40 protein-coding genes and 1 riboswitch are annotated in these 40617 nt (G+C 70.2%); of the genes, 31 read left to right on the forward strand and 9 right to left on the reverse strand.

Annotated features, from left to right (window positions below):
• Nucleotides 1-264: 264 nt before the first annotated feature.
• A complete protein-coding gene (locus tag VF632_RS07485; RefSeq protein WP_331022247.1) occupies nucleotides 265-1626 on the reverse strand; it encodes an erythromycin esterase family protein in 1362 nt (453 codons plus the stop codon).
• Nucleotides 1627-1746: 120 nt separating this feature from the next.
• Between VF632_RS07485 and VF632_RS07490 the strand changes: the two genes are divergently transcribed.
• Both VF632_RS07490 and VF632_RS07495 read left to right on the forward strand, forming a co-directional pair.
• Nucleotides 1747-2133, forward strand: a complete 387-nt coding sequence (locus VF632_RS07490) for a DoxX family protein (protein ID WP_331022248.1) — start codon at nucleotides 1747-1749, stop codon at nucleotides 2131-2133.
• Between the two features lie 73 nt (nucleotides 2134-2206).
• Entirely contained in the window at nucleotides 2207-2806 is a 600-nt protein-coding gene (locus tag VF632_RS07495; RefSeq protein ID WP_331022249.1) for a zinc ribbon domain-containing protein, read from the forward strand.
• Nucleotides 2807-2815: 9 nt separating this feature from the next.
• Here VF632_RS07495 and VF632_RS07500 read toward each other — a convergent pair whose 3' ends face one another.
• A complete protein-coding gene (locus VF632_RS07500) occupies nucleotides 2816-3262 on the reverse strand; it encodes a hypothetical protein (protein ID WP_331022250.1) in 447 nt (148 codons plus the stop codon).
• 328 nt (nucleotides 3263-3590) lie between these two features.
• On the opposite strand from VF632_RS07500, the gene VF632_RS07505 reads away from it, so the two are divergent.
• The 7 genes from VF632_RS07505 to VF632_RS07535 all read left to right on the forward strand — a co-directional run bounded on the left by VF632_RS07505 (nucleotide 3591) and on the right by VF632_RS07535 (nucleotide 10715).
• The gene (locus VF632_RS07505; protein WP_331022251.1) at nucleotides 3591-4457 is read left to right on the forward strand and encodes a MerR family transcriptional regulator; all 867 of its coding nucleotides are present in this window, start codon (nucleotides 3591-3593) and stop codon (nucleotides 4455-4457) included.
• A gap of 204 nt (nucleotides 4458-4661) precedes the next feature.
• Complete coding sequence (locus VF632_RS07510; protein WP_331022252.1) at nucleotides 4662-5726, forward strand: 6-bladed beta-propeller; 1065 nt, start codon at nucleotides 4662-4664, stop codon at nucleotides 5724-5726.
• Between the two features lie 101 nt (nucleotides 5727-5827).
• Nucleotides 5828-6241, forward strand: coding sequence for a hypothetical protein (locus VF632_RS07515; protein WP_331022253.1), 414 nt, complete (start codon nucleotides 5828-5830; stop codon nucleotides 6239-6241).
• Nucleotides 6242-6715: 474 nt separating this feature from the next.
• On the forward strand, nucleotides 6716-9016 hold the full coding sequence (locus tag VF632_RS07520) for a VIT and VWA domain-containing protein (RefSeq protein WP_331022254.1): 2301 nt from the start codon (nucleotides 6716-6718) through the stop codon (nucleotides 9014-9016).
• A gap of 167 nt (nucleotides 9017-9183) precedes the next feature.
• Nucleotides 9184-9657 carry a MarR family winged helix-turn-helix transcriptional regulator gene (locus tag VF632_RS07525; RefSeq protein WP_331022255.1) on the forward strand — a complete coding sequence of 158 codons (474 nt, stop codon included), beginning with the start codon at nucleotides 9184-9186 and terminating at the stop codon, nucleotides 9655-9657.
• A gap of 306 nt (nucleotides 9658-9963) precedes the next feature.
• A complete protein-coding gene (locus VF632_RS07530; protein WP_331022256.1) occupies nucleotides 9964-10320 on the forward strand; it encodes a type II toxin-antitoxin system RelE/ParE family toxin in 357 nt (118 codons plus the stop codon).
• Nucleotides 10320-10715 carry a helix-turn-helix domain-containing protein gene (locus VF632_RS07535; RefSeq protein ID WP_331022257.1) on the forward strand — a complete coding sequence of 132 codons (396 nt, stop codon included), beginning with the start codon at nucleotides 10320-10322 and terminating at the stop codon, nucleotides 10713-10715. Before VF632_RS07530 ends, VF632_RS07535 begins: the two co-directional genes overlap by 1 nt.
• Here the strand turns inward: VF632_RS07535 and VF632_RS07540 are convergent.
• Entirely contained in the window at nucleotides 10706-11599 is an 894-nt protein-coding gene (locus VF632_RS07540; protein WP_331022258.1) for a DMT family transporter, read from the reverse strand. The genes VF632_RS07535 and VF632_RS07540 overlap by 10 nt on opposite strands.
• Nucleotides 11600-11712: 113 nt before the next feature.
• On the opposite strand from VF632_RS07540, the gene VF632_RS07545 reads away from it, so the two are divergent.
• The 8 genes from VF632_RS07545 (at nucleotide 11713) to VF632_RS07580 (ending at nucleotide 20064) form a co-directional block, all read left to right on the forward strand.
• Complete coding sequence (locus VF632_RS07545; RefSeq protein WP_331022259.1) at nucleotides 11713-12606, forward strand: diacylglycerol kinase family protein; 894 nt, start codon at nucleotides 11713-11715, stop codon at nucleotides 12604-12606.
• 22 nt (nucleotides 12607-12628) lie between these two features.
• Nucleotides 12629-12958 (forward strand): MGMT family protein, encoded by a 330-nt coding sequence (locus VF632_RS07550; protein WP_331022260.1) that lies wholly within the window; start codon nucleotides 12629-12631, stop codon nucleotides 12956-12958.
• A 237-nt stretch (nucleotides 12959-13195) separates the two neighbouring features.
• Nucleotides 13196-13735, forward strand: coding sequence for an NYN domain-containing protein (locus VF632_RS07555; protein WP_331022261.1), 540 nt, complete (start codon nucleotides 13196-13198; stop codon nucleotides 13733-13735).
• Between the two features lie 124 nt (nucleotides 13736-13859).
• A riboswitch (cobalamin riboswitch) is annotated at nucleotides 13860-13987 on the forward strand.
• 139 nt (nucleotides 13988-14126) lie between these two features.
• On the forward strand, nucleotides 14127-15077 hold the full coding sequence (locus tag VF632_RS07560) for a helical backbone metal receptor (protein WP_331022262.1): 951 nt from the start codon (nucleotides 14127-14129) through the stop codon (nucleotides 15075-15077).
• A complete protein-coding gene (locus VF632_RS07565) occupies nucleotides 15074-16057 on the forward strand; it encodes an iron ABC transporter permease (RefSeq protein ID WP_331022263.1) in 984 nt (327 codons plus the stop codon). Before VF632_RS07560 ends, VF632_RS07565 begins: the two co-directional genes overlap by 4 nt.
• Complete coding sequence (locus tag VF632_RS07570; RefSeq protein ID WP_331022264.1) at nucleotides 16054-16884, forward strand: ABC transporter ATP-binding protein; 831 nt, start codon at nucleotides 16054-16056, stop codon at nucleotides 16882-16884. Before VF632_RS07565 ends, VF632_RS07570 begins: the two co-directional genes overlap by 4 nt.
• Nucleotides 16874-19015: a TonB-dependent receptor gene (locus VF632_RS07575; protein ID WP_331022265.1), complete on the forward strand. Its 2142-nt coding sequence runs from the start codon at nucleotides 16874-16876 to the stop codon at nucleotides 19013-19015. Before VF632_RS07570 ends, VF632_RS07575 begins: the two co-directional genes overlap by 11 nt.
• Complete coding sequence (locus VF632_RS07580; RefSeq protein ID WP_331022266.1) at nucleotides 19012-20064, forward strand: hypothetical protein; 1053 nt, start codon at nucleotides 19012-19014, stop codon at nucleotides 20062-20064. The genes VF632_RS07575 and VF632_RS07580 overlap by 4 nt, the downstream gene beginning before the upstream one ends.
• Nucleotides 20065-20155: 91 nt before the next feature.
• Here the strand turns inward: VF632_RS07580 and VF632_RS07585 are convergent, their stop codons facing one another.
• Nucleotides 20156-20446, reverse strand: a complete 291-nt coding sequence (locus VF632_RS07585; protein ID WP_331022267.1) for a hypothetical protein — start codon at nucleotides 20444-20446, stop codon at nucleotides 20156-20158.
• Nucleotides 20447-21146: 700 nt separating this feature from the next.
• Between VF632_RS07585 and VF632_RS07590 the strand changes: the two genes are divergently transcribed.
• The 4 genes from VF632_RS07590 to VF632_RS07605 are packed head-to-tail and all read left to right on the forward strand — an operon-like array spanning nucleotide 21147 to nucleotide 25129.
• A complete protein-coding gene (locus tag VF632_RS07590) occupies nucleotides 21147-22058 on the forward strand; it encodes a metal ABC transporter solute-binding protein, Zn/Mn family (protein ID WP_414682886.1) in 912 nt (303 codons plus the stop codon).
• 23 nt (nucleotides 22059-22081) lie between these two features.
• Nucleotides 22082-22891: a metal ABC transporter ATP-binding protein gene (locus tag VF632_RS07595; RefSeq protein ID WP_331022269.1), complete on the forward strand. Its 810-nt coding sequence runs from the start codon at nucleotides 22082-22084 to the stop codon at nucleotides 22889-22891.
• Between the two features lie 4 nt (nucleotides 22892-22895).
• A complete protein-coding gene (locus VF632_RS07600; RefSeq protein ID WP_331022270.1) occupies nucleotides 22896-24020 on the forward strand; it encodes a metal ABC transporter permease in 1125 nt (374 codons plus the stop codon).
• Nucleotides 24020-25129: a metal ABC transporter permease gene (locus VF632_RS07605; protein ID WP_349263982.1), complete on the forward strand. Its 1110-nt coding sequence runs from the start codon at nucleotides 24020-24022 to the stop codon at nucleotides 25127-25129. The genes VF632_RS07600 and VF632_RS07605 overlap by 1 nt, the downstream gene beginning before the upstream one ends.
• A 570-nt stretch (nucleotides 25130-25699) precedes the next feature.
• Here the strand turns inward: VF632_RS07605 and VF632_RS07610 are convergent.
• On the reverse strand, nucleotides 25700-26515 hold the full coding sequence (locus tag VF632_RS07610) for a DUF72 domain-containing protein (protein ID WP_331022272.1): 816 nt from the start codon (nucleotides 26513-26515) through the stop codon (nucleotides 25700-25702).
• 171 nt (nucleotides 26516-26686) lie between these two features.
• On the opposite strand from VF632_RS07610, the gene VF632_RS07615 reads away from it, so the two are divergent.
• The 6 genes from VF632_RS07615 (at nucleotide 26687) to VF632_RS07640 (ending at nucleotide 32935) form a co-directional block, all read left to right on the forward strand.
• On the forward strand, nucleotides 26687-26914 hold the full coding sequence (locus VF632_RS07615; RefSeq protein ID WP_331022273.1) for a hypothetical protein: 228 nt from the start codon (nucleotides 26687-26689) through the stop codon (nucleotides 26912-26914).
• A 268-nt stretch (nucleotides 26915-27182) separates the two neighbouring features.
• Nucleotides 27183-28304, forward strand: a complete 1122-nt coding sequence (locus VF632_RS07620; RefSeq protein ID WP_331022274.1) for an N-acetylmuramoyl-L-alanine amidase — start codon at nucleotides 27183-27185, stop codon at nucleotides 28302-28304.
• 225 nt (nucleotides 28305-28529) lie between these two features.
• Nucleotides 28530-30482, forward strand: a complete 1953-nt coding sequence (locus VF632_RS07625; protein WP_331022275.1) for an ATP-dependent DNA helicase RecQ — start codon at nucleotides 28530-28532, stop codon at nucleotides 30480-30482.
• Between the two features lie 99 nt (nucleotides 30483-30581).
• Nucleotides 30582-31712, forward strand: coding sequence for an AI-2E family transporter (locus VF632_RS07630; RefSeq protein WP_331022276.1), 1131 nt, complete (start codon nucleotides 30582-30584; stop codon nucleotides 31710-31712).
• Nucleotides 31713-31776: 64 nt separating this feature from the next.
• Nucleotides 31777-32166, forward strand: coding sequence for a hypothetical protein (locus VF632_RS07635; RefSeq protein ID WP_331022277.1), 390 nt, complete (start codon nucleotides 31777-31779; stop codon nucleotides 32164-32166).
• 4 nt (nucleotides 32167-32170) lie between these two features.
• On the forward strand, nucleotides 32171-32935 hold the full coding sequence (locus VF632_RS07640; protein WP_331022278.1) for a class I SAM-dependent methyltransferase: 765 nt from the start codon (nucleotides 32171-32173) through the stop codon (nucleotides 32933-32935).
• A gap of 533 nt (nucleotides 32936-33468) precedes the next feature.
• Here VF632_RS07640 and VF632_RS07645 read toward each other — a convergent pair.
• The 3 genes from VF632_RS07645 to VF632_RS07655 form a co-directional block, all read right to left on the reverse strand.
• On the reverse strand, nucleotides 33469-33939 hold the full coding sequence (locus tag VF632_RS07645) for a peroxiredoxin (RefSeq protein ID WP_331022279.1): 471 nt from the start codon (nucleotides 33937-33939) through the stop codon (nucleotides 33469-33471).
• 27 nt (nucleotides 33940-33966) lie between these two features.
• A complete protein-coding gene (locus VF632_RS07650) occupies nucleotides 33967-34431 on the reverse strand; it encodes a hypothetical protein (RefSeq protein ID WP_331022280.1) in 465 nt (154 codons plus the stop codon).
• Between the two features lie 114 nt (nucleotides 34432-34545).
• Nucleotides 34546-34809, reverse strand: coding sequence for a hypothetical protein (locus VF632_RS07655; protein WP_331022281.1), 264 nt, complete (start codon nucleotides 34807-34809; stop codon nucleotides 34546-34548).
• Nucleotides 34810-34991: 182 nt separating this feature from the next.
• On the opposite strand from VF632_RS07655, the gene VF632_RS07660 reads away from it, so the two are divergent.
• The 4 genes from VF632_RS07660 (at nucleotide 34992) to VF632_RS07675 (ending at nucleotide 38701) form a co-directional block, all read left to right on the forward strand.
• Entirely contained in the window at nucleotides 34992-35282 is a 291-nt protein-coding gene (locus VF632_RS07660; protein WP_331022282.1) for a DUF433 domain-containing protein, read from the forward strand.
• A 25-nt stretch (nucleotides 35283-35307) separates the two neighbouring features.
• The gene (locus VF632_RS07665; RefSeq protein WP_331022283.1) at nucleotides 35308-36918 is read left to right on the forward strand and encodes an ATP-dependent DNA ligase; all 1611 of its coding nucleotides are present in this window, start codon (nucleotides 35308-35310) and stop codon (nucleotides 36916-36918) included.
• Nucleotides 36919-37329: 411 nt separating this feature from the next.
• A complete protein-coding gene (locus VF632_RS07670; protein ID WP_331022284.1) occupies nucleotides 37330-37698 on the forward strand; it encodes a GntR family transcriptional regulator in 369 nt (122 codons plus the stop codon).
• A gap of 10 nt (nucleotides 37699-37708) precedes the next feature.
• The gene (locus tag VF632_RS07675; RefSeq protein ID WP_331022285.1) at nucleotides 37709-38701 is read left to right on the forward strand and encodes a slipin family protein; all 993 of its coding nucleotides are present in this window, start codon (nucleotides 37709-37711) and stop codon (nucleotides 38699-38701) included.
• A gap of 455 nt (nucleotides 38702-39156) precedes the next feature.
• Here VF632_RS07675 and aceB read toward each other — a convergent pair.
• Nucleotides 39157-40617, reverse strand: a 1461-nt coding sequence (gene aceB / locus VF632_RS07680; RefSeq protein ID WP_331022286.1) for a malate synthase A, incomplete at its 5' end; no start/stop codon positions are given.

Here is a 40617-nt window from a genome sequence, read left to right on the forward strand (position 1 = left end):
TCCCGGCCTCTCCCCCATAAACCCCATGGGGGAGAGGAGAATTCGATTGCGCTCCGGCTGGCCCGGTGCACTCGACTGGCTCCCTTCCCCCGCGCAGTTTGCGGGGGAAGGGTTGGGGATGGGGGGCGCCGGCCCGAGCACCCGGCCTGCCTGTCCCATCGATCCCGCAGTGTATCCGGGCGACGCAAGATGTATCCGGGTGACGCAAGATGCGCGGTCGTGGCATTGTGCTCGTCCACGCCTCGCATCCCGGGCCCCGCTTCCTCACAGGCCGGATGGGAACGTCTCCGGCGGCTCGGCGGATTCCCAGCCGGGCGTGGGCTCCAGCGGCCGCAGGGCGCTGGTTTCGTCGTAGTGGATCACCGCGTCGAACTGGTCCGCGACCTCGGCGTGAAAGTAGTGGCTCCAGCGCTCCGTCTCGGGAGCGTAGATCACGCCGATGGCGCGCTCCAGCCGCGAGGTGCGCAGGGCGTCGGCCGCGGGGCCGCCGCCGCGCAGGGGGAGGAAGAAGTTGGGGGTGCCCACCTGGTGGAACAGGCGCTCGTAGCTGCCCTCCATCCCCGGCCGCACCCGCTTCCGCTCCGCCGGCGCGTCCCACTCGCTGGCGGCGGTCACCGTGCCCGAGTACGTGCTGAAGCCGATCAGCCGTGCCTCGTCGCCGTGCCGCTCGCGTACCAGCTGGCCCACGTTCCACTCGCCGTCGCGCCCCATTTCCGTCGCGCGCGCGTCGCCCAGGTGGGAGTTATGCTCCCAGACGACCACCTTCGGCGGGATGCCCTTCGATTCGAAGTGGCCGCAGAGCGCGTCCAGCGAGTCGGCCATGTGGCAGTCGCGCAGGTTCCAGCTCGACACGCGCGCGGCGAACATGCTGCGGTAGTACTCCTCGGCGTTCTTCACCAGCCGCGCGTTCTGCTCTGCGTAGAAGTGCTCATCCCCCGCCAGGCCGCCCTCCTCCCCGGCCATCTCGGACGCCCGCTCGCGAAGCTCGTGAAGCTGGCGCACCGCCTGCTCCTCGCACGCCGGGGTGATGCCCAGCTGCGCCGCGTACCCGTACGACTGCGGATCGCCACCGCCCGCGCGATGGAAGCACCCGTAGCGCTGGCGCGCGCGCCGGGCTCCCTCGGGGTCTACCTCGTCCAGGTAGCCGATGACGGCCTCAATGGAGGCGAACATGGAGTACAGGTCCAGCCCGTAGAAGCCGACACGCGTGGCATCCGCCGGCAGCGACTGGTTGTGCTCCCGCAGCCAGGCGACGAGCTCCACCACGTCGTCGTTGCGCCACATCCACTGGGGAAAGCGCTGGAATCCGCCCAGCGCCTCGTCGGGGGTGGCGTCGCTGCCTGCGCCGCGCACGTAGCGGTTCACCCGGTAGGCGTCGGGCCAGTCGGCCTCCACCGCCACGGCGGTGAACCCCTTCTCGCGGACCAGCCGCTTTGTGATCTCCGCGCGGGCGCGGTAGAACTCGTGGGTGCCGTGCGTGGCCTCGCCCAGCAGCACGAAGCGCGCATCGCCCACCAGCTCCAGGAGCGCGTCCCAGTCGCCCTCGCCGCCGTTCAGCGGAACCGCCGCCCGGCGCACCGCCTCCACGGCCGCCGCATCGTCCCCGCCCTTCGCTCGTCCCAGCATCGCTCGCCCTCTCCGTTCGATGGATGTCGGGCGCGGCGGGCGCGCACCGAGCATGCCAGCGGCCCGGCTCCTGCGCATGCACGCGGCCCTGATCAGCGGACGCTGCGACAACGGGAACGGATGCAAATCGGGGTTTCCGCTGGCGCGTCGCGGATGGTGCTGGCGGCGATCTTCGTCGTGGCCGGCGTGCTTCACTTTGCCATCACCGACATGTACGTCCGCGTGATGCCGCCGTACCTGCCGTGGCCGCGCGAGCTGGTGATGGTGAGCGGCGTCTGTCAGGTGGCGGGCGGCGTGGGGCTGTGCATGCCCCGGCTGCGCCGCGCGGCGGGATGGGGGCTGGTGCTGCTGCTGGTGGCGGTGTGGCCCGCCAACCTGCAGATGTACGCCGACGCGCGGGCCTCGGGCGACCCCCTGTTGGGCGTGATGCTGCTCCTGCTGCGCCTTCCGCTGCAGCTGGTGCTCATCTGGTGGGTGTGGAAGGCGGCGGGGCTGGGGCGGCGCTGACCCTTGCGCCGATGCGGAAAATAAAGCATTTTGTTTACCCAATTCCCCTCCGCACACCACCAATCTCCTCCCCATGAAGTCCTGCCGTGACTGCGGCCAGCCGGCCGCCGCCAGCGCCAGATCGTGCCCGCATTGCGGGATCCTGAACCCCGTCGTGCAGTGGGTGGCGCTTCCCGATGGTGAGCACCTGACGCATCGCGAGTCCGTGAAGTCGTCCGCGAACCCGTTCGCGTACTTCGCCGCGCCCTCCACCGCCAACGCCGCGGCGCTGGCCGGGCCCGCGTACGCCACGCAGGCGCGGGCGGCCGCCGACCAGGACGCCATCGAGGCCATCAACGTGGCGGCGACGCGGTTCTTCTGGGTGGCGGGCTTCACCCTGGTGTTCGGCTACGTGCTCCGGGACGTGGTGGGGCAGTACTGGTACGCGGATGGGGTGATCGTGGGCGCGCTGGCGTTCGCGCTGAAGGAGATGCACAGCCGCGTGGCCGCGGGGCTGCTGCTGGCGTTCTCTGCCCTCACGGTCCTCATGCAGGTGCTGGAGCTCTTCGGAGGCTCCTTCTTCATCGGGCGGATCGTGCTGTGGGTGGTGTTCACGGGCATGTCGTACCGCGCGCTGATGGCGACCATCGCCCTTCACAAGCAGCAGCAGGGCACCCCCGCGCTGGCCCGCTGACCGCCGGCGCTACCCGGGGCGGCGCAGCGAAAGCCGCAGCTTCTGCTCGGTAACGGTCACGACCAGCGTGTCGCCGGCCTGCACGGGCCCCAGCTGGGCGCCGTCCAGGAACTCGCACATCGGCTCGTCGCCCACCTGCACGCCGGACCGAAAGCCGGCCGCGTACGCCACGCTGCCGGCCTCGCGCTTCCTGGCGTTGCTGCGCAGGTACACGCCGCGGTCGTTCATCAGCCACAGCCCGGGAGGCGCGCCGGTGCCCGGGTGGTTCACCTCGCCGTCCCACTGGCCGGGGTCGGCGGCCAGGTCTATGCCGGCCGCGATCAGCCGTTGCGCCTCGGTCATCAGTCGCCCCCGGGCCCCGTGCGATTCATCGAGCAGCGCCCGCACTTCGGCCCCATCGAACTCGAACCGGTTCTCCATCGCTCCCTCGGTATCGGACGAAGTATCCGCAGGCATCAACCCTGCCGCTCCTGACGGGCCTTAACACGTAGAATCCGGTCCGATCTTACACCAAAATAGTGCAAGGCCCCGGCCTTCGGCGACGCAAGGCAAGCACCCGCGCCGCATGGTCATACGCGAATCGAGCCACACGGCTGGCATCGAAGGAATTCGCGATTTGCACGCCTTGCCAGGCAAGCCCTGTCCAACGAGATTCCAATCTGTGCAGAAGTCCTGCCGATGATGGTAATCGGTGGTTCGGACGTGGTTCTAGAGTGGCCCGCGCCCTGCGTGCCGCCGCCCGCCTCGCGCGGCAGCACCCGGCTTTTCGATCGAGGGACGTCGTATGACCTATCGCATCAAGCGAGTCGCCCACCTGACGGGCATCAACCCGGCCACGCTGCGGGCCTGGGAGCGCCGGTACGGGCTGGTGGCGCCCGACCGCACCGGCTCCGGCTACCGCTTGTACACGGACGAAGACGTGGCCATGCTGTCGCGGATCAAGGCCCTGGTAGACGAGGGGCTGACGATTGGCGAGGCCATCACGCGCGTGCGCCGCGGCTCCGAGCCGCTCCCCGCGGATGGCACCGGGCCCTCCGTGCGCGAGGCGCGCGCCCGCATGCTCGAGGCGCTGCTGACGTTCGACCGCCGCGGCGCGCTCGAGGCGTACGACGCCATCTCCAACCTGCCGCCGGTGCGCCGGGTGGAGGAGGTGCTGCTGCCGCTGGTGCGCGAGGTGGGCGACCTGTGGGGGTGCGCGGAGATCGGCGTGGCCGAGGAGCACTTCGCCAGCGCCCTCATCCGCGAGAAGCTGGCGGGGATCATGGAGGACCTGGACACCGGCACCGCGCGCGGCCCCGAGGCGGTGTGCGTGGGGCTGGCGGGCGAGCGGCACGAGTTCGGGCTGATGGGCATCTGCATCAACCTGGCGACGCGCGGGTGGCGGGTGCTGTACCTGGGCGTTGACCTGCCGATGGACGAACTTCAGCGCGTGGTGCAGAGCCGCCGCCCGGCGCTGCTGTGCACCTCGGTGGTCAACCAGATGGGCACCGCCGAGTTCCGGCGCCTGGTGCGCGAGCTTCGCGACATGGCGCCGCCGGAAACGGAGATCGTCATCGGCGGCCCGGGGCTCCCCGACAGCACCGCCGTGGCCGACGTCGCCGGCGTGCACGTGGCGGAAGAGCTGGTGGGCCTGGTGCACGCCAGCGCCTGATCGCGCCTCGCCTCGCACCGAAAGCCCCCTCGTCCACCGGCGAGGGGGCTTTCCTGTTGCCGACAGTCGCTTCCAATCCCCCGGCGCCTGTCCCCGGTCTGGTCAGGCCCGTGACGCTACCACTTGCGGCACCACTTGCGGCCCGGAGCGGCGGGGGGTTAGCATTCGGAAGCCAGATGTTTCCCGCCGCCCTCCGCGTTCCCCATGAAGTGTTTTTCCCCGCGCGTCCTTGCGGCCACCGTTTTCCTTGCCTGGGGCGCGGCATGCTCCGAGAGCCGTCCGGAGAGCGGTGCCGGTGTCGTCGCACAGGCGCGGCCCGCCGAGTTTTCGGCGTTGTTCGCCAGGAGCGGCTCCGTCCGGCTGGAGCAGCCCGACTCGGCGCCCATCGTACGGATCTCCGGGATCGACCAGGACAGCGGCGGGCGCATCCTGATCGGCGACGTGTCGGAAGGGAACGTAAAGCTGTTCGCGCCGGACGGCCGCCTGCTCCGCGTCATCGGGCGGAAGGGCGGCGGCCCAGGCGAGTTCACCGCCCCCCGGTACCCGCGGTTCGGCCCTGGCGGGTTGATCTACGTCGCCGATGCCCAGAATCCCCGGATCCAGGTGTTCGACTCGGCCGGAACGCTCCGCGGCTCCACCCGCCTGGGCGGAGCAGGCGTCATCATGGGCTTCGAGCCGCTCACCGCTTCGACGTACCTTCTCGCGGTCAGGCGTGCCACCGACGACCGCGTGCTGGTGGAAATGGACTCCTCGGGTACGATCCGCCGCCAGTTCCTGCGGATCGGCAAGGTGAACCCCACCGGCCAGGACGACCTGGAGCTGTGGGGCAACGTCCGGAGCTTCTTCGTAACGGTGTCGAGCGACACCGCGTACGTCTCCACGACGCTCTCCGACACCTTGTGGAGCGTGCACCTGCCGACCGGGCGTGAGGGGCGCACCCGGCTCGCCTTTCCGGGGTACGTTCCCCCCGCGCCTCCGGCGAAGTCGCTGCCCGACGGCATTCAGGGGCTCATGGCGTGGAGCCGGAGCTTCCATTCGGGAAGCACCATCAGCTCCGCGGGCGGTGCCTTGTTCCTGCCGTATGTACAGGGCGTCCTGAATGATGGAGATCCGATGCTGCTCCTGGTACGCGGAAGAGATGGCCAGTGGCTCGCGGCCAGCGGCGCGCCGCCCATCATCGGTGCGGGAAACGGCGGAGCCATCGGCATCCTCACTCCCGGGCAGGACCAGGTAGAGCTCGGATTCTTCCAGCTGCGCCCCCGGCAATGAGGTGCATCCCGGCATGGCTTGCACTTGCTGGAGCCCTCGCCGGGTGCGCCGATGAAGCCGGGGCGGGACCGCCGAGCCTGGCCGTCCAGCGGGAAGAAGCCATGGAAAGCGCCGCCGGATTTTCGGGGGCGCTGCGCGGCGGCGCCGTCGTCGGTGCATGCGGGGCCGCCGCACCTGTCAGGGCACCCGCGGTGGCGGTACTGGTCAATGCGCGGCAGTGTCTCAGCTGCCGGGACCTGGGCTACATGCTGCGGCGGCTGCCCTCGCACCTTCATCCAGGAGCGGACGCGGTCCTGGTCACCCCTGCGTCCGACACCGCGGCTGTTTGCCCGTTCGTGCGCCAGGAACGGATAAGGCTTCCCGTTGTCGCGACCACACGGGACAGCTTTGGATTCAGGAACACCGCCGTCCTGACGGTTGCGTATCTCCGGCCCGACACGACGGTCGACTCCGTCCATTTCGCGCTCAAGGGGAGCGACCTGTTGAAGCAGGTTGGCCCCGTGCCTCTGAAGTAAGCCCTCGCCGCACCATCAAACCCCGCAACGCCGGAGCGTATCATGTCGAAATCTCGCCTGCTCAAGGTTGCAGCCGTACTGCTGGGAGCCAGCCTGTTCACCTCGCCCGTCAGTTCGCAACATGAGTTGGAAGGGGGCAGGTGGCGGGTGCTTACCTGCAACACGGATGGCACGTACACGTGCATCTACGAAAACTGCCTGACGAACTGCTGCCCGCTGTAAAGGCGCGGAATGGCTGCGGCTTGCCATGGCAGCCGTGAACCGTGACATCCAGAAGGACGGCCGCCCGACCCCGGCGAGGGCTCGCAGGGAAGGGCGGTCGGCGCACTGGCACCCGGCGATGCATTCCGCATCGCCGGGTGCTGCGTTTTCGTACCGCCGCCTCACGCACGGGCGCAAGGGAACCCCGACCGGGGGCGCGCGAGTACAACGGAGTGCCCACCGCTGTCCATCACTCGTCCGTCCGAGGACCCCATGCGCATTCCATCCCTCCTGATCGCCCTGGTGCTGCTGGGCGCGGCCACGCCCGGCGCGGCGCAGGGGATCATCGTTCCCGGGCCCTGCCCCGACTGCCGTCGTCCGAGGCCCCAGCCGGAGCGCTTTCCCAGCATCCCGGTGGAATCGGTCTCCTTCCAGACCACCATCCAGGGACAGGTGGCAACGACCCACGTCACGCAGGTGTTCCGGAACGAGCACGACCAGGTGATGGAGGGCACGTACTTCTTTCCGCTCCCCGAGGACGCCTCCGTCACCGAGTTCGCCATTTGGGACGGCAACCGGCGGCTGGAGGGCGAGGTGCGGCCGCGCGACGAGGCCCGGCGCATCTACGAGGACATCGTCCGCCGCGTGCGCGACCCCGGGCTGCTGGAGTACGCGGGCCAGAACCTGTTCCAGGCGCGCATCTTTCCCATCCCCGCGCGGGGCACCAAGAAGCTGGAGCTCACCTACACCCAGGTGCTGCGCGCCGAGAACGGCAGCGTGGGATACCGCTACCCGCTGGGCATCGGCCGCAACGCGGCGCGGGTGGAGCGGCTGACGGGCGAGGTGAGGATCGCCGCGCGCGGCGGGCTGCGGACGGTGTACTCGCCCAGCCACCAGGTAGACGTGCGGCGGCAGGGCGGCGCGGACGCGCGGGTGAGCTTCGAGCAGGGGCCGCGCTCGGAGCGGCGGGACTTTCAGCTCTTCTACTCGCTGTCCGAGGCGGAGGTGGGGATGTCGCTGTTCACCTACCGCGAACCGGGGAAGGACGGGTACTTCCTGCTCCTGCTTTCGCCCACCTCCGAGTCGCAGCGCCGCGAGTACCCCGCCAAGGACGTGGTTTTCGTGGTGGATGTCAGCGGGTCGATGGAAGAGGCCGGGAAGATGGAGGAGGCGCGGCGCGCGCTGGCCTACGGAATCCGCGGCCTGAACCCCGGCGACCGCTACAACGTGGTGGCGTTCTCGGGCGAAACCCGGCTGATGGAAGAGGGGCTGATCGCCGCCGACCAGGCCGGGCGTGCCCGCGGCGCCCGCTTCGTCCAGGGGCTGCAGGCGCGCGGCGGCACCAACATCAACGACGCACTCACGGAGGGATTGCGGCAGTTTCCGCGCACGTCGACGCGCCCGCGGCTGCTGGTGTTCATGACGGACGGCCTGCCCACGGTCGGCGTGACGGACGTGGACCAGATCATCCGCAACGTGGAGCGTGGGCGGGCGGAGGGCGTGCGGCTGTTCACCTTCGGCGTGGGATACGACGTCAACACGCGGCTGCTGGACCGCGTGGCGGCCGAAAACGGCGGCACCGCCGACTACGTGGCGCCCAACGAGGACATCGAGGTGAAGGTCTCGGCCTTCTTCGACAAGGTGAACCATCCCGTGCTCACCAACCTGCGCCTGGACATGGGCGCGGTGCGCACGGACCTGGTGTATCCGCGCGCCCTGCCGGACCTGTTCAAGGGCACGCAGGTGGCGCTGGTGGGGCGCTACCGCAACGAGCAGGACCTGGCCAACGTCACCCTGCGGCTGAGCGGAAACGCGTCGCCCACGCAGACGTTCACCTATCCCGGGCTGCGCTTTCCCCGGCGCGACGAGCGTCACGAGTTCCTTCCCCGGCTGTGGGCCACGCGGCGCGTCGGCTGGCTGATGGAGCAGATCCGCAGCAACGGCGAGAACCGCGAGCTGGTGGACGAGGTGGTGGACCTGGGCACCCGCTACGGCATCGTTACGCCGTACACCTCGTTCCTGGCGCTGGAGCCGGGGGCGCAAACCCGTGCCGAGGACCTTTCCGGACAGGGCCGCGCCGGCGGGAACACCCCGCTGTTGCTCGATGGCGCGCCTGCGCCGGCTCCCCAGACGCGTCGGGACCGCAGGGGCGGCAGGCCGGCACCCGCGTCGCCTGTCCCTCCCCCGCCGCCCGCGATGTCGCCGCCGCCTCCCCCGCCCGCGGCCCCCCAGTGGGATCCGTCGGCGACGACGGGCCGCGGCGCCGTGGAGCAGAGCCGCGAGTCGCGCCGGCAGCAGGAGGCGGTCGCGCTCGAGGACGTGGTGGTGACCGGTGCGGAGCGCGGCATGCAGCGCGTGGGCGACAAGACGTTCTACCTGCGCGGCGGCGTGTGGACCGACGCGGAGATCAAGCCCGACACACGCCTGCCGGAGACCGCGCTGGAGTTCGGCACCCCGGCGTACTTCGACCTGGTGACGCGCATTCCCGAGCTGGCCCGCTACTTCAGCCTGGGCGAGCAGGTGGCGGTGGTCCACGACGGCCGCGTCTACCGGGTGCGTCCCGCCACGCCGTAACGGTCCATCACGGGCAGGATGGGAAGAGGCGCGGGGGAGGCGATCCCCCGCGCCTCGTCGCATCTGTGGGACGTTCCCCGCCATGGGGTGTATTCATCAAGAACGTGCACTTGACGATATCTGTTGCAACGCATCTACTTGGGGTGCACTCGAACCGCGGGAGATCCATGGCTGGGCGCATCCAGAAAGAACTGAAGCAGTCGAAGCCCATCGACAGCCTGGAAGAGGAGATCTTCCTCAACCTGGCCCGCACGTACGAGGCCCTGTCAGCCGAGATCGCGGAGCTGCTGCGCCAGCACGACCTGCGGTCCACGCAGTACAACGTGCTCCGCATTCTGCGCGGCGCGGGCGAGTCGGGGCTCACCGCGGGGGAGATCGCCGAGCGGATGATCACCCGCGACCCGGACGTCACGCGGCTGATTGACCGCCTGGAAAAACGGGGGCTGGTGGAGCGGTGGCGGTGCACGCACGACCGGCGCGTGGTGTGGACCCGCATCAGCCCGGAGGGGCTGGAGATGATCGCGCCGCTGGACGACTCGATGCGCGAGCTGCACGTGCGGCAGCTGGCCCACCTGGGAGCCGAGCGGCTGGCGACCCTGCGAGACCTGCTGGAGGAGGCCCGCGCGGGTATCGGCGGCTGACTTCGGAGGCTTTCAGAAACGGCGCTCCCCGGCGGACTCGGTCCGCCGGGGAGCGTTTTCCTATCTGTGTCCAACCTGTGGCGGGAGCGGATAGCCCGTCAGTGCCCGCGTGGCTACTGGGGTTCCGCGCCGCTGTCTCGCAATGTCCGCTCCGGACGCGCCAGCGCCGCGACTGATTTTGGCCACCCCCTGGCGTGTACTCCGTGCACTTGCGTAGCGTTCTCCCGCGCCGCAGGTGGATCTACGGAAATGCGCAGCTGGCCGTCGCGGCGATGAAGGGCCTTGCGCACATGTCGGATGTGACATATGATTGAAAGGTCGGGGGCGGCGGGCAAGCGCCTGGTGGTGCTGTCGGGCCGGATCATGACGCCGCCGTTCTCGGCCAGTGCACGGCGAGAGGCCGGTACCCTGATCCGCGCGCTGCAGGAGGGGCGCATGCTCAGCATGCCGCGGTCCAGGCCCATGCCCGGCATCGGGGCGCGGTGCCACGAGCTGCGCATCGTCGACGAGGACAAGAGCTGGCGGATCGTCTATCGCATCGATCCCGACGCCGTGGTGGTGGTCGACATCTTTCAAAAGGCCACGCAGCAAACGCCGGTGCTGGTGCTGGAAGTGTGCAGGAAGCGGCTCAGACGCTACGACGCAAGCCAGGAGGAGAACTGATGAACGCTCGCAAGCAGAAGCAGCTGGAGGAACAGGGCTGGGTGGAGACCGACGTCCAGGAGCTGTTCGGCCTCACCGCCGCCGAGGCGGCGTACGTGGAGCTCATGATCGCCCTCTCCAACGCGGTGCGCGCCCGCCGCCTGGCGATGGGCCTCACCCAGCAGCGCCTGGCCGAGCTGCTGGAGTCCAGCCAGTCGCGCGTGGCCAAGATGGAGGCGGCCGATCCCTCGGTGTCGCTGGACCTGCTGATCCGCGCGATGCTGGCGATGGGGGCCACGCCGCGGGAGCTGGGGGCGGTGCTGGCAGCCGATGCTCCGGCGCCCGCGGCGCCCCGGGCCGTGCGGGCCCGCGTGGCTCCCCGGGGGCGCACCGCGCGCCGCGCCGCTCAGGGGTGAGGCGGCTCGTCCTGCGTGGTGCGTGAAGGCCCGGCCACCATCAGCAGGACGCCCAGGAGGACGACGGCGGCGCAGGCGTAGCCCACGGGGCTCAGCCGTTCGTTCCACATGAAGTAGGCGCCGATGGCCGCCACGACGGGTTCGACCGTGGCGACCGTGGCGGCGCGCGTGGCCTCGATGCGCTTGAGGCCCGCGCTGTAGAACACGTACGAGAGGTAGGTGGGAACCGCGCCCAGGAACACCAGCGCGGCCCAGGCGGTGCCGGACTTCGGGCGGAAGTCCACGAAGGGCAAAAAGGTGAGCGCGCCGATGGGGAGCGCGTAGATGAAGAGCGTGGCGGTGGTGTAGCGTTCGAAGTAGCGCTTGCCGAACAGGTAGTACATGGCGTAGGCGACGCTCGAAAGCAGCCCCCACCCCAGCGCCGCGGGGCTGATCCGGATGCCGCCGCCGCCGGACAGGGCGATGCCCGCCACGCCGGCCGTCGCCAGGGCCAGCGCGAGCACCACGCGGCGGGTGATCCGCTCGCCCAGGAACGCGGCGGAGAGCAGCGCCACCCACACCGGCGCGGTGTACAGCAGGATGGCCGCCAGCGCGGCCCCGCCCGCGTCCACCGCCTGCGAGTACGACGCCAGCAGTCCCGCGACCCCGACGACGCCGAACGCCGCCACCATCAGCCGGTCGCCGCGGTCGATGTGCACCTTGCGGGTAACGGCGGCGTGCACGGCGAAGAGCGCGGCGCCAATCAGCGCACGCCACAGCGCCACCTCCAGCGGGTGCAGCCCCTCGGCGAGGGCGGTGCGGGTGACGGGGCCCATCAGCCCCCACAGCGTGGCCGCGATGGCCACGAACAGCGTTCCGATCAGCCGGTTTCGTCCCTGCGTCATGCGCGGGAAGCTACGCAGGGCGCGCGCCCGCCGCACTTCACGCCCTTGCGCGGCTGGCCCCGCGCGGGCCATCGTCCCGCGCCCGCGTCGCATCTTCCCCGCTCGCCCCACCCATGCCCATCGACCGGTTCTACGTCGTCCTGAACCCCACCGCCGGGCGCGGCGCCGCAGCCCGCATGCGCGCGGTGCTGGCGCGCGAGATGGCCGGCGTCGACCACGTGGTGGCGGAAACGTCCGCGCGTGGCGAGGCGGCGGAGCTGGCGGAAGCGGCGGCGCACGGCGGCTGGCCGGCCGTGGTGGCCGTGGGCGGCGACGGCACGGTGCACGAGGTGGTCAACGGGCTGATGCGAGCCGCGGGCGACGGGCCGCCCGCGGCGCTGGGGATTCTGCCCATGGGCAGCGGCAACGACTTCGCCCGGCTGGCCGGAGTGCCGACGGTGCCGGTGCAGGCGCTGCGGCGGATCGTCGCGGGCTCCGGGCGGCAGGTGGACGTCGGCAGCGTGAACGGGCGCTGGTTCAGCAACGGCGTGGGGATCGGGCTGGATGCGCGCGTGGCCATCGAGGTGGACCGTCGTCGGCGCTTCCGCGGCCTGGCGATGTACCTTCACGCGCTGTCGAAGGTGCTTCGTGTCTATTCGCCGCCGCGGATGCGCGTGGAGATCGACGGGCAGGCGGCTGGGGACAGGCCCATGACGCTGGTCACCGTCGGCAACGGCGGGCGGCACGGGGGCGGCTTCTGGATCTGCCCCGACGCGCGCATCGACGACGGCGTGCTGGACGTGTGCATGTGCGACGGGCTGGGGACGCTGGGCATCCTGCGCTTTCTTCCCCAGGTGCTGCGCGGCACGCACACGGGCGCCTCGTGCGTGCGCATGCGCCAGGCCCGCCGCGTCCGCGTCACCAGCCCGGACCCGCTCCCCGTGCACGCCGACGGCGAGATCATCGCCGAAGCCGCCCACGAGGTAAGCATCGAGATCCATCCCGGACGCCTGCGGGTGCTGGTTTGATCGTCGGGCCGGGCCCATCCGCGTGAGTCCGTCGGACGCGTACGCCCGCATCTATGCCGCCGTGCGGAAGGTCCCGCGCGGGCGGGTCGCGACGTACGGACAGATCGCCACGCTGGCCGGGTTGCCCGGGCACGCGCGGCAGGTGGGATACGCGCTGCATGCGCTCAAGGACGGGCGCGTGCCGTGGCACCGCGTGGTGAACGCGCAGGGGTGCATCAGCGCGCGGGCGGACGAGCCGGGCGGAAGCCTGCTGCAGCGCATGCGGCTGGAGCAGGAGGGGGTGGAGTTCGACGCCAGGGGCCGCATCGATCTGCGCCGGTTCGGGTGGAAGCTCCGCATCCCAAAGGAATGATGGAGGCGGCCCTCGCCCGCCATGCACACGCCTGTCCTGCGACACGCCACAGAGATTGACATTCGCCCCGCCCCGGTATAGCTTTCGCGTCACGAAAGCAGGCCCGCTCCCTTCGGGGTACCGGGTACGTAACTCCGGGGGGTTGTGCGCATGTCGCACAACCCCTCGTTATTTTTTCACCCGAAACCTCTCGTGACGGTCCAATCACCCGACCCGGCTCCTGCGCGGATGCTCCGCATGGAGATCTTCGTTGACGGAACCAACTTTCGGCTCGCGCAGCTGGATGCCGGGGCGCGTGATTTGGACATCCCCCGCTTTGCTCGACAACTCGCGCGCGGTTACGTCCTCGTCAAGATGCGATACTACGCGTCACCTCTGGACAGGAGTTCCCGCCAATACGTCGGGCAGCAGCGCTTCTTCGAAGTCCTTCGCGCAAGCAAGGCGCTGGACCTGATCCTGGGCCGGAACGAGCCACGGCGGCAAGCTATCACATGCGAATTGTGCAAGAGGGTTTTCACGCACAAGCACGCCGGCGAGAAGGAGACGGACGTCAACCTCGCCGTCGACATGACCATTGGAGCACACACGAATCGCTACGACGTTGCCGTGCTGGTCGCGGGGGACACCGATTATGTCCGCGCCGTGGAAGCCGTGCAGCAGACCGGAAGGAGGGTGATCTGGTGTCACTTCCCGGGCCAGGCGCATACGGACCGGCTGCGCCAGGCGTGCGACGACCAGGTGGTCCTGACCGACAAGTTCCTCCGAGCCTGTCGCTAGCTGCCTTCACTCCCGCGGCCGCTACGCTGCGCTGATCCGAAGGCCTGGCGATCGTGGATGACGCACTTTACACCCTCGGTGCCCGCGGCTAGTTTAGATTCGACATAGCACGAGGGGGCCTCACGGAAGCCGGTGAAAATCCGGCGCGGCCCCGCCACTGTAAGAGGCCCGGCGCACGCCGGTCCGGCCCGCTCACTCCGCCACTGGGTCGTTGCCCGGGAAGGCGAGCGGTGCTGCCTCGAGCCAGGAGACGCGGCCCTCTCGTTCCCGCAACGATGCACCCCTCGCGGGAGGGGCGCGGGGTACGAGTCTGTTGGCCGGAGCACGTACACGCCCCGTCCGCTGCCTTGCTGCCGCCCGTCCCTTCCGCAATCTGGAAGGAACGGGCGTTTTGATTCTGGACTCCGCACGCTGGCTGTGCCGCACCGCCGCCCCGGCCCTGATGGCCGTGGCGGTGCTCGTGCTGCCTGCGTGCGGCGGAGAGCGGCAGGCGGATCCTGCTCCCGCGCAAGCCGCCCGGGCGATCTCCGCCGCCGACGACGCGGGCGACACCGTGCGGCTCGCCGTCCCGGCGCGGCGCATCATCTCCCTCGCCCCCAGCGCGACGGAGACGCTGGTGGCCATCGGCGCGCGCGGGCAGCTGGCGGGGCGCACGGAGTACGACGTAGGGCTGGGCGTCGACGCGCTCCCGTCCGTCGGCGGCGGGCTGGACCCCAGCCTGGAGAAGATCCTCGCCCTGCGGCCGGACCTGGTCATCGGCTGGCACGCGGCGGGGGCCAACCCCGTGCGCGACCGGCTGCGCGAGCTGGGCATCCCCTTCTTCGCCGTGCGGACGACGGACACCACGGACGTGTTCCGCACCATCGGCAGGCTCGGCGTGCTGAGCGGACGGACGCGCGAGGCGGACTCCGCGTCTGCCGCGGTGCGCGGCGAACTCGATGGACTGCGCGCTTCCGTGGCGGGCCGGCCCGCGCGGTCGACCTTCATCGTGGTGGGCGACGAGCCGCTGATGACGGCAGGGCCGTGGACGGCCACCATCCAGCTGATGGAAGTCGCCGGCGGGCGGACGACGTTCCCCGACGCAAAGGGGCAGCCGCAGTACGTGTCGATGGAAGAGCTGGTGCGCCGCCAGCCCGAGGTGATCCTCCTTCCCGTCAGCGGCGACGGCGCGGCGCGGATTCGCGAGCTCTCGACCAAACCCGGGTGGCGCGAGCTGAACGCCTTTCGCACCGGGCGCGTGCATGCCCTGCCGGTGGAGCAGGTGTACCTGATGGGGCCGGGGATCGCCCAGACCGCGCGCCTGTTCCGCGACGCCATCCACCCGGAGCTGGCCGGCCGATGAAGCCGGCGCTGCGCCTGGCCCTGCTCGCCGCCCTTTGCGCCGGCGCCCTGCTGCTGAGCGTGCGGCTGGGCGCGGTGCGGCTGGGCGTGCGCGAGGTGCTGGACGCGCTGCGCGGCGCGGGCGACCCCACCACGGTGGCCATCGTGCAGCGGCTGCGGGTGCCGCGCTCGCTCCTGGCTGCGCTGGTGGGCGGCGCGCTGGCGGCCAGCGGCGCCGTGTTCCAGGCGCTGCTGCGGAATCCCCTCGCCGAGCCGTACGTCCTCGGTGTCTCGGGCGGTGCGGCGGTGGGCGCGGTGGCGGCGATCGTGTTCGGCGCCGGAGCGTCGAGCGCGGGAGTGGGGCTGGCGGCGTTCGCGGGGGCGGCCATCGCCATCGTGGTGGTTCTGCGGATGGCGGCTTCCGTCGGTCCCACGCTCGACACGCGCATCCTCCTGCTCTCCGGCGTGGTCGCCGGTGCGTTCTTCAACGCGTGCATCCTGCTGGTGCTGACCTTTGCGGACACGGAGAGCTTTCGATCCGCGCTCTTCTGGATGATGGGGAGCTTCAGCGGCGCCACGTGGCGGGAGATCGGCCTCCTCGCCGTGCTGGCGGGGCCGGCGCTGGCGGTGCTGTTCGTCCTGGCGCGGCCGCTGAACCTGCTGGCCGTCGGTGAAGAAACCGCGCAGTACCTTGGGGTGAGGACGGAGCGGGTGAAGCTGGCGGCCTACGGGACGGCATCGCTGCTGACCGCATCCGCCGTGGCCGTCAGTGGCGTGATCGGGTTCGTGGGGCTGGTGATTCCGCACATCGTACGGATGACGTGGGGGGCGGACCACCGCTTCCTGATCCCCGCGTCCGTCCTGCTCGGCGCCACCTTCCTGGTCCTGGCGGACTCGCTCGCGCGCACCGTCGCCGCGCCCACGGAGCTGCCCATCGGTGTGGTGACGGCGTTCGTGGGAGTGCCGTTCTTCCTGTGGATTTTGCGCAGGAGGGGCGCGTGAGCGGGTGGCGCTGCGACGGGGTGACGTTCGCGTACCCGGAATCCGCACGTCCGGCGATCTCGGAGCTGTCGCTGGAGATCCCGGCCGGCGCGTGCACCGCCGTCCTGGGGCCGAACGGGTCTGGCAAGTCCACGCTGCTTCGCCTGCTTCTGGGCACGCTGGCGCCCGCCGCGGGTCGGATCGAACTGGATGATCGTCCCCTCGGGGCGTGGAGCCGCGACGAGCTGGCGCGGCAGGTGGGCGTGGTCCCGCAGGGCGAGGACGCGGTGTTCCCCATGACCGTTCGCGAGATGGTGACGATGGGGCGCTACCCGCACCTGGGCCCCTGGCGCCGCGCAGGGGACGCCGACCGCCGCGCCGTGGGTGATGCCATGCGGCGCTGCGACGTGCATACGATGGCGGCTCGCGACATCGGCACGCTTTCCGGCGGGGAGCGGCAGCGGGCCCGGGTGGCCCGCGCGCTGGCGCAGCAGGCGCCCACGCTGGCGCTGGACGAGCCCACCGCCGCGCTGGACGTGGCCCACGAGATGGCCATCTTCGAGCTGCTGCACGACCTGGGGCACGCCGGAAAGACGGTGCTGCTGATCACCCACAACCTGAACCTTGCCGCCCGCTACGCCGATCGCCTGGTGCTGCTGGACGGCGGGCGCCTGGCCGCCGAGGGCACCCCCGCGCAGGTGCTGACGAGGGAAACCGTCGAGCGCGTCTACGGCTGGCCGGTGGAGATCGTTCCGCATCCCGGGCCGGGTCCGGACACGGGCGCGCCGCAGGTGGTGCCGCTATCGGGCGAGCAGTGCGGGCGGATGGAGCGCGGCCATGCGGCGTAGACTGCTGTCGCTTCTGCTGTCGATCGCCCTCCCCGCCTCCCTCGCGGCCCAGCGCCCGGGCGAGGTGGCCGGCCGCGTGGCGGAGGCGGGGACGGACGCGCCGCTGGAGATGGCCGCCGTCGATCTCCCGGAGCTGGGGATCCGGGTGTGGACGGACGGTGCCGGCCGCTTCGCCATCCGCGGCGTGGAAGAAGGCGCCCATCGCGTTCGCGTCACCCGGGCGGGCTACGTGGGATGGAGCGCGCAGGTGCGGGTGAGGAACGGCGAGGCGGCGTGGCTTTCCATCCCCCTCGCGCGCGACGTGCTGCTGCTCGACACCGTGAGCGCCGTGACGACCGTGCCCGATCCGCAGCGCGACGGAACGGTGGTCACCCGCGCGACAATCGAAGCGTCGGGGGCGCGGACCGCGGCGGACGTGGTGGGGCGCGCCCCCGGCGCGACGGTGCGCGAGAGCGGGCCGACGGGATCGCGCACCGTGAGCATCCGCGGCAGCGGCGCCGACGCCGTGCTGGTGCTGGTGGACGGCGCGCCGCTGAACGACCCCGTATCCGGCGAGGCGGACCTGAGCGCCGTTCCCGCCAGCAGCATCGAGCGGGTGACCGTGCTCCCCGGAGCCCACTCCGCCCGCTACGGCGCGCGCGCCGGCGCCGGGGTGGTGCTGATCGAGACGCGGGCCGGCGAGGTGCCGCCCGCCGCGGAAGTCTCCGGCGGCACCCTGGGCGCGCGGGCGGCGCGCGGCGAGTGGGGCGCGCCGGTGGGATCGGCCGCGATCCAGGCGGGCGCGCACACGCGGGCCGTGGACGGACGGTTCACCTACGAGCGTGACCCGAGCGATCCGACGCTCGTCCATCGTACCAACGCCGACGAGTTCGAGGCCGGGGCCTTCGCCGCGCTCACCGGCCGGCTCGCGGGTGGCGAGCTGCGGGTGCGCGGGGGATGGGAAACGCTGAAGCGCGGCCTTCCCGGCACAGGCCACACCCCCTCGCCGGATGCGCGGCAGTGGATGGAGCGCGGACGCGCGTCGCTGGCGTGGCGGCGCGGCCCGGCCTCGGCGCTGGTTTCCGGCGCCGTGCAGCGCGCGCGCTACGCGGACCCGGCGCCCCCGTTCGGCTTGGCGTACGACGACACCACCCGGGTGCGGATGGTGAACGCGCGCGCCGAGTCGTCCACCGGGTTCCGCCGCGGACGACTGGGGCTGGGGGTGGACGCGCTGGCCCAGCACGTGGAGGCCGCGCTCTCGGAGCAGGCGCCGCGCACCCAGTACGGCGGCGGCGTCTTCGCCCACGCGTCGGACGAGGCGCGCGTGCTCCGGCGCACGTTCGCGCTCTCGGCCGAGGCGCGCGTGGACCGCGACGGGGTGAGCGGAAACTGGTACGCCAGCCGCGCGCTGACGGTGCGGATGGACGGGCCGGTCCGCGTGCAGCTGGCCAACCGCAGCGCGTACAGCCCGCCGTCGCTGGGCGACCAGTTCTTTCGCGGCGGCGTGGGGATCGTTCCCAACCCCGACCTGCGCCCGGAGCGCATTCCCAACGAGTGGGAGATCGGCGCCTCCACCGCGGCCATGCTGGGCAACGTGTCCCTTTCCGCGTACGCCACGGCCTACGACAGCGACGTGCGCGGGATGATCGTGTGGATGCGCCGCTTCAACGACCGCTGGAGCCCCGGCAACATCGACGCGCACCGCCGCGGCATCGACCTTCGCGCCGATGCCGTGCTGCCGGGGAAGGGAGTGCGGGTGAACGCGTCGTACTCCCTGGCGCGCATCACGTACGACCGCCAGGGCAGGGATGACGACGGCGTGCAGGTGGTGTATCGCCCCCGGCACTCCGGGTGGATGGGGGCGGAGTGGGGCGGGGGGCCGTGGCGGGCGGAGGCGCGCGCCCGCTACACCGGCCCGCGGAACCCCACGCCCACGGAGGCCAACGTCATCCCCGGCTTCTGGGCCACGCAGCTGCGCGTGGCTCGCGACTGGCGGATGGGTGAGTGGGCGCTTTCCACCGCGCTGGACGTGGATCGCGCGCTGGACGAAAAAGGGCACCTGATCGCGGGATACCCCGAGCCCGGACGCCGGGCTCGCCTGGACGTGCGCATCCAGCGCACGCCGCTACCTTCACGAAATCGACCGAGATGATGACAACTCGTTTGGTCCGCCGCCTGGCGGGGATGGCCGCTCTGGCCGCCCTCTCGCTTTCGGCCGCGTGCGAGCGCAACCCCGCCCTCCCCAATGGCGAAGAGCGGGTGGCGGTGGTGGTGAACAGCGTCGACAACACGCTCAGCATCGTGCCGCTGGAACCAGGCGGGACGGAGCGCACGGTGGGCCTGGCCCAGGCCGCCAGCACCCCGGTGGACCTGGCGGTGCGCGGCAACGTCGCCGTGGTGCCGCTGGGCACCTACCCGTTCGCGGCCGTGGTGGACCTGGCTGCCGGCGTGGTGTCGTACCGCGTGCCGCTTCCGGCCAACTCGGGGGCCACGGGCGTGGCGTTCGTGAACGACAGCGTGGCGCTGGTCGCCAACCCGGGCCGCAACACCGTGTCGCCTGTGAACGTCCGCCGCGGGCAGGCGGGCGCCGAGATCCCGGTGGGCGTGTATCCGCAGGCCATCGTGGCGGGCAACGGCACGACGTTCGTCATCAACAGCAACCTGGTGAACTTTGCGCCCGCGGGGCCGGGCTCCGTGACGGTGCTCAACCCAGCGCTGGGCGTGGTCAAGACCATCGCGCTCAGCGGCGTGAACCCGGCGGCGGGCGCCGTGTTGGGCGACCGGCTGTACGTGCTCCACTCCGGCAACTTCGGCCAGGCGAACGGTTCGCTCTCCGTGGTGAACCTGCAGACGCTGACCGAAGAGTCGCACAACACGGGGTTCGGCGCCTTTCCCACTTCGCTGGAGGCGTTGGGCAACCCCAGCGTGCTGTACGTGGGCGGGTTCGGCTACGGCATCACCGCGTGGAACCCGGCGACGCGCCAGTTCCTGATTCCCCCGGCGACCCCGCTGAAGCCGAACGGGATCGCGGACGTCGGCGACCTGACGGTCGACGACCAGGGGCAGCTGTTCTTCACCGCGCCCGGCAACTGCACCCAGCGGGGGAACCTGTACCTGGTGGGCCCGACGGGCGCCCTCGCGGGGCAGGCCACGGTCGGCGTCTGTCCCCTGGGCGTGGAGCTCGCGCGCATCCAGAGCTGAGCTCGTCCGCGACGGCGGTTTCCAAACGGAAACACCCTCTCCAACGGCTGCGTGGGAGAGGGTGTTTCGTCTTGTCAGGACGATCACAAGATCAGGCGTTCGCGGGGCGGTCCTGCTGCTCGTCCTCACCATGGGTGCGGGCCCAGACGCGCAGGCTGGCGACCGTGCCCTGCAGGTCGTCGCGCTCCTCGTCGGACAGGCGGCGCTCGTCGGCGTAGCGGGTGAGGACGTCGGGGGTGATGTCCTCGACGCCGTCGCTTGCCACCTGGCCGGGGAGCCACTCCGCCAGCCCTCGCAGCATCACCTCCTCCTCCCGCTGCGTCCACGGGCGCGACCGGTCGGACCCGTTCAGGTATGCGTCCATTGCGGCATCGAACCTCATCGTCGTCTCCTCCCGTCTCGCGATGCTGGCGGACTGCGCACGTCCGCATCTGTTGGACCCTCACCGCAGGACGTGCGCCGGGCGGGTTGCGGGGGGCACAAGTGCTTTTGAGAAAGCTGGTTGCACGGTTCGATCGACGTTCGATTCGCATTCGACGCCGTGTCGAAGATACCTCCTGAGGGCTAAGTCGTACTCCGCGACGGGTAGCGAGCCATGCACGCACGCCGCACCTGTCGGCGCGCGATCGAATTCTCCCTTTCCCTTGCGAAACGGGGGAAGGGCCGGGGAGAGGGGGCTGCCGAGGCATGAGCGACACCCAATCGAACCCCGGTGAAGTTCTCCCCTCTCCCGGCGCAGTTTGCCGGGGGAGGGGTGGGGGAGGGGCTCGCCGGAGCGTGCGTCGGTAGTCAGTTGGGCTTTGATGTGGGGGCGAGAGCGGTGCGCTTCGGATGGTGTGTGGCGGATCCCTCGGTCGCTGCTGTCTCCGGTGCGCGGGAAGGTTCGCCGAGGCCGCTCCGTCGGGATGACATCGGCGCGCTTCGGCGCGTGCGGCCCCTTCCGAGTGCTCCAACCCGACCGGCACACCCTTGACGCCACGGGTGTTCTGCTTTATCCTGGCCTAGGCACGATTTTAACATCGCTTAAAAGTTGCTTTCGAACGGTGTGGGAATACAGGATGCGGATGGGATGTATGCGCGGGATGGCGGCGGTGCTGCTGGCCGTGGGCGTGGTGGCGGGATGTGCGCCCCCGGAGCCGCCCGACACGGAGGGGCGGCTGACTGTCGTAACCACGGTGGGAATGATCGCCGACGTGGCGAAGAACGTCGGCGGCGACCGCGTTCGCGTCGTGGGGCTGATGGGGCCGGGCGTGGATCCGCACCTGTACAAGGCCAGCGAGGGCGACGTCCGCCGCCTGTACCGCGCAGACGTGGTGTTCTATGGCGGGCTTCACCTGGAAGCCCGCATGGCCGAGGTGCTCGAGGAGATGGGCGAGCGCACCCGCGTGGTGGCGGTTACCGACAGCATTCCGCGCGATTCACTGCTCCGCACCCCCGGATATGCCACGTACGATCCACACGTGTGGTTCGACGTGCGCCTGTGGGCCATGACCGTGGGACTGATCGCCCGAACCCTGGGCGAGGCGGATCCGGCGCACGCCGCGGAGTACCGGGCGAACGCCGAGCGCTACCGCCGCGAGCTGGAGCAGCTGGATGCCTACGTACGCGAGCAGGCCCAGCGCGTACCCGCCGAGCGGCGGGTGCTGATCACCGCGCACGACGCCTTCAGCTACTTCGGGCGGCGGTACGGGTTCGAGGTGCGCGGGCTGCAGGGCATCAGCACCGCCGCCGAGGCGGGGACGGCCGACGTGCACGCGCTGGCGGGTTTCATCGCCGAACGCCGCATTCCGGCCGTCTTCGTGGAAACGTCCATCGCCCCCCGGACCATCGAGGCCGTGCGCGAAGCCGTGCGGGCGCAGGGCTTCGACGTGCAGATCGGCGGGTCGCTGTACTCCGACGCGCTGGGCAACGAGGGCACCCCCGCCGGCACCTACGCCGGGATGGTGCGCAACAACATCGACACCCTGGTGCGCGCGCTGCTGCGCGAGCCCTGAAATATTCGTAGATGCGAGGAATCATGAACGAACAGGCGCCCGCCATCGAGGTCAACGACCTCACGGTGGCGTACCGAGACAAGCCCGTGCTGTGGGACATCGACGTGCAGGTGCCCCGTGGGGTGCTGATGGCCATCGTGGGCCCCAACGGCGCGGGCAAGTCCACGCTCATCAAGGCCATGCTGGGATTGGTGCGCGCGGCGGCGGGACAGGTTCTGGTGCACGGCCGCCCGTACGCCGAGCAGCGCAAGCTGGTGGCCTACGTTCCCCAGCGCGGCAGCGTGGACTGGGACTTTCCCACCAGCGTGCTCGACGTGGTGATGATGGGGTGCTACGGCTCGCTGGGATGGCTGCGGCGGCCGGGAAAGAAGGAGCGCGACGCCGCCATGGCCGCCCTGGGGCAGGTGGGGATGCAGGACTTTGCCGAGCGGCAGATCTCGCAGCTTTCCGGCGGCCAGCAGCAGCGCGTGTTCCTGGCGCGCGCCCTGGTGCAGAACGCCGGGCTGTACCTGATGGACGAGCCGTTCCAGGGCGTAGACGCCAAGACCGAGCGCGCCATCGTCACCGTCCTGCAGCAGCTGCGTGCCGCCGGAAAGACGGTGGTCGTCGTCCATCACGACCTGGAAACCGTTCCCGAGTACTTCGACTGGGTGCTGCTGCTGAACGTGCGCCGCATCGGCATGGGGCCGGTGGCCGAGGTGTTCACGGAAGAGAACCTGCGGCTGACGTACGGCGGGCGCGTCCCCTTCCTCCAGCGCCGGAACGGCCACCTGGAGGGCGCCAAGCCCGTCGGCGATGCGCCCCGGCCCGACGGCTCCATGGCCGCGGACTGAAGCCATGGACTTCTTTTCCGACTACACGCTGCGCATCGTGGCGCTGGGCGCGGCGGCGCTGGGGATGACCAGCGGCGCCCTGGGCTCATACGCCGTGCTCCGCAAGCAGAGCCTGCTGGGCGACGCCATCAGCCACGCCGCGCTGCCGGGCATCGCCCTGGCCTTTCTGCTCACCGGCAGCAAGGCGCCGCTCGTGCTGGTCCTTGGCGCGGCGGTGGCGGGATGGGTGGGGACGCTGGTGGTGATGAAGATCGTCAACGCCACGCGGGTGAAGGAGGACAGCGCGCTGGGGATCGTCCTCGCCGTGTTCTTCGGCGCCGGCCTGGTGCTGCTGACGGTCATCCAGAAGCGCCCTGATGCCAGCCAGGCGGGGCTGGATCGCTTTCTCTTCGGACAGGCGGCCACGCTGCTGTGGCGCGACGTGGTGATGATCGCCACGCTGGGCGGGCTGGCCCTGGGCGTGGCCGCGCTCTTCTGGAAGGAGTTCAAGCTGCTGGCCTTCGATCCCGACTACGGCGCCAGCCTGGGGCTGCCCATGCGCGGATTGGACGTGCTGCTGACCTCCGTGCTCGTGGTCTCCATCGTCATCGGCCTGCAGACCGTGGGGGTAGTGCTGATGAGCGCGATGGTCGTGGCGCCCGCCTCGGCCGCGCGGCAGTGGACGGACCGCATGGGAACCATGGTCCTGCTCGCTGGCGGAATCGGCGCGCTGGCGGGCGTTTCCGGCGCGGTGATCAGCAGCATGAGCCAGCACGTGCCCACGGGACCCACGATCGTCCTGTGCCTGACGGTGCTGGTGCTCTTTTCGATGGCGCTCGCGCCCAACCGCGGGCTGGTGTGGGCCGCCGTGCGCCAGGCGCGCAACCGCCGCACCCTTCACATGCACGCCGTGCTGGCAGACCTGAACGAGCTGGCCGTGCAGCACGGCGGCGCCCACCACGGGCACGCGACGGCCGTGCTGGAGGCGGCGCACCCCGGCGCGAGGCACGAGCTGGAGGAGCTGGAGCAGCGCGGCTGGGCGACGCGCGCGGGCGACGACTGGTCCATCACGGCCGCCGGCCAGGCCGAGGCGCTCCGCGGCGGCCCGGGCACCCGGGGCCGGGACGACGACGAGGAGGACGCGCGATGATGGTGCCCGAACAGGAGATCCAGTGGATCGCCGCGGTTACGGCGGCGGCGTGCGCGCTTCCCGGCGTGTTCCTGGTGCTGCGCCGGATGGCGCTGATGAGCGATGCCATCAGCCACGCCATCCTGCTGGGCATCGTCATCGGCTTCTTCATCACCGAGAACATCGCCTCGCCGCTGCTGGTGGCGGCGGCGGCGCTCACCGGCGTGCTCACGGTGTCGCTGGTGGAGGTGATCAACCGCACGCACCTGGTGCGCGAGGACGCGGCGATCGGCCTGGTGTTTCCCGCGCTGTTCAGCATCGGGGTGATCCTGATTTCGCGCTTCGCCGGGAGCGTGCACCTGGACGTGGACGCCGTGCTGCTGGGCGAGCTGGCCTTTGCGCCGTTCAATCGCCTGGTGGTGAACGGGGTAGACCTGGGGCCGCGCATCCTGTGGCTGATGAGTGCCATCCTGCTGCTGAACGCCGCCTTCATCGCCGCGTTCTACAAGGAGTTGAAGCTCACTACGTTCGATGCGGCGCTGGCGGGCGCGCTGGGCTTTGCGCCGGGCCTCGTGCACTACGCCTTCATGACACTGGTGTCCGTTACCGCGGTCGGCGCCTTCGACGCGGTGGGGAGCATCCTGGTGGTGGCGCTGATGATCGCCCCGCCGTCCGCCGCGTACCTGCTGACGGACCGGCTTCCGCGGATGATCGGGCTGAGCGTGGCGATCGGCGTGGCGAGCTCGCTTTCGGGCTACTGGATGTCGTACCTGTTCGACGTCTCGATCGCGGGATCGATGGCCACGATGACGGGCGTAGCGTTCGGGCTGGTGTTCCTGCTCGCTCCGGAGCGCGGGCTGCTGGCGCTGGCGCGGCGGCGCGCGCGGCAGAGGTGGGAGTTCGCGCAGACCATGCTGGCCATCCACCTGATGAACCACGAGGATTCGCCCGACGCGGCCGAGGAGAACCGCGAGTCGCACCTTCACGCGCACCTGCGCTGGGAGCAGGACTTCGCCCGCCGCGTGATCCGCCGCGCGGAGGGCACCGGCTGGCTATCGCGCGCGGACGACGACGCGCTGCAGTTGACGGAGCGCGGACGCGCCGCGGCGCGCGAGGCGGTCGGGGCCTGAGGAGCAGGGGAGTGTCGGCAGCGTGAGGCCAAGGCCGACATCCCGCCCGCCATCTGTCATCCAGAGGCGCAATCGCAGCGGCCCGGCCCGTACACCAGACTCTGCGCGCCGAAGGATCTAACCCCGGAAGCCTCTCAACCCGGGCGCGGCAGCGACACGAAGACCGAGCCCCACCCGTGCGGGTGCAGGCACCTGCCGCGCCACACAGTTTGGGCGCGCCACACGATCCTCCCCCACACGAGAACAGGCCAGTCCGCGAAGGCGGACTTCGTGTGGTTGTTGCAGCGAATTCATTCGCCCGACACAGCCGGGACGTGCTTGCGCCTCTGGATGACGACGTTTGGGCGGTCCCGTCAGGTTAGGTGGCTTAACCCACGCCAGGGCGGCGGTACCGGTGGGTCCGCAGGTACGGGGCGTCTCGCGGAGTGTGTGGCGGATCCCTCGGTCGCTGCATGGGTCGGGGGTACAGGCCGGCTCGGCGTGGCCGCTCCGTCGGGATGACAGATGCGCTTCGGAGGGCGCGGTGCGCGTGCGGGTGAAGCGTGCGGCTGCGCTCACTCACGCGGCGCATCAGAACAGCGAGATCTGCTCGCCGATGGCCTTGGGGTCCACCGGGGCCTGGCCCAGCAGGGACTGCAGCTCGCGGGCGTTGGCGGGGCTGTGGCCGGCGAAGTGGTTGTTGAAGTATCCGAACACGCTGACACCCCGGCCCGCGATCGTCTTCAGCACCTCGGCCCAGGAGCGGATTTCGCCCGAACGGTCGAACTGCAGGTGCGAGTAGTCCACGATGTCGCGGTTGGGGCCCATCCACCGGATGTAGTGGAAGTCCGCCGTGGGCGCGGCGGCCAGCTCCGTCATCGTTTCGCGCGGAATCCACTTTCCGTCGCTGAGCGCCAGCGCCGCCCCGTGCGACTCCAGCAGCGACAGCAGCCGCGGGAGCACGGCGTCCGCCATCCACCGGCTCTGGCGCACCTCCACCGCGAACCGCACGTCGCGAGGGAGGCGCCCGACGAACCGCTCGAGCGCGGCGAACTCGTCGGGCCCGAAGTCCGGCCCCATCTGCACCAGCACCGGCCCCAGCTTGGGCCCCAGCTCGCGGGCCCGGTCCAGGAACTCGTCGGTGACCGTGTCGGCGTCGCGCAGCCGGCGCTCGTGCGTCACCTCCTGCGGCATCTTCAGCGCGAACAGGAACCCGTCCGGCGTGCGCTGCGCCCATCCGCGGACCGACTTGGCCGGGGGGATGGCGTAAAACGTTGAATCGACCTCCACCGTGGTGAACGCCTGGGCGTAGGTGCGCAGGAACTCGATGGGCCTGGTGCCTTCGGGATAGAAGGGCCCCACCCACGCCGTGTAGTTCCAGCCCTGCGTACCGATTCGAATGCTCACGGGCGAGCCACGGAAGTGAGGGAAAGTCACCAGAGTGACGGAAGCAGCCACCGGTGGATCAGTAGCGGGCGACCGGCTCGCGGGCAAGTGCGTGAAACTCGCGCGCGGCATCCTCCGTACGGCTGATCCGTGACCATTGGAGCGTCGATATCAAGCAAGGGAGTGTGTCAGATGAGCGACAAGAGCAGCTTCGAAACGTTCCTGAAGTGGGCCGTGGTGGTGATCGTGGCGATCGCGGCCCTGAAGGTGGTGATGGCCGTCCTCGGCATCGCGTGGGTCCTGGGCGCGTTCCTCCTGTTCCGGGTTCTGCCGCTGGTGCTGGTGGTGTGGGGCATCGTCAAGCTGGTGCAGTGGCTCAAGAGCGACCGCGGCTCGCCCGCCGGTACCTCGACCTACTGACCCAACACTGATCGGCGCCGATCGCCCCCGCGGAAAACCCTTCCGCAGGGGCTTCGGCGCGTCCTTTGGGGATGGTGCGTCCCACTCGGGACAGCGGTGCCTGGCACGCCCGGCCTGACGAGGCTTGAGGGCACTATGTAAACACCTGCGGAACAACCAGTTGTCGTGGAGCCCCACGCTTCGCGGCAGGGGAACGCAGATTGCTCCACGGATGCTAGAACCCGCGTCCACACGCCTCGAAGCGGGCCCCCCCACGGAGGTTTCCCGGATGAAGATCATCAACCATCGCCTCGCTCACGACGACGGTACGCCGTACCGGTTTCGCGCGACCCCCAACCAGGGGGTGAGCGGCAATTCCGACGCCGAGCTTCGCGCACGGTGGCTGGTAATGCACTACACGGCGGGCGGCAGCGCCGAGGAATCCATCGGCTGGCTCGCCAACAAGCAGGCCAAGGCGTCCGCCCACATCGTGATCGCCAAGGACGGAACCATCACGCAGCTCGTGCCGTTCAACCGCGTGGCCTGGCACGCCGGCAAGAGCAAGTGGGAAAACGTCAACGGCCTGAACAGCCACTCCATCGGCATCGAGCTGGACGGGTTCGGCATCGTGGGCGATGCCGACGGGCCCTGGCGCTCGCCCGGCGGCAAGACCGTGCCCGCCGCCGACGTCCTGGTGGCGACGCACAAGAACGAGACGGCACCCCGCGGCTGGGCCAGGTATCCGCAGGCGCAGCTGGACGTGGCGCGCGAGCTGGCCACCCTGCTGGTACGGGAGTACGGGCTGAAGGACGTGATCGGGCACGAAGACATCGCGCCCGGACGCAAGCAGGACCCCGGCCCCGCGTTTCCCATGGCCAGCTTCCGCGCCGAAGTCATGGCCAGGCCCGCCCCGGAGGTGTCCACGCCGGCCCGCCCGGCCGCGGGCGCGCGCTTCCGCGTGACGGCCACGCTCAACGTGCGGCGGGGGCCCGGAGCGCAGGAGAGCACCGTGAACGGCAGCCCGCTCCCGGAGGGAACCATCGTGCGTGCCGTGGCGGATCGTGACGGGTGGAAGCAGGTGACGGCCGAGGGCTCCGTGAACGGCGTCACGGGCGTGTCGGGCTGGGCGAGCGCCAAGTACCTCGAGCCGATGCCCGGCGCCCTGTTCGTCACCACCGACACGGTGAACATCCGCATGGGGCCGTCGCCCAGCGACAAGAAGGTGGCCGGCGGCCCGCTGCCCACCGGCACGGTGGTGCAGGCAATGGAGGAACGCGACGGCTGGACGCGCGTCACCGCGCAGGGCACGCTCCGCGGCGTAACGGGTGTCACCGGCTGGGTGAACTCCAGCTTCCTGCGGCCGGCCACGCAGCCCGTGACGGGGATCAACTCGGTGCAGCCCACGTCCTGACCTCGGCTCACCGGAAGAACGGCCAGGGCGCCCTCCACATCGGGGGCGCCCTGTTTTTTCACGTCCGGCAGCTCCAATTCCGCCACCGCCGGCCCAATTCGATCCGAGTGAGCCACAGGTGCGACGGGTTTTTGTCAACGCCTTGACGGCGTTCCACCCGTCCATTTCTTTAGGCGTGGCCGCGCGACAGGCGCGCGGCCGCGTCCCCTGGCTCCGGGTGGAAAGATGGCTCCGAATAGTGCATCCCCAGACACGCTTTCCGCCGCCGCCAGCCCCGAGCAGGTGCTGCACGAGAGGTTCGGGCTGCCGGAGTTTCGCCCGGGGCAGCGGCGGGTGATCGACGCCCTGCTGGAACGGGGCGGCGCGCTGGCCGTGTTCCCCACCGGCGGGGGAAAGTCGCTGTGCTACCAGCTGCCCGCGCTGCTGCTGCCGGGCGTGACCGTGGTCGTGTCGCCGCTGATCGCGCTGATGAAAGACCAGATCGACTACCTGCGCGGCCGGGGGATCGAGGCGGCGCGGCTGGACAGCTCCCTTTCGCGCGACGAGGCCGCGTCGGTGGAGCGGGGGCTGAGGAACGGCACGCTGAAACTGCTGTACGTGGCCCCCGAGCGCTTCAACAACGAGCGCTTTCTGGACCAGCTGGGCCGCGCGCGCATTTCGCTGTTCGCCGTGGACGAGGCGCACTGCATCTCGCAGTGGGGCCACAACTTTCGACCCGACTACCTGAAGCTGGCCGAGACGGCGCGCGCCATCGGCGTCGAGCGCGTGCTGGCGCTCACGGCTACGGCCACCCCCGCCGTGGTGGACGACATCTGCACCACCTTCGGCATCGACCGCGACGCGGCGGTGGTCACCGGCTTCCATCGCCCCAACCTGTTCCTTTCCACCGTTCCCACCGAGGCGGCGCGGCGCGATGACGTGCTGGTGGACCGGGTGCGCGGGCGCGCGCCGGGGGCGGGCATCGTGTACGTGACGCTGCAGAAGACGGCCGAGCGGGTCGCCAAGGTGCTGGCGGACGCGGGCGTGCCGGCCATGGCCTACCATGCGGGGATGGAGGCGGAGGACCGCACGCGGGTGCAGGAGTGGTGGAAGGGGTCCGACCGGGCCGTGGTGGTGGCGACCATCGCCTTCGGAATGGGGATCGACAAGGCCGACGTGCGCTACGTCTATCACTACAACCTGCCCAAGGGGATCGAAAGCTACAGCCAGGAGATCGGCCGGGCGGGGCGTGACGGGCTGCCCTCGACGGTGGAGATGCTGGGCAGCCGCGAAGACGTGTCGACGCTGGAGAACTTCGCCTTCGGCGACACGCCCGACCGCGAGTCGCTGCGCGGGCTGCTGGCCGACGTGGCGGCGGCGGAGGGCACGTTCGACGTGGCGCCGCGCGCATTGAGCCTGAAGCACGACATCCGCGAGCTGGTGCAGCGCACGGCGCTCACCTACCTGGAGCTGCTGGGCGTGCTTCGGCAGGGTACGCCGTTCTACGCCGGCTACAAGATGAAGCCGCTGGTGTCCGTTCCCGAGATCGTGGGCCGCTTCTCCGGCGAGCGCGCGCAGTTCGTGGAGGGGATCTTCAAGCGCGCCAGGTTCGGCCGCAGCTGGTACACGCTGGACCTGGAGGGCGCCGAGCCCGACCAGCGCAGCCGCATCGTTCGCGCGGTGGACTGGCTGGGCGAGCAGGGGCTGGCCGAGGTCACGGCGAGCGATCTGCGGCTTCGCTTCCACAAGCTCGTGGCGCGCCCCGACGTCGATGCCCTAGCCGACGCGCTGCTGGAGCGCTTCGTGGCGCGGGAGCAGTCGGAGGTGGAGCGAATCGCGCTGATGGGGCAGCTGGTGGAGCGCGACGGGTGCCAGACCAACTTCGTGCTGGAGTACTTCGGCGAGGGTGGCCACGCGCCGTGCGGCCACTGCACGTGGTGCCAGACGGGGCACGCGTCCGTCTTTCCCCCGCTTCCGCCGGCGCCGCCCATCGAGCGGATGGTGGACGTGGCGGAGTTCCGCGCCCTGTGCGCCGCGCAGCCGGAGGCGCTGGCCACGCCGCGGCGCCGCGCGCGGTTCCTGTGCGGGCTCACCAGCCCCGCCATCGGCGCGGCGCGCCTGGGCCGCAACCGCCTGTTCGGCGCGCTGGAAGAACGGCGCTTTCCCGAAGTGCTGGCCTGGTGCGAATCCCATCTGTGAGGACGAGTACAGGCTGACGGCCGGCGAAAACGTGGGATGGTGCACTCCTTGCCCGCCCCGCGGCGGGGATCCCAGGGAGAACGCGAACGGGAGGGGCGGATGGCCGAGGACAAGACACCCACACCCATGGCGCGGGGCCCCGTGCCCGCCGACGCCGTGGCGCGGCACCCGACCGGCCCGATGGGCCAGGTGAGGCCCGAGCACCTGTATCGCGCCGTGCTGCTGGGTTTTCTGCTGGCGCTGCTGTACCGCTACTTCGACCCGCTCACCCGCGTGTTCCTGATGGTGTACGCGGCGGTCATCATCGCCATCGGGCTCAACGGGCTGCGCGCGCTCATCCCCGTGCAGCGCAAGTGGATGGCGGCGGGGGTGGGGGTGGTGGTCATCGGCGGGCTGGTGGCGCTGCTGGCGTGGGGAACGCCGCTGCTGGTGGGGCAGGTGAAGGACCTCGCCTCGCAGGGCCCCGCCATGGAGCAGCAGATCACCAGTTGGGAGGAGTGGCTGCACACCCGCATGGGAATGCAGGTGAACATCCCCAGCCCGTCGCAGCTGTTCTCGGGTGGCGGCGGGGGTGGCGGCGCCGCAAAGGTGATGGGTCAGGCGGCGAGCGTGCTGGAGATCCTGTTCGTGCCGCTGGTGCTGTTCTTCGGCGCCCTGTTCGCGCTGGCCAGCCCCAACGACCACCTGCTGACCCCCATGATGCGGGTGATGCCCGAAGGGCTGCGCCTGGCCTGGTACCGCATCTTCCAGCTGCTGGGCGAGCGGATCATGGGGTGGCTGAAGGGCGTGGGGACGGCGATGGTGGGCGTGGGCGCGCTGAGCGTGGTGGCGTTCTACCTGATCGGCGTGCCCAACGCGCTGCTGCTGGGGCTGTTGAACGGGCTGCTGGAGTTCATTCCACTCGCCGGCCCGTGGATCGGCGGGCTGTCCGCGACGATGGTGGCGTTCCTGGTGGATCCGACCAAGGGGATGTGGACGGCCATCGCGGCGCTGGCCATCCAGCAGATCGAGGCCAACATCATCACGCCGTGGGCCATGTCGCACAACGCCGAGATCCACCCGTTCGTCACCCTGTTCGCCCTGGTGCTGTTCGGCAGCCTGTTCGGCTTTCTGGGCGTGCTGCTGGCGCTGCCGCTGGTGCTGCTGGTGTGGACTCTGGTGCAGGTGCTGTGGGTGGAGCGCGCGATCGACACCGACCGCGAGCGCATTCAGCCCGTGGTTCCCGAGTAGCGCGCGGACGGACCCCGGACGTTCGATCCGCGCGCCGCGTCGTTCACCTGAGCGAGACGATCCGATGACCCAACCCCGTGAGCTGCCGCTGGGCGCCACGCTGCGCATCATCCGCATGGCGTTCCTGGGCGGCGTCTTCCTCTTTGGAGTGGCGGTCACCTTCCTGGTGGGCCGCGACGGGCCCCGCGCCCCCGAACGGGCGGCTACCATGCAGGTGATGAACATCATCTTCATCGTCGCGGCCGCGGGGGGAATCCTGTGGATTCAGCGCAAGCACGCCGCGGAGCAGGACCCCGTCGCACGCAAGTCGCTGAACATCGCGGCGTGGGCGTTCGGGGAGGCCACGGCCCTCTGTGGCGCCGTTCACTATCTGCTGGTGGGCAGCCCCATCCCCTACCTGGTGGGGCTGGGGATGATGCTGGCCGCCTTCGCCCTGGTGCCCATCCGCGACTAATCCCATGCCGGATGCCACCGCGCGCTTCTCCGACCGCGTCGCCGACTACGTCCGCTACCGCCCTGGCTATCCGGACGAGGTGATCCGCGTGCTTCGCGACGAGACGGGGCTGGCGCCGGTGCACGTGGTGGCGGACGTGGGATCGGGGACGGGAATTTCGTCCAGGATCTTCCTTGACCAGGGCAACCGGGTGTTCGCCGTGGAGCCCAACCCCGACATGCGCGCCGCCGCCGAGACGATGCTGGGCGGCGACCCGCGCTTCCGCAGCGTGGCGGGAACGGCGGAAGCGTCCACCCTCGCCGCCGCGGCGGTTGACTATGCCGTGGCGGGCCAGGCATTCCACTGGTTCGACGCGCCCCGTGCGCGCGACGAGTTCCGGCGCATCGTGCGGCCGGGCGGCTGGGCGGTGCTGCTGTGGAATGCGCGGCGGACGGACACCTCGCCGTTCCTGCGCGCGTACGAGGCGCTGCTGCACGAGCACGGGACGGACTACACGTCGGTGAACCACGAGAACATCACCGACGACACCCTGCGGGCGTTCTTTGGCGGCTCGTACACGCTGCGGACGGCATACAACGAGCAGGTGTTCGACTATGACGGCTTGAAGGGACGGCTGCTCTCGTCGTCGTACGCGCCCAACGAGGGCCATCCCGGCCACGCGCCGATGATGCGCGCACTGGAGCGGGTCTTCGGCGAGCACCAGGTGGACGGGCGCGTGGTCTTCGAATACGACACCAAGATCTACTTCGCCCCGGTGCATCGCGGCTGAGAGGGAGAACTTCGATCGGGTTCGACAGGGATCAGCGCATGCCTCGGCCGCCCCTCTCCCGGCCTCTCCCCCATAAACCCCCATGGGGGAGAGGAGAATTCGATTGCGCTCCGGCTGGCCCTGCGCACTCAACTGGCTCCCTTCCCCCGCGGCTGTTTGCGGGGGAAGGGCTGGGGATGGGGGGGCCGGCCCGAGCACCGGGCCTGCCTCGTCGCACCAAAGTCCGAAGTGTACAACCCTCTCCCGCTTGCGGGAGAGGGTGGCACGCGTGTTAGCGCGGCCGGGTGAGGGCCCCACGGCAGCCGAGGCCTCCGTTACAGTGACCGCTGCCGCGCCCTGGCTGGTACGTGCCCCAGGCTAGATCCTTCGGCCCGCGACGTCCGTGCTGCGGGATGATGTGGTGCGCTTGGGCCTCAGGATGACAGGCTTTGGTGTGGGCTGCGGGATGGAATCGGGGCGGCGGCCTATGGATGACGAAAGAGCCGCTCGCCTACCACTGGCGGACGGCTCTCCTAACGTTTCCGGCGGCAGCGCTACGCGGCGAGCGCCTGCTTGATCTCGTCGAACGGGGGCAGCAGGCTGGGGTTGGTGCTGTGCCATGCGTAGCGGATGGCGCCGTCGCTGCCGATCACGAACGCGGCGCGGTCCGAGGCGTTGCGCAGCCCGGGCCCCAGCGGGCTCTCGCGCAGCACGCCGAACGCTGTCGAGGCCTCGCGGTTGAAGTCCGAGGCGAACAGGTAGTCGGCCCCCACCTCCTGCTTGAACCGCTGCAGCACGAACGGCGAATCCACGCTCGTGGCGATCACCCGGGCGTTCAGCCCCGTGTACGTGCCGATGTCGTCGCGCATGGTGCACAACTCTTCGGTGCAGGTGCTGGTGAACGCCAGCGGAAAGAACAGCAGCACCACGGGTCCCTGCTTCCACTCGTCGGCCAATTGCACCGGCTTCATGTCGGTGGAAACGAGCGTTACATCCGGCGCGGCATCGCCCTGCTGAAGCCCCATCGATCGGTCCCTCGGCAAAAGTGTGGTTCAGGAATCTTCTTCGGCCGCCGCCAGGCGCAACGTGCCGAGCGCCTGGCGCACCAGCTCGCGCTCGGCCTCCTGCTCGCCCGCGGGGGCAACGTACGTGGCGAACATCATCACGCCGGGCGCGGAGGCTACGGCCACCATCCAGAAAGTCACATCGCCTTCGTCCTCGTCCTCCGCCTCGTACTCGCAGACGGCCAGCTCGGCGCCGCCCTCCAGGGGCAGGTCGTCGACGTCGTCCTCTTCCAACTCCACGCCTCGGTCTTCCAAAAAGGCGTACAGCTCTTCGGCGGGGTCGGGAAAGTCGTCCTCCGCATCGAACGAGATGAGGTGAAGCGTGCCGATCCCCTCGTCCTCGCGCCACACCTCGAGGCCGCCCTGCTCCTCGTCCGGCGCCGCCGACCACCCCGCCGGCGGCACCATGCTGAACCGGCCGTCGGGGTCCTGCACCCGCTCCTTCTCGCTCATCCGCATTTCTCCCGCTGAGGATGGGGCGCGCAAGATGCCACACGCCCGAACGCCCGGCAAGCGGTCCGCATCGGACCGCCACCGGGCGCTCGCCCCTCCCCACCACCACACCCGTCACGCCGCCGGCCGCACCCTCGCATCGCCCGAACGCTGGATGTTCGCCGCCAGCCCCGTGCGATCGTCCGCGACGGGTTCCCGCGCGAGGAGCCGGAGCGCCGGGTGGACGGCGGTGGCCGGCGTGGCGCCGAACTGCGCCTGCACGCGGGTGATGTCCTCCAGCGGCACCGAGGTAGCCATGAAGCGGCGCAGCTTGTCCAGAAACTCCTGCTCGATGCGCTCGGCGAGGGAGCGCGCATATTCAGTCCGTTGATCGTCCATCGGAGTGCCCGTGGGTCGTAAGTCGGCGTCATCCTGCACGGACCAAGGATCGCCCTTCCGCGCCCCCGCGGCATGGGTACTTTGCACTATCTTCTGTCAGGCGATTGACCGTCCGGATTCACGCGGTCAGATTCAGTGCCGAGCAGGAAGTTCCGAGATCGGGCCCGACAGGGGAGGATACGATGGAGAAGCGCACCGGCGTCGGTGAAGGATCGTTGGTGATGATCGATCCACAGGTATGCGGAGGCATGCCGGTCGTCCGCGGCACGCGCATCGCCGTGCACACGCTGGCCGACCTGGCCGGACAGGGCGCACCCGACCAGGAGCTGCTGGAAGACTATCCTTCGCTCACGGCGGACAGCCTTTCGGCCGCGCTCGCGTACGCCCGCGCAAACCCGCGACGCAATCAACCTGTACCGACTCCGTGGATCGGCGGAACGGTGGTGCGCACGACCGCCCGGGAGCACGGGTGATCCGCCATTCTCTCCGGACGACGAGTTGAAGGACTTCGCCGCGCTGTACGCAGAGCTGGACGAGACCACGAAGACGGGCGAGAAGGTGGATGCGCTCGCCCGCTACTTCGCGGCCGCGAACCCGGCCGATGCCGCGTGGGCCGTGCACTTCCTGAGCGGAAGGCGGCCCAAGCGGCTCGTTGGCGCGCGCAAGCTGGCGGCGTGGGCCATGGAGGCGGCCGACGTGCCCGAGTGGCTGTTCGCGGAGTGCTACGATTCCGTCGGCGACCTGGCCGAAACCATCTCCCTCCTTCTCCCGCCATCGGGCGCATCCACCGACCTGCCGCTGCGGCACTGGGTGGAGGAGCGCCTGCTTCCCCTGCGCGGCGAGGACGAGGCGGGGCAGCGCGGCGAAATCCAGCAGGCCTGGGCAGAGCTGGACGGGCCGCAGGCGTACGTGTGGAACAAGCTGATCACCGGCAGCTTTCGCGTGGGCGTGTCGCAGAGCCTGGTGGTCCGCGCGCTGGCCCGCGTGTCGGGCGTGGACGAGGCGGCCGTCGCGCACCGGATGATGGGCGCGTGGGACCCCAATCCCGAGTTCTACGCGCGGCTGTTGGAGATGGACACGCGCGACACCGACCTCAGCCGCCCGTACCCGTTCTTCCTGGCGTACGCGCTGGAGGGCGAGCTGGAATCGCTGGGCGATGCGCGCGACTGGCAGGCCGAGTGGAAGTGGGACGGCATCCGCTCGCAGGTGATCCGGCGCGGCGGCTCCACCTTCATCTGGTCGCGCGGCGAAGAACTGATCACGGAGCGCTTTCCCGAGCTGGCGCACGCCGCCGCCCTGCTCCCCGACGGCACCGTGCTGGATGGCGAGATCATGCCCTGGCGCGACGGGCCGCTCCCGTTCGCGCAGCTGCAGCGGCGCATCGGACGCAAGGTGCTGGGGCCCAAGATTTTGGCCGAGGTGCCGGTAGTCCTGCTCGCGTACGACCTGCTGGAGGTGGATGGCGTGGACGTCCGCGAGCAGCCCCAGGCCTGGCGCCGCGCGCGGCTCGAGGAGCTGGTGCGGGCGACGCCTTCCGGCGGGCGCTTTCTCCTTTCGCCGGTGGTGGCCGCGGCGGACTGGGATGGCGTGCTGCAGGCCCACCGCGACGCCCGCGCCCGCTCCGCCGAGGGGCTGATGCTCAAGCGGGCGGACGCGCCGTACGGCGTGGGCCGGAGGAAGGGCGCGTGGTGGAAGTGGAAGGTGGAGCCGTTCACCATCGACGCCGTGCTGATCTACGCGCAGCGGGGACACGGCCGCCGCGCGTCGCTGTACACCGACTACACGTTCGGCGTGTGGAAGGAGGGCGAGCTGGTGCCCTTCGCCAAGGCGTACTCGGGGCTGACGGACGTGGAGATCCGCAAGGTGGATTCGTTCGTGCGCCGCAACACGACGCAGAAGTTCGGGCCGGTGCGCACGGTGAAGCCCGAGCTGGTGTTCGAGCTCGCCTTCGAAGGCATCCAGCGCTCGCCCCGCCACAAGAGCGGCGTCGCGGTCCGCTTTCCCCGCATGCTCCGCTGGCGCACGGACAAGAAGCCGGAAGACGCCGACTCGCTGGACACGATCTTCTCCCTCCTGGAATCGGCGGCGGCCCAGGCCTCGGGCGACTGACGGGCCCGGTCAGTCGCGACGTGGGAAGACGATGCGGCCGCGCGGTGTCATCCCGATGGAGCGGCCCCGGGTTACTCAGCCCTGACACCGTGGATTGCAGCGACTGAGGGATCCGCCACACAGCGCGCCGCATCGCGTGAAAACTACGGTCGTCCCCATTGCTTGGACGTGTCGCCCACGGTGCCGCTGGTCCGCGGGATGTTCGATCTCTGGCGGCGTCGGTCTGCTTCCGTCCCGCGAAGTATGTGGCGGATCCCTCGGTCGCTGCCGTCTGACGTGCAGGGGCAGATTCGCCGCGGCCGCTCCGTCGGGATGACAGGTGCGCTTCGGTCGACACGTTGCGCGTCTGGCGCATCTCCCGTTTCGGCGGAAACACTTGACCGCGGCGTTCTGCCGCCGCATCCCTTCCCCATGTTCCACATCGACCCGACCGATCCCACGCCGGTGGAAGCGCAGATCGTCCGCACGGTGCGCGCGGCCATCGGCGCCGGCGCGCTGGGCCCCGGCGATACGCTCCCAACCGTCCGCCAGCTTGCGGTGGACCTGCGCGTGGGCGCCAACGCGGTCGCCCGCGCCTACACCGAGCTGGAGAAGCAGCAGGTACTCGAAACCATGGCCGGGGTGGGCACCGTAGTGAGGGCATCTTCCGACGCCATCGACCGCGAGGAGCTGCTCGCGGAACTGTGCGCGCTGGAAGACGGGTTCCTGCGCGAGGCGGCCGCGCTGGGATTTTCGCTGGACGACGTGATCATTCACCTGGACAGCCGCCGCAACCGCTAAGGGGAATCCCATGCCGGGCACCGACCTCACGCAGTACAAGGCGAACATGCCCCAGCTCACGCCGGGAAGCGTTCCGCGCGGCAACGTCCTCGGAACGCTGGCGCTCACCATCCCGTCCGTCATCGGCGGAGCGATCACGGCCGCCGCGGGCGAGCCGCTGGCGCTGATTGCCGGGATCGGAATCGGCTGCGTCGCCATGTTCTCGCCCAAGATCGCGCAGCAGTGGGAGCGCGCGGTGGTGCTGAAGTTCGGCAAGTACGTGGGGCTGCAGGGCCCCGGCGTGTTCTGGGTGATCCCGGGCGTGCACACGGTGGCGGCCTGGGTGGATCATCGCACCACCACGACCTCCTTCGCGGCCGAGCAGACGCTGACCAGCGACGCCGTGCCGGTGAACGTGGACGCGGTCCTGTTCTGGACGGTGTACGACGCCGAAAAGGCCGCCCTCGAGGTGCAGGACTACCGGCAGGCGGTGAGCTGGGCGTCGCAGACGGCGCTACGTGACATCATCGGCCGCACGTCGCTCTCGGAGCTGCTGGCCGGACGGGAAAAGATCGAGCAGGAGCTGCAAGGGCTCATTGACAGCCGTACGACGCCGTGGGGGGTGACGGTGCACTCGGTGGAGATGCGTGACGTGGTGATTCCGGCGTCGCTGCAGGACGCCATGAGCCGGCAGGCGCAGGCCACGCGCGAAAAGCAGGCGCGCATCATCCTGGGCGAGGCCGAGGTGGAGATCGCCAAGCTGTTCGAGAAGGCGGCCGAAAGCTACCAGGGGAACCCGGTGGCGCTGCAGCTTCGGCAGATGAACATCCTGTACGAGGGGCTGAAGCAGAAGGGCGGTATGATGGTGGTGCCCAGCACCATCGTCGACAGCATGGGGGCGAGCGGCATCATGGCCGCGGCGGCGCTCGCCAAGCAGTCCCAGGACGAACGCGCCACGCCGTCCTCGATGTCGGCGGACCCGTTCGCCGGGAGCGAGTTGCGGATCGTTACGGACGAGGACTGAAGGGGCCCCACCCCCGGCCCCTCCCCGCACAAACTGCGTGCGGAGAGGGGAGAACCCGGATTGGTGGGTCCGAGCAGGTTCGGTGCGTCGGCGGGCGCCCCCCATCCCCAGCCCTTCCCCCGCAAACTGCGCGGGAGAAGGGAGCCAGTGTGGCGCGTCCCCTCGATGGTGGCGCGCCACATCTGTCATCCAGTCGAGGTCTCGGCTCCGCTGGGGCGAATGAATTCGCGGCAACGAGGCCCAAAGTCCGCCTGCGCGGACTGCATGCGGAGTCGTGCGCACCAGGCCAGACGGAGCGCGCAAAACTGGCGCCTCTCCCCCGCGCAGTTTGCGGGGGAGAGGTTGGGAGAGGGGGGCGGCCGCGGCATGCGCTCAACCCAGTCGAACCCCGTCCGAAGTTCTCCCCTCTCCGCACAGCAGTATCGTGCGGGGAGGGGCCTCCGCGGTTACACCCCTCAGTGCAGGATCTCGTACGCCGGAAGGGTGAGGAACGGAATGAACTCGGTGCCCAGCACCAGGTCGTCCAGCAACGCGCTGGCAGACTCCAGGCAGCGCGTGTCGGTGCGCTCGGCGCGCAGGGCCGCCATCTCGGCGTCGCGGATGCGCGTGTAGTCGTCCGGCGTGAAGTAACCGTCCTGGTCGCCGTCGTCGGCGATGGGGGTGCGGTTGCGGATCCACTGCCACAGCTGCGCGCGGCTGATCTCGGCGGTGGCGGCGTCTTCCATCAGGTTGTGGATGGCCACGGCGCCGTTGCCCTGCAGCCACGCCTCGATGTACTGCAGCGCCACGTTCACGTTCAGCCGCGCACCGCCCTCGCTCACCTGACCGCCCACGATGCCGGTTTCCAGCAGCGCCGCCGAGCGCACGTTCACATCGTCGCGCTGGCGGTGCTTCTGGTTGGGCCTGTCGCCAAGCACCGGGTCGAACTCGGCGCGCGCGACGGGCACCAGGTCCGGGTGCGCCACCCAGGTGCCGTCGAAGCCCTGCCCGGCCTCGCGCGCCTTGTCCTCGCGCACCTTGGCCATCGCGCGCTCGTTCACCTCGGCGTCGCGGCGGCTGGGGATGAAGGCCGCCATCCCCCCCATGGCGTGCGCGCCGCGGCGGTGGCAGGTCTTCACCAGCAATTCCGCGTACGACTTCATGAAGGGAACCGCCATCGTAACCTGCACCCGGTCGGGGAGCACGAAGTCGCCGCGGTTCCGGAACTTCTTGATCATGCTGAAGATGTAGTCCCAGCGGCCGGCGTTGAGGCCCGCGGCGTGATCGCGCAGCTCGTACAGGATCTCGTCCATCTCGAACGCGGCCAGGATGGTCTCGATGAGCACCGTGGCGCGGATGGTTCCGTGCGGAATGCCCAGGGCCTGCTGCGCGTGGGTGAACACCTCGTTCCACAGGCGCGCCTCGAGGTGGCTTTCCAGCTTGGGCAGGTAGAAGTACGGCGCCGAGCCACGGGCGCACAGCTCGTGCGCGTTGTGGTAATAATATAAGCCAAAGTCGAACAGGGAGGCGCTAATGGGCTCGCCGTCCACCAGCACGTGCTTGTCGACCAAGTGCCAGCCCCGGGGACGCACCATGAGCACGGCAGTTTTTTCGTTGAGGCGGTACTCCTTTGCGGGCGTGCTGAGCGAAATGGTGCCCCGCACTGCATCGCGCAGGTTGAGTTGGCCCTGCACCACGTTGTCCCAGGTCGGCGAGTTGGAGTCCTCCAGGTCGGCCATGAAGACGCTGGCGCCCGAATTCAGCGCGTTGATAATCATCTTCCGCTCTACGGGACCGGTGATTTCCACGCGGCGGTCCTGCAAGTCTTGAGGCACGGGGGCTACGGTCCACTCCTGCTCGCGAATGCGCTGGGTTTGGGGCAGAAAATCGGGCAAGATGCCGGCAGCGAAATCCGCTTGCCGTTCGGCACGCCGGGC

The organism is Longimicrobium sp., assembly GCF_036388275.1.
In the GTDB taxonomy this organism is placed as follows: domain Bacteria; phylum Gemmatimonadota; class Gemmatimonadetes; order Longimicrobiales; family Longimicrobiaceae; genus Longimicrobium.

Coding starts and splice junctions, on each gene's coding strand:
- VF632_RS07485 (WP_331022247.1), bottom strand. CDS start 1,626: ATGCTGGGACGAGCGAAGGGCGGGGACGATGCGGCGGCCGTGGAGGCG.
- VF632_RS07490 (WP_331022248.1), top strand. CDS start 1,747: ATGCAAATCGGGGTTTCCGCTGGCGCGTCGCGGATGGTGCTGGCGGCG.
- VF632_RS07495 (WP_331022249.1), top strand. CDS start 2,207: ATGAAGTCCTGCCGTGACTGCGGCCAGCCGGCCGCCGCCAGCGCCAGA.
- VF632_RS07500 (WP_331022250.1), bottom strand. CDS start 3,262: ATGCCTGCGGATACTTCGTCCGATACCGAGGGAGCGATGGAGAACCGG.
- VF632_RS07505 (WP_331022251.1), top strand. CDS start 3,591: ATGACCTATCGCATCAAGCGAGTCGCCCACCTGACGGGCATCAACCCG.
- VF632_RS07510 (WP_331022252.1), top strand. CDS start 4,662: ATGAAGTGTTTTTCCCCGCGCGTCCTTGCGGCCACCGTTTTCCTTGCC.
- VF632_RS07515 (WP_331022253.1), top strand. CDS start 5,828: ATGGAAAGCGCCGCCGGATTTTCGGGGGCGCTGCGCGGCGGCGCCGTC.
- VF632_RS07520 (WP_331022254.1), top strand. CDS start 6,716: ATGCGCATTCCATCCCTCCTGATCGCCCTGGTGCTGCTGGGCGCGGCC.
- VF632_RS07525 (WP_331022255.1), top strand. CDS start 9,184: ATGGCTGGGCGCATCCAGAAAGAACTGAAGCAGTCGAAGCCCATCGAC.
- VF632_RS07530 (WP_331022256.1), top strand. CDS start 9,964: ATGATTGAAAGGTCGGGGGCGGCGGGCAAGCGCCTGGTGGTGCTGTCG.
- VF632_RS07535 (WP_331022257.1), top strand. CDS start 10,320: ATGAACGCTCGCAAGCAGAAGCAGCTGGAGGAACAGGGCTGGGTGGAG.
- VF632_RS07540 (WP_331022258.1), bottom strand. CDS start 11,599: ATGACGCAGGGACGAAACCGGCTGATCGGAACGCTGTTCGTGGCCATC.
- VF632_RS07545 (WP_331022259.1), top strand. CDS start 11,713: ATGCCCATCGACCGGTTCTACGTCGTCCTGAACCCCACCGCCGGGCGC.
- VF632_RS07555 (WP_331022261.1), top strand. CDS start 13,196: ATGGAGATCTTCGTTGACGGAACCAACTTTCGGCTCGCGCAGCTGGAT.
- VF632_RS07565 (WP_331022263.1), top strand. CDS start 15,074: ATGAAGCCGGCGCTGCGCCTGGCCCTGCTCGCCGCCCTTTGCGCCGGC.
- VF632_RS07575 (WP_331022265.1), top strand. CDS start 16,874: ATGCGGCGTAGACTGCTGTCGCTTCTGCTGTCGATCGCCCTCCCCGCC.
- VF632_RS07580 (WP_331022266.1), top strand. CDS start 19,012: ATGATGACAACTCGTTTGGTCCGCCGCCTGGCGGGGATGGCCGCTCTG.
- VF632_RS07585 (WP_331022267.1), bottom strand. CDS start 20,446: ATGAGGTTCGATGCCGCAATGGACGCATACCTGAACGGGTCCGACCGG.
- VF632_RS07590 (WP_414682886.1), top strand. CDS start 21,147: ATGGCGGCGGTGCTGCTGGCCGTGGGCGTGGTGGCGGGATGTGCGCCC.
- VF632_RS07595 (WP_331022269.1), top strand. CDS start 22,082: ATGAACGAACAGGCGCCCGCCATCGAGGTCAACGACCTCACGGTGGCG.
- VF632_RS07600 (WP_331022270.1), top strand. CDS start 22,896: ATGGACTTCTTTTCCGACTACACGCTGCGCATCGTGGCGCTGGGCGCG.
- VF632_RS07605 (WP_349263982.1), top strand. CDS start 24,020: ATGGTGCCCGAACAGGAGATCCAGTGGATCGCCGCGGTTACGGCGGCG.
- VF632_RS07615 (WP_331022273.1), top strand. CDS start 26,687: ATGAGCGACAAGAGCAGCTTCGAAACGTTCCTGAAGTGGGCCGTGGTG.
- VF632_RS07620 (WP_331022274.1), top strand. CDS start 27,183: ATGAAGATCATCAACCATCGCCTCGCTCACGACGACGGTACGCCGTAC.
- VF632_RS07625 (WP_331022275.1), top strand. CDS start 28,530: ATGGCTCCGAATAGTGCATCCCCAGACACGCTTTCCGCCGCCGCCAGC.
- VF632_RS07630 (WP_331022276.1), top strand. CDS start 30,582: ATGGCCGAGGACAAGACACCCACACCCATGGCGCGGGGCCCCGTGCCC.
- VF632_RS07635 (WP_331022277.1), top strand. CDS start 31,777: ATGACCCAACCCCGTGAGCTGCCGCTGGGCGCCACGCTGCGCATCATC.
- VF632_RS07640 (WP_331022278.1), top strand. CDS start 32,171: ATGCCGGATGCCACCGCGCGCTTCTCCGACCGCGTCGCCGACTACGTC.
- VF632_RS07645 (WP_331022279.1), bottom strand. CDS start 33,939: ATGGGGCTTCAGCAGGGCGATGCCGCGCCGGATGTAACGCTCGTTTCC.
- VF632_RS07650 (WP_331022280.1), bottom strand. CDS start 34,431: ATGAGCGAGAAGGAGCGGGTGCAGGACCCCGACGGCCGGTTCAGCATG.
- VF632_RS07655 (WP_331022281.1), bottom strand. CDS start 34,809: ATGGACGATCAACGGACTGAATATGCGCGCTCCCTCGCCGAGCGCATC.
- VF632_RS07660 (WP_331022282.1), top strand. CDS start 34,992: ATGGAGAAGCGCACCGGCGTCGGTGAAGGATCGTTGGTGATGATCGAT.
- VF632_RS07670 (WP_331022284.1), top strand. CDS start 37,330: ATGTTCCACATCGACCCGACCGATCCCACGCCGGTGGAAGCGCAGATC.
- VF632_RS07675 (WP_331022285.1), top strand. CDS start 37,709: ATGCCGGGCACCGACCTCACGCAGTACAAGGCGAACATGCCCCAGCTC.